This is a genomic window from Kitasatospora sp. NPDC097691, from assembly GCF_040302665.1.
Taxonomy (GTDB): Bacteria; Actinomycetota; Actinomycetes; order Streptomycetales; family Streptomycetaceae; genus Kitasatospora.
In genome coordinates this window covers 115,344-163,303 of sequence record NZ_JBEORY010000013.1, presented here as the reverse complement: position 1 = coordinate 163,303, position 47,960 = coordinate 115,344, and the positions used below count along the sequence as shown (strand labels likewise).

The 47,960-nt window shown below is 73.5% G+C and carries 45 protein-coding genes, 1 tRNA gene, 1 other RNA gene and 1 pseudogene; 25 read left to right on the top strand and 23 right to left on the bottom strand.

The window, feature by feature from the left end; genetic code table 11:
• Window positions 1–216 precede the first annotated feature (216 nt).
• Window positions 217–672: pseudogene (locus ABTY56_RS12610) on the bottom strand (TetR/AcrR family transcriptional regulator C-terminal domain-containing protein); the annotation flags it as partial.
• Window positions 673–825: 153 nt separating this feature from the next.
• Here ABTY56_RS12610 and ABTY56_RS12605 point away from each other — a divergent pair.
• Window positions 826–1,536 carry a helix-turn-helix domain-containing protein gene (locus ABTY56_RS12605; RefSeq protein ID WP_350628652.1) on the top strand — a complete coding sequence of 237 codons (711 nt, stop codon included), beginning with the start codon at window positions 826–828 and terminating at the stop codon, window positions 1,534–1,536.
• 53 nt (window positions 1,537–1,589) lie between these two features.
• Here ABTY56_RS12605 and ABTY56_RS12600 read toward each other — a convergent pair whose 3' ends face one another.
• Window positions 1,590–1,994, bottom strand: a complete 405-nt coding sequence (locus tag ABTY56_RS12600) for a VOC family protein (protein WP_350628651.1) — start codon at window positions 1,992–1,994, stop codon at window positions 1,590–1,592.
• Window positions 1,995–2,345: 351 nt separating this feature from the next.
• On the opposite strand from ABTY56_RS12600, the gene ABTY56_RS12595 reads away from it, so the two are divergent.
• Window positions 2,346–3,392: a LuxR C-terminal-related transcriptional regulator gene (locus ABTY56_RS12595; protein WP_350628649.1), complete on the top strand. Its 1,047-nt coding sequence runs from the start codon at window positions 2,346–2,348 to the stop codon at window positions 3,390–3,392.
• Window positions 3,393–3,490: 98 nt separating this feature from the next.
• Here the strand turns inward: ABTY56_RS12595 and ABTY56_RS12590 are convergent, their stop codons facing one another.
• Both ABTY56_RS12590 and ABTY56_RS12585 read right to left on the bottom strand, forming a co-directional pair.
• Window positions 3,491–3,805 carry a hypothetical protein gene (locus ABTY56_RS12590; protein WP_350628648.1) on the bottom strand — a complete coding sequence of 105 codons (315 nt, stop codon included), beginning with the start codon at window positions 3,803–3,805 and terminating at the stop codon, window positions 3,491–3,493.
• Window positions 3,806–3,844: 39 nt separating this feature from the next.
• Window positions 3,845–4,771, bottom strand: a complete 927-nt coding sequence (locus tag ABTY56_RS12585) for a phosphotransferase family protein (RefSeq protein ID WP_350628646.1) — start codon at window positions 4,769–4,771, stop codon at window positions 3,845–3,847.
• A 446-nt stretch (window positions 4,772–5,217) separates the two neighbouring features.
• Between ABTY56_RS12585 and ABTY56_RS12580 the strand changes: the two genes are divergently transcribed.
• Window positions 5,218–5,415: an LxmA leader domain family RiPP gene (locus ABTY56_RS12580; RefSeq protein ID WP_350628645.1), complete on the top strand. Its 198-nt coding sequence runs from the start codon at window positions 5,218–5,220 to the stop codon at window positions 5,413–5,415.
• 119 nt (window positions 5,416–5,534) lie between these two features.
• Window positions 5,535–5,729 (top strand): LxmA leader domain family RiPP, encoded by a 195-nt coding sequence (locus ABTY56_RS12575; RefSeq protein WP_350628643.1) that lies wholly within the window; start codon window positions 5,535–5,537, stop codon window positions 5,727–5,729.
• A gap of 90 nt (window positions 5,730–5,819) precedes the next feature.
• Here ABTY56_RS12575 and ABTY56_RS12570 read toward each other — a convergent pair whose 3' ends face one another.
• The 7 genes from ABTY56_RS12570 to ABTY56_RS12540 form a co-directional block, all read right to left on the bottom strand.
• Window positions 5,820–7,289: a M16 family metallopeptidase gene (locus ABTY56_RS12570; protein WP_350628642.1), complete on the bottom strand. Its 1,470-nt coding sequence runs from the start codon at window positions 7,287–7,289 to the stop codon at window positions 5,820–5,822.
• Window positions 7,286–8,593, bottom strand: coding sequence for a M16 family metallopeptidase (locus ABTY56_RS12565; RefSeq protein WP_350628641.1), 1,308 nt, complete (start codon window positions 8,591–8,593; stop codon window positions 7,286–7,288). Before ABTY56_RS12565 ends, ABTY56_RS12570 begins: the two co-directional genes overlap by 4 nt.
• Before the next feature lie 265 nt (window positions 8,594–8,858).
• On the bottom strand, window positions 8,859–9,242 hold the full coding sequence (locus tag ABTY56_RS12560; protein WP_350628639.1) for a transposase: 384 nt from the start codon (window positions 9,240–9,242) through the stop codon (window positions 8,859–8,861).
• Between the two features lie 65 nt (window positions 9,243–9,307).
• Window positions 9,308–10,297, bottom strand: a complete 990-nt coding sequence (locus ABTY56_RS12555; protein WP_350628657.1) for a T3SS effector HopA1 family protein — start codon at window positions 10,295–10,297, stop codon at window positions 9,308–9,310.
• 5 nt (window positions 10,298–10,302) lie between these two features.
• A complete protein-coding gene (gene lxmK / locus ABTY56_RS12550; protein WP_350628637.1) occupies window positions 10,303–11,430 on the bottom strand; it encodes a class V lanthionine synthetase subunit LxmK in 1,128 nt (375 codons plus the stop codon).
• A 114-nt stretch (window positions 11,431–11,544) separates the two neighbouring features.
• Window positions 11,545–11,781, bottom strand: coding sequence for a hypothetical protein (locus ABTY56_RS12545; protein WP_350628636.1), 237 nt, complete (start codon window positions 11,779–11,781; stop codon window positions 11,545–11,547).
• Window positions 11,781–11,981, bottom strand: a complete 201-nt coding sequence (locus ABTY56_RS12540; protein WP_350628635.1) for a hypothetical protein — start codon at window positions 11,979–11,981, stop codon at window positions 11,781–11,783. Before ABTY56_RS12540 ends, ABTY56_RS12545 begins: the two co-directional genes overlap by 1 nt.
• A 366-nt stretch (window positions 11,982–12,347) precedes the next feature.
• Between ABTY56_RS12540 and ABTY56_RS12535 the strand changes: the two genes are divergently transcribed.
• The 6 genes from ABTY56_RS12535 (at window position 12,348) to ABTY56_RS12510 (ending at window position 18,080) form a co-directional block, all read left to right on the top strand.
• Window positions 12,348–14,144, top strand: coding sequence for an ABC transporter ATP-binding protein (locus tag ABTY56_RS12535; RefSeq protein ID WP_350628634.1), 1,797 nt, complete (start codon window positions 12,348–12,350; stop codon window positions 14,142–14,144).
• 25 nt (window positions 14,145–14,169) lie between these two features.
• Window positions 14,170–15,033 carry an ABC transporter ATP-binding protein gene (locus ABTY56_RS12530; protein WP_350628633.1) on the top strand — a complete coding sequence of 288 codons (864 nt, stop codon included), beginning with the start codon at window positions 14,170–14,172 and terminating at the stop codon, window positions 15,031–15,033.
• Window positions 15,030–15,881 carry an ABC transporter permease gene (locus ABTY56_RS12525; protein ID WP_350628631.1) on the top strand — a complete coding sequence of 284 codons (852 nt, stop codon included), beginning with the start codon at window positions 15,030–15,032 and terminating at the stop codon, window positions 15,879–15,881. The genes ABTY56_RS12530 and ABTY56_RS12525 overlap by 4 nt, the downstream gene beginning before the upstream one ends.
• Before the next feature lie 135 nt (window positions 15,882–16,016).
• Complete coding sequence (locus tag ABTY56_RS12520) at window positions 16,017–17,021, top strand: LLM class flavin-dependent oxidoreductase (RefSeq protein WP_350628630.1); 1,005 nt, start codon at window positions 16,017–16,019, stop codon at window positions 17,019–17,021.
• On the top strand, window positions 17,014–17,643 hold the full coding sequence (locus ABTY56_RS12515; protein WP_350628628.1) for a flavoprotein: 630 nt from the start codon (window positions 17,014–17,016) through the stop codon (window positions 17,641–17,643). Before ABTY56_RS12520 ends, ABTY56_RS12515 begins: the two co-directional genes overlap by 8 nt.
• Window positions 17,640–18,080 carry a response regulator gene (locus tag ABTY56_RS12510; RefSeq protein ID WP_350628626.1) on the top strand — a complete coding sequence of 147 codons (441 nt, stop codon included), beginning with the start codon at window positions 17,640–17,642 and terminating at the stop codon, window positions 18,078–18,080. Before ABTY56_RS12515 ends, ABTY56_RS12510 begins: the two co-directional genes overlap by 4 nt.
• A gap of 141 nt (window positions 18,081–18,221) precedes the next feature.
• Here ABTY56_RS12510 and ABTY56_RS12505 read toward each other — a convergent pair whose 3' ends face one another.
• Together ABTY56_RS12505 and ABTY56_RS12500 are read right to left on the bottom strand one after the other, a co-directional pair.
• Window positions 18,222–19,427 carry a hypothetical protein gene (locus ABTY56_RS12505; RefSeq protein ID WP_350628624.1) on the bottom strand — a complete coding sequence of 402 codons (1,206 nt, stop codon included), beginning with the start codon at window positions 19,425–19,427 and terminating at the stop codon, window positions 18,222–18,224.
• 161 nt (window positions 19,428–19,588) lie between these two features.
• Window positions 19,589–20,215 carry a TetR/AcrR family transcriptional regulator gene (locus ABTY56_RS12500; RefSeq protein ID WP_350628622.1) on the bottom strand — a complete coding sequence of 209 codons (627 nt, stop codon included), beginning with the start codon at window positions 20,213–20,215 and terminating at the stop codon, window positions 19,589–19,591.
• A gap of 110 nt (window positions 20,216–20,325) precedes the next feature.
• Here ABTY56_RS12500 and ABTY56_RS12495 point away from each other — a divergent pair, with 110 nt between their 5' ends.
• Entirely contained in the window at window positions 20,326–20,991 is a 666-nt protein-coding gene (locus ABTY56_RS12495; RefSeq protein WP_350628620.1) for a hypothetical protein, read from the top strand.
• A 218-nt stretch (window positions 20,992–21,209) separates the two neighbouring features.
• On the opposite strand, the gene ABTY56_RS12490 is transcribed toward ABTY56_RS12495, so the two are convergent.
• Complete coding sequence (locus ABTY56_RS12490; RefSeq protein ID WP_350628618.1) at window positions 21,210–21,614, bottom strand: carboxymuconolactone decarboxylase family protein; 405 nt, start codon at window positions 21,612–21,614, stop codon at window positions 21,210–21,212.
• Window positions 21,611–22,276, bottom strand: coding sequence for a class II aldolase/adducin family protein (locus tag ABTY56_RS12485; RefSeq protein WP_350628616.1), 666 nt, complete (start codon window positions 22,274–22,276; stop codon window positions 21,611–21,613). The genes ABTY56_RS12490 and ABTY56_RS12485 overlap by 4 nt, the downstream gene beginning before the upstream one ends.
• A 141-nt stretch (window positions 22,277–22,417) precedes the next feature.
• Between ABTY56_RS12485 and ABTY56_RS12480 the strand changes: the two genes are divergently transcribed.
• Complete coding sequence (locus tag ABTY56_RS12480; protein ID WP_350628614.1) at window positions 22,418–22,801, top strand: MerR family transcriptional regulator; 384 nt, start codon at window positions 22,418–22,420, stop codon at window positions 22,799–22,801.
• 98 nt (window positions 22,802–22,899) lie between these two features.
• Here ABTY56_RS12480 and ABTY56_RS12475 read toward each other — a convergent pair whose 3' ends face one another.
• The 3 genes from ABTY56_RS12475 to ABTY56_RS12465 form a co-directional block, all read right to left on the bottom strand.
• Window positions 22,900–25,269, bottom strand: coding sequence for a helicase-associated domain-containing protein (locus ABTY56_RS12475; protein ID WP_350628612.1), 2,370 nt, complete (start codon window positions 25,267–25,269; stop codon window positions 22,900–22,902).
• Between the two features lie 414 nt (window positions 25,270–25,683).
• The gene (locus tag ABTY56_RS12470; RefSeq protein WP_350628610.1) at window positions 25,684–26,040 is read right to left on the bottom strand and encodes a hypothetical protein; all 357 of its coding nucleotides are present in this window, start codon (window positions 26,038–26,040) and stop codon (window positions 25,684–25,686) included.
• On the bottom strand, window positions 26,037–26,498 hold the full coding sequence (locus tag ABTY56_RS12465; RefSeq protein ID WP_350628609.1) for a prevent-host-death family protein: 462 nt from the start codon (window positions 26,496–26,498) through the stop codon (window positions 26,037–26,039). The genes ABTY56_RS12470 and ABTY56_RS12465 overlap by 4 nt, the downstream gene beginning before the upstream one ends.
• A gap of 356 nt (window positions 26,499–26,854) precedes the next feature.
• Here ABTY56_RS12465 and ABTY56_RS12460 point away from each other — a divergent pair, with 356 nt between their 5' ends.
• On the top strand, window positions 26,855–29,239 hold the full coding sequence (locus tag ABTY56_RS12460) for an N-6 DNA methylase (RefSeq protein WP_350628607.1): 2,385 nt from the start codon (window positions 26,855–26,857) through the stop codon (window positions 29,237–29,239).
• Window positions 29,232–29,432: a hypothetical protein gene (locus ABTY56_RS12455; protein WP_350628606.1), complete on the top strand. Its 201-nt coding sequence runs from the start codon at window positions 29,232–29,234 to the stop codon at window positions 29,430–29,432. The genes ABTY56_RS12460 and ABTY56_RS12455 overlap by 8 nt, the downstream gene beginning before the upstream one ends.
• Before the next feature lie 74 nt (window positions 29,433–29,506).
• Here ABTY56_RS12455 and ABTY56_RS12450 read toward each other — a convergent pair.
• Window positions 29,507–29,591: transfer RNA gene (locus ABTY56_RS12450), tRNA-Ser, on the bottom strand.
• A gap of 108 nt (window positions 29,592–29,699) precedes the next feature.
• On the opposite strand from ABTY56_RS12450, the gene ffs reads away from it, so the two are divergent.
• The 10 genes from ffs to ABTY56_RS12400 all read left to right on the top strand — a co-directional run bounded on the left by ffs (window position 29,700) and on the right by ABTY56_RS12400 (window position 39,910).
• Window positions 29,700–29,796: signal recognition particle sRNA small type (gene ffs / locus ABTY56_RS12445), an RNA gene on the top strand.
• 78 nt (window positions 29,797–29,874) lie between these two features.
• Window positions 29,875–32,064 carry a DNA polymerase III subunit gamma and tau gene (locus tag ABTY56_RS12440; protein WP_350628605.1) on the top strand — a complete coding sequence of 730 codons (2,190 nt, stop codon included), beginning with the start codon at window positions 29,875–29,877 and terminating at the stop codon, window positions 32,062–32,064.
• 125 nt (window positions 32,065–32,189) lie between these two features.
• A complete protein-coding gene (locus tag ABTY56_RS12435; RefSeq protein WP_350628604.1) occupies window positions 32,190–32,528 on the top strand; it encodes a YbaB/EbfC family nucleoid-associated protein in 339 nt (112 codons plus the stop codon).
• A 239-nt stretch (window positions 32,529–32,767) separates the two neighbouring features.
• Window positions 32,768–33,367, top strand: a complete 600-nt coding sequence (gene recR / locus ABTY56_RS12430; protein ID WP_350575393.1) for a recombination mediator RecR — start codon at window positions 32,768–32,770, stop codon at window positions 33,365–33,367.
• On the top strand, window positions 33,360–34,022 hold the full coding sequence (locus ABTY56_RS12425; RefSeq protein ID WP_350628603.1) for a DUF5063 domain-containing protein: 663 nt from the start codon (window positions 33,360–33,362) through the stop codon (window positions 34,020–34,022). The genes recR and ABTY56_RS12425 overlap by 8 nt, the downstream gene beginning before the upstream one ends.
• Before the next feature lie 386 nt (window positions 34,023–34,408).
• On the top strand, window positions 34,409–35,689 hold the full coding sequence (locus ABTY56_RS12420) for an aspartate kinase (RefSeq protein WP_350628602.1): 1,281 nt from the start codon (window positions 34,409–34,411) through the stop codon (window positions 35,687–35,689).
• Between the two features lie 28 nt (window positions 35,690–35,717).
• Entirely contained in the window at window positions 35,718–36,788 is a 1,071-nt protein-coding gene (locus ABTY56_RS12415; protein WP_350628601.1) for an aspartate-semialdehyde dehydrogenase, read from the top strand.
• A gap of 277 nt (window positions 36,789–37,065) precedes the next feature.
• Window positions 37,066–37,611 carry a SigE family RNA polymerase sigma factor gene (locus tag ABTY56_RS12410; RefSeq protein WP_350519763.1) on the top strand — a complete coding sequence of 182 codons (546 nt, stop codon included), beginning with the start codon at window positions 37,066–37,068 and terminating at the stop codon, window positions 37,609–37,611.
• Entirely contained in the window at window positions 37,604–38,980 is a 1,377-nt protein-coding gene (locus ABTY56_RS12405; protein ID WP_350628599.1) for a hypothetical protein, read from the top strand. The genes ABTY56_RS12410 and ABTY56_RS12405 overlap by 8 nt, the downstream gene beginning before the upstream one ends.
• A gap of 114 nt (window positions 38,981–39,094) precedes the next feature.
• Window positions 39,095–39,910, top strand: a complete 816-nt coding sequence (locus ABTY56_RS12400; protein ID WP_350628597.1) for an SURF1 family protein — start codon at window positions 39,095–39,097, stop codon at window positions 39,908–39,910.
• A 117-nt stretch (window positions 39,911–40,027) separates the two neighbouring features.
• On the opposite strand, the gene ABTY56_RS12395 is transcribed toward ABTY56_RS12400, so the two are convergent.
• The 4 genes from ABTY56_RS12395 to ABTY56_RS12380 all read right to left on the bottom strand — a co-directional run bounded on the left by ABTY56_RS12395 (window position 40,028) and on the right by ABTY56_RS12380 (window position 44,886).
• Window positions 40,028–40,729, bottom strand: a complete 702-nt coding sequence (locus tag ABTY56_RS12395) for a hypothetical protein (protein ID WP_350628596.1) — start codon at window positions 40,727–40,729, stop codon at window positions 40,028–40,030.
• The gene (locus ABTY56_RS12390) at window positions 40,726–42,675 is read right to left on the bottom strand and encodes a S9 family peptidase (protein ID WP_350628595.1); all 1,950 of its coding nucleotides are present in this window, start codon (window positions 42,673–42,675) and stop codon (window positions 40,726–40,728) included. Before ABTY56_RS12390 ends, ABTY56_RS12395 begins: the two co-directional genes overlap by 4 nt.
• An 82-nt stretch (window positions 42,676–42,757) precedes the next feature.
• Window positions 42,758–44,317, bottom strand: a complete 1,560-nt coding sequence (locus tag ABTY56_RS12385; protein ID WP_350628594.1) for an MFS transporter — start codon at window positions 44,315–44,317, stop codon at window positions 42,758–42,760.
• Window positions 44,318–44,508: 191 nt separating this feature from the next.
• Window positions 44,509–44,886, bottom strand: a complete 378-nt coding sequence (locus ABTY56_RS12380) for a nuclear transport factor 2 family protein (protein WP_350628593.1) — start codon at window positions 44,884–44,886, stop codon at window positions 44,509–44,511.
• A 226-nt stretch (window positions 44,887–45,112) separates the two neighbouring features.
• On the opposite strand from ABTY56_RS12380, the gene ABTY56_RS12375 reads away from it, so the two are divergent.
• Complete coding sequence (locus tag ABTY56_RS12375) at window positions 45,113–47,953, top strand: ATP-binding protein (protein ID WP_350628591.1); 2,841 nt, start codon at window positions 45,113–45,115, stop codon at window positions 47,951–47,953.
• Window positions 47,954–47,960 lie beyond the last annotated feature (7 nt).

The window sequence follows — 47,960 nt, the reverse complement described above, 5'->3', positions numbered from 1 at the left end:
GAGCTGGCCGCGCTCGGGGTGGCCCGGGTCAGTCTCGGCTCGCTGCTCTACCGCTCCGCGCTGGCGGCGGCGGTGGCCACGGCGGCTGCCGTGGCCGCGGGCGAACCGGTCGGGCCGGTGCCGGGCTACGCGGAGGTGCAGGCCCTCAACGAGCGCTGACCGGCGGGGAGTCGGCCCTGGTGGCCCGGTGTCCCGTGGTCGAACCTCGGCCGCTCCTCAGTTCCGGCCCCCGCCGTCGGCGGACCGGGCCGCCCACGCGGCCTCGACCCCGTCCAGGATCAGCCGGACCCCGCTGAGGAAGGCGGTGTCCCGGCCGGCCTCGATCGCCTGGTCCACCTGAGTGGTGTACAGCCGGTGCAGCCGCGGGTGGTCCTTGGTGGCCTCGATGACGGCGGGCAGGAGCTGCTCCATCCACTCCTGCTCCTCCCGGCCGCGCTTGGCGAGCGCGCTCAGCCAGGCGGCCTCCACCGTGGCCGCGCCGATGGTGTAACCGATGACGACGCCCATCGCCTCGTTGGCGTCGACGAGGTCGAGCCCGGACGTCTCCAGCAGCGTCAGGAAGACCTCGGACAGGCGCATCCAGCTGGGGCCGAAGTAGACCATCCCGACGTCGCCGATCACCGAGACCATCCACGGGTGGCGCAGGATGACCGCGCGTACGCCCTCGGCGCACTCCTCGACGGCCTGACCTGGGTGCCCCGACGGCCCCGGCTGCCTCGTGCGGCCGGGCCGTCGGCGTTCGTCCGTGCCGTCCGTCGGCCTCCCGGCCGGTCGGCCGGTCGGTTGTCCCGGGCGCTCCCCCGGCGGGGGCGTAGCCTTCGCTGCATGTTCCCCGAGTACGCGGAGCGCGCGTCCCGGCTGCCCGGCGCGGTGGTGTGGACGAAGCGGGCCGTCGTCGGGCGTACGGGCGGCGGCGCGGCCGGGCTCGTGCTGCCCGACGGCTGCATGGACCTGCTGTGGACGGAGGGGCGACTGCTCGTCGCCGGCCCGGACACCACGGCCTTCCGTCCCGGCCCCGGGCTGCGCGGCCCGTGGGCTGGCGTGCGCTTCCGCCCCGGCGCCGCCCCCGCGCTGCTCGGCGTCCCCGCGCACGAGCTGCGGAACCGCCGGGTCGACCTGGCCGACCTGCGGCCCGGTGCCGAGGTCCGGCGTCTCACCGAACGGATCGACGCGGCACCCGACCCGGCCGTCGCGCTGGAGGAACTGGCCGTGCGCCTGGCGGCCTCGGCGCCGCCCGAGGACCCGCAGGTCCGGGCCGTGGTCGCCGCGCTCGCCGCCGGCCGGACCGTCGCGGCGACGGCCGAGGCGGTCGGCCTCGGCGCGCGGCAACTGCACCGCCGCTCGCTGGCCGCCTTCGGCTACGGTCCCAAGACACTCGCCCGCATCCTGCGTCTGCAGCGCGCCCTCGCGCTGGCCCGCCGCGGCGTCCCGCTCGCCGAGACGGCGGCCCGGACGGGCTACGCGGACCAGGCCCACCTGTCCCGCGACGTACGGGAGTTGGCGGGCATGCCGGTGACGGCCCTACTGGGTTCCTAGGGCCTCGGCGGCTGCCCGCGGCCTCGGCGGCCGTCCTCGGTCTCAGCGGCCGCTCACGGCAGCGGCGCGAGCAGGTCCACCCCGTTGCCGTCCGGGTCGTGCACCACGGCGTACCGCTGGCCCCAGAAGGCGTCCCACGGCTTCAGCTCGCCGTGGTACCCGGCGGCGGTCAACTCCTCGTACAGCGCGTCCACGTGTGCGGGGCCCTCGCAGCGGAACGCCAGCGCCGTGCGCCCGCCGCCGGTCGGTGGCTGCCAGGCCGGGTGGAACGAGCGGATGGTGGACTCGGCGTCGAGCACCAGGAGCAGCCCGCCTGGCAACTCGGCCTCGACGTGCGGCTCCTGTTCGACGCCCTCGGGGAACTCGATGCCGAGCCGCCGGTAGAAGGCGATCGAGGCGGCCACGTCGGAGACGGCGAGCCCGATGAAGGCGAACTGTGGTGCCGGTGTGCTGGTCATGTCCGCCACGCTAGGCGGCGCCGGTCCACCGGGTCTTGAAGGAATCGGACTCCCGCGGGCGGGGCGGGTCGGAGGTCCGGATTGGGGGCAATCGTCCGTTACCCAGGGTGACTTGCGTGCGCCGGTATTCGGCCACCGACTGTCGTGGCGCCCGGCCGTCACGCGGTCGTTCGCGTGGTCGTCGCACGCGGGCCCCGGCTCGCCGGGGCGGTGGTCACAGAGAGTGATATGGCGGTGTCAGTTGGTACGATTGCCGGACATAACGCCAGCTCATGGTGTCGGAGAGCGACACCGGCGTCTGCGTGACCACCACAGCACGCAGGCCCGAGCCGGGTACGGGGGGACTCACGAATGCACGTTGACATGGACCACGCCCAGGTGGATCCGGAAGCCGACTTGGCCGAATTCGGCTCCCTCAACGAGGACGACATCAGGCTCTTCCAACTGGCAGTCGATCGCGGCCAACTCGACCTGCGGGACGCCGCGGAGACCTTGGAGACGGATCGGGAGTCGGTCGCCGAGGCCGTACGGCGGCTGGAGCGGATGCACCTCCTGCGTCCGCTGCCGGCGGGGGCGTGCGGGACGCCGCGCTTCGTGCCGGTCGATCCCGACGTGGCCGCGGCCGGACTGCTCGCGCCGCTCGAAAGCGACCTGCGCCGACGGCTGGCCGACACCCAGCGCGTCCGGGGCGAACTCGCCCTGCTCGGCCGGGTCTACGCCGAGAGCCCCACCCCGGGCCGGGCCGGGTTGGACGAGGTGAACGAACTCGGCACGGTCATCGACCTCATCGCGGACGCCACCGCCCGGTGCCGCGAGGAGGCGCTGACCTGTCAGCCCGGCGGCGGCCGGGCGCCCCACCTGCTGGAGCAGGCCTACACCCGTGACCTGACCATGCTCCGGCGCGGAGTGCGGATGCGCACGCTGTACCAGCACACGGCGCGCCACCACGCGCCGACCCAGGAGTACGTCCAGCGCATCTCCCAGGTCGGTGCCGAAGTGCGCACGACCAGCGAGCTGTTCGGGCGGATGATCGCCTTCGACCGTGAGGTGGTGTTCATCCCGCACCAGGACAACCCGGATGCCGCGGTGGTGATCCGCGACCGCTCGACGGTTGCGTACCTGTGCGCGGTGTTCGACCAGTGGTGGTCGCAGGCGGATCCGTACACCCCCGCGCGTTTCAGCAGGTCGGCGGCGGCCGGGGAGATCAAGGAGGCGATCGTCCGGCTGCTGGCCGAGGGTCTGAAGGACGAGGTGATCGCGCGGCGCCTCGGGATGTCGCTGCGGACCTGCCGGAAGCACATCGCGGAGATCATGGAGACCCTGGGTGCGGAGAGCCGCTTCCAGGCCGGCTACCGCGCCCGCGCCACCGTCGACCCGGAGGGCCGCGGCGCCGCCTGAGGTGACGGACGGCGCCGGCTGCCGGCCGTCCGGCCGGAGGGGTGCAAAGGCGCCGGGCCCGATCGGTGCTCGATCGGGCCCGGCGCTCAAGCGGTGTGTCAGGCGGCCGCGTTGACCTGCTTGAGCAGGTCGACGGCGGCGGCGAGGCCGAGGCCGGGAACCGCGCGGCGTAGTTCGCGGATCGCGACGACCTCCTCGGTGCGCGGGTCGATGCCCGCCTGCTCCAGCAGGCCGCCGACCCACTTGGCCTTCAGCTGCTGCTCGTTGCCGCCCAGGCCGTCGAGGACCGACAGGGCGCGCTCCAGTCCGGGCCGCTCCTCGGTCGTGGCGGCGGTCAGCGCCTCACGCAGGGCGGTACGGACGACGTCCAGCTCGCGCAGGACGACCAGATGGGTCTCACGGGAAGAAAACATGATCAACTCCTTGTATCGGGCAACCTATCAGACTGGCCGTCAGGCAACGGGAACGGCGCACTCCTCGTCCACGAGCGCGGCGATCTGCCGCCCGTAGAAGAGCAGTTGGTCGTCCCAGCCCATGTACGCGGCGAAGTCGTGGGCATGGGTGAACACTCTGAGGACCGCCGCCCGGCGCACCGTCCGCCGGTCGGGCAGCGGCCCGTAGCCGTCGAGCAGCGCGGTGCGGGCGGCGTCGAGCCGGGCAGGGTCCGAACCGACCCCGAAGTGCTCCCGGAGCAGCCGGAACTCGGTGAACTCGCCGAGGATCCAGCCGAGGTCGAAACCGGCCGGCCCCCGGGCCAGCTCCTCGCCGGTGAGCAGGGCGCCCGCTCCGGTGCGCCCGTCGGCGACGACCGATCCGAGGCCGGGCGCGCCGTGCAGCAGCCCGTCCCCGGGGTGGCCCGCGGAGAGCTCCGCGCACCACTGCCGCACGGTCTCCCGGCGTTCGGCGCCGAGGATGCCACGCAGCGACTCGTACAACCGCGGGGCCGCCCCGGGGCCCCGACCGGAGCCCAGCCAGGCGAGCAGCCTGGCCGGTCCGGGCGGGCCGCCGGGCGTCAGCTCCGCGGGTACGGGCAGGGCGTGCAGCCGGGCCAGGGTGCGGCCGGTCCCGGCGAGTGCGCGGACCAGCGCCTCGGTGCGGGTCGTCGCCACGGGGTGCAGCAGCAGGGCGGCCGCGGTCGTCCGGGCCGGGACGCGGTAGTCGCGCTCCTCGCCCCGCACGTCCGGCAGGGCGAGCGGAAGCCCGCCCGTCACCGTGCGCAGGGCCGCCCGGACGGAGGCGGCGGGCGCACCGAGGGCGCCCGCCCGCAGGACGCCGGGGCGGCGGTTCCAGCGGAATTCCGCGTCGGACCGGTACACGGCGGTGCGCAGGAATCCGGTGGCGAACTGCTCGACCGGTATTTCGTTCTCCGGGCCGTTCATCTCCACCCCCTCGGGACGTTCTCGGGCCGCCGATCTCCGGCGGCCATGACATTACTAGCACGATTCACGCGAACAAGAATGGGGAATCCAGCGGGGGCGAAGGGCGGCGGCCCCCTGAACGTCCGGTGCCGGCGTCCGGGCTGGTGGTGGGTGGCAAAATATCCCGGTGCCATCGATTGGGCCATTCCTTGTCTGGTGGCGTCATGGGCGCCTTCCCGGCGGCCCCGGCGAGCTTCCCCGCCGCGTTTCTGGGCCACTGGATGTGGTTATTGCGGAATAACCGCTGGTCATGGCTCCGAGCCCCAAAGCAGGGCCATTCTTCGGGCCTCCAGGGCTGTTAGAAATTTGCCCAGCAGCCGCTGACGCCCCACCCGGGGCGAAGCGAAAGCGGCCGCACCGGCTCCTCCGCGGAGCCGGCCGAAGCCCAACCGGACACGGGAGTACCCATGAACACCGCTGACCAGCTCATCGCCGGCTACACCGCCTACACCGACGCCGAGGAGGTCGGCGCGGGCGCCTCGGCCGAGGCCCCGGCCACCACCCCCGCGCTGAGCATCGTCGCCGTCTCCACCGCCGCCTGCGGCGCCGCTGTCGGCAGCGTCATCGGCGGCTCGATCGCCGGCACCGTCAACTGGGGCTGCTGAGCCCGTCGTTCCGGCGGGAGGGGCCCGCAGCAGGCAGGCCCCTCCGGTACGACCCACGGCGGCCCGTCCGGGCCGCTCGCACTGAACCCACGCACTGAACTCACCCACTGGAGAGACCGATGAACAACACCACCGACCAGCTCATCGCCGGCTACACCGCCTACACCGACGCCCAGGAGATCGGCGCGTCCGCCTCGGCCGAGGCCCCGGCCACCACGCCGACCATCATCACCGCCTCCTCGCCGGAGTGCGGCGCCTTCACGGTCAGCGTGGTCAGCGGCGCCGTCGGTGCCACCGCCAACTGGGGCTGCTGAGCCGCCCCCACCGATGTGGGGTGTGCCTGCTGCGCGCCCCAACGCCGAGGGCCGGTCATTCCCCCGCGACCGGCCCTCGCGGCTCCACCGCTACCCGGCCCGCCGGGCGAGCTCGTCGACCGCGGAGACCGAGCCGATCGCGCCGACCGCGCCGACCGCGCCGACCGCGCCGACCGCGTTGACGTCGCAGACCTCGCCGAGCTCGGCCAGCGCCGGAGCCAGCGCCTCCCGGTCGCCGACCACCACGCCGGTGAAGGCCGCCGGATCGAACCAGCGGCGTGCGGCTGCCTCGACCTCCTCCCGCCGGACGGTGCGGACCGCCTCCGGAAAGTCCGTCAGCCACTGCGGCGGAAGCCCGAAGCCGAGCGTGGAGGAGAGGTTGGTGGCCAGCGTCGCCTGGCTCGCGAGCGAGATCATGCTCATCCCGAGCAGGAACCGGCGCGCCGACTCGACCTCCGCGTCCGGCAGCGGACCGTCCGCCAGCCGGGCCAGTTCGGCCCGGATCTCGCGCAGGGCCGGCGCGGTGTACCCGGTCGCGCTGTCGGCCTCGACCGCCAGCCGCAGCGTGTCCTTGACGTCCTCGAAGCGCGAGTCCGTCCGGTAGGCGTAGCCCTTGGTCTCGCGGATGTTCGTGACCAGCCGCGAGGAGAAGTACCCGCCGAACACCAGGTTCGCGAGGCTCACCGCGCCGAAGGCGGGATCCGTCCTGGCCGGACCGGGCGCGACCAGCCGGATCTGTGACTGCACGGCTCCCGGGCGGTCCACCAGCACGATCGGCTCCGGCCGCAGCTCCGGCACCCGGATCGGCTCCCAGTCCGCCGCCCCGCCCCGCCACCACCCGGTCAGCGCGGCCACCTCGGCCGCCGTCCGCTCCGGATCGAGGTCGCCCACCAGGACCAGCGAGGAGCCCGTCGGGGTGAGCGTGCGCCGGTGGAAGTCGGCGACGCCGCCGGCCGTGACCGCCGCCAGGGCGGCGGGTTCGGGCGTGTCCCGGACCGCCGGATCGTCCCGGTAGCAGTGCGTGCGCAGGGCCTCCTGGGCGAACACCTGCGGCTGGGCCCGGACGACCCTGATGCGCTCGGTGAGCCGGTTCTTCGCCGACTCGACCTCGGCGGCCTCGCGCCGGGGGTCCGCCAGGGCGTCGGTCAGCACGTTCAGCAGCACCGACAGGCCGCCGCCGGGTGCCGACCCGATGAGGTTGAGCCACATCGGGCTGCGCACCGCGTCGAGCGTGGCGCCGCTGCGGGCCAGCAGGGTGTCGGTTTCCCAGTGGTCCCGCCCGGCGCCCCCGCGCAGCAGGGTCGCCGCCGTGACCTCGGCGGTGGCCAGGTCCTCGGGCCGGCGCGGGACGCAGGGGATCCGCAGCCGCACCTCGGTCATCGAGGTGGAGGGCTGACGGACGCAGACGACCCGCAGCCCGTTGGGCAGCACGGTGTCCACCATGGGCGGGAGCCGGTACGGCGGTTGCACGCCCAGGTCCGGGACCGGGCGCGGTCCGCGCGGGGTCCGGGCGATCTGCGCCGCGGTACGGGGAGCGGGCTGGGAGGTCGCAGGGGTCACGGCACGTGCTCCGGTTCCTGGTCGGCGGGGCGGTCGGCGGCGTATTCGGCAGGGCGGGAGGCGGGGCTGTCGGCAGGGCGGCCGGCGGGGTCCTCGGCCGCACGGTCGGTGGGCACGAGCCGGAGCACCGCCCGGGCGTCCGGTCGCAGCGCGGCAGCCGCCGCCGCGAGGCCGTCGGCGGTGACGGCGGCGAGCCGGTCCGGCAGCTGGTCCACCAGTTCGGCCCGGCCGTAGAGCACCTCCAGCGTGCCCAGCGACCGGGTGCGGGCCTCCAGACCGTCGTGCTTGCGGTGCATGCCGGCCGCCGCCCGCATCGCCGCGCGGGTGAGCTCGTCACCGCGCGGGCCATGGGCGGCGAGGTCGGCGAGCTCCTCGTCGAGGACGTCCAGGATCCGCTCCGGCGCGGTGGCCGCGTCGTGGGTGGCCACCACCAGGAAGGTGTCGGGCGCCCGCGCGGTCAGTGCGCCGAACAGGCCGCAGCCGGTGCTGATGTCCGTCACCAGCGGCGTGCCGTGCGTCAGCCGGCGCTTGAGCCGGGCGGTGGACGTGCCGGTGAGCACGGTCGAGAGCAGCATCTGCGCGAGGTAGGCGTCGAGTTCGGTGGCCGGGTCCGGCATCCGGTACCCGGCGGCCAGGGCGGGTGCCGGGGCGTGCCGGTCCGGGTGCTCGCCGGAGCGGGCACCGGTCGACGGCGGTTCGAGCAGCGGCACGGCCGCCGGCTCGGGACGGGCCGGGATGTCGCCGAAGTGTCGTCGCACCAGGTCGAGGGCCCGGTCGGGGTCGAAGTCGCCGGCGATGGTGAGCACGGCGTTGGCGGGCGGGTAGTAGGTGTCGAAGAACGCCGCGCACTCCTCGACGGTGGCCTGCTCCAGGTCGCGGAAGTCCCCGTAGCCGTTGTGGGCGTTCGGGTAGGTGTCGTAGAGGACGCCGGGCAGGACGGTCCACGGGAAGCCGCCGTACGGCCGGTTGAGGACGTTGAGCCGGATCTCCTCCTTCACCACCTCGACCTGGGTGCGCAGGCTGTCCTCGGTGAGCCGCGGTGCCCGCATCCGGTCCGCCTCCAGGAACAGCACCTGTTCCAGCGCGGCGGCCGGGACGACCTGGTAGTAGTCGGTGTGGTCCTGGTGGGTCGAGCCGTTCGCGGTGCCGCCGGCCGCCTGGACGCGCTGGAAGTGCTCCAGCCGGCCGATGCTCTCGCTGCCCTGGAACATCAGGTGTTCGAAGAGGTGCGCGAAGCCCGTCCGTCCTTCCGGCTCGGACCGGAAGCCGACGTCGTAGTGGACGCTGACCCCGACCGCGGGCATGTGCCCCATAGGGTAGAGGAGGACGCGCAGCCCGTTGGGGAGCGTCGCCCGGTGGAGCGCCGGTGTGTGCAATGCGATCAGCCTCGGGTGTGCGGGGGCCGCGGGGTCGGGCCCGGTCGCCGTGACGGCGACGGGGGCCGCGGGGTCGGGCCCGGCGGGTGGGAAATGGGACGGGCCCCGCCCTCATCGGAGCGGGGCCCGTACGGTCACGCCCTGTCCGTGGACGCGGGCGCCGGTGCGGTTTCGTGGGGTACGGACCGGTGGTTCATCGCCCAACGGGTGTACGTGCGACGGGGGATCCCCAGGAGTCGGCAAAACCTTGAGATGGTGAAACCGCTCTCGCGTCGAATCGCCTCAAGGTCCGGGTAGGGACCTGGCGGTACTCCGTCACCCGCCGGCGGGCCCTCAGTTCGATGTACGCCTCGCCGAGTGCGGCCTTCAACTCCGAGATCTCCTCCTGGAGTTCCCGCTCACGGTCGTTTCCGCGCCCGGCGCTGCCCTCCAGGCCGCGCCGACCGCCCTCGATGAACTGCCGCTTCCAGTTCCCCACCGACTGTTCGGAGACCTTGGCCTGCCGGGCGGCCTCCGCGATCGAGGTGCTGCCGCCGAGCACGGTGAGGATGATCTTCAGTTTGTCTTCGGCCGGCATGGCCGGTGGACGTGACATCTCCAGTCGTCTCCGTTCCTTCGGATCCGCTTCGCCCGGATCGCCGCTCAGAGGGAGGCCGAGAGGCCCAGGACCGGCGAGTCCAGGTTGCGGGCGGGGCAGGCGGGGTCGATCCCGGCGGCGGTGAGCGCCTCCAGCACGGCCGCCTCCGGACCGGCCGGGTTCGCGGACCGGGAGTGGTGGACGAGGGCGTCGGCCAGCGTCGAGGCGCGGTGCTCGCCGAAGCTGAGGGTGCGCCGACCGGGCCGCTGGTCCTCCGGCTCCCAGGCGACGGCCACCCCGGGAGCCAGCTCCTCGGCCAGCAGGGAGACCTCCTCGCCGACCCCGGCCAGGCCGCGGACCGCCTCGGCCACCGTCCGGGCGGCCTGCCAGGCGCCGGTGCCGAGGTACACCACCAGGGCGTCGCGGCGCGGCAGCAGCCGCTCGGAGGACGTGACCTTCGCGCGGAACGGCACGCCGGCCTCCTCCAGTGCGCCGAGCACGCGGTGCCAGGCCTCCACCGCCGCGTCGACGGTCCGCAGGTGGACGTACACCCGCAGCAGGCGGCGCCCGGCCACCGTGCCGCGCGAGCCGTCCGCCATGAAGTAGCCCGGCGAGAGGGCGGGCCGGGCCGCGGGCAGCCGCAGCACGACCGGTCCGGTGCCGGTCGGTCCGGCCTGCGGGGCGTCGTCCGGGTCGGCGGCCGGCAGCAGCACCCGGACCCCGTGGTGCTCGACGATGCGGGCGCCGCCCGGGCCGGTGCCCACCGGGCGGACCCGGGTGAGTGTCTGGGAGTGCGGCATGGCGGCCGCGAACCGGGCCTCCAGCCGCGGATCGCGGAGGGTGCGCTGCTGCCCGCCGGACATCGGCTCGCGTCCGGCGTGGAAGGTGTCGTAGAACGCCGCCGCCAGCTTGTGCTGGAGGTCCCACGGGGTCGACGCTGTCAGCTCCTGGTCGGCCACCCGGGCCGAGCAGCCCCCGGGGGCGACGTCGACCGCCGCCAGCAGTTCCCGGACGGACGGTGCCAGCGCGGAACTCATGGTGTCCGCGAGCGTCATGGTGTTCACGAGAGGCCCCCCAGGCCGAGCGTGGTGACGGAAGCAGCGGGTGCGAGCAGTGCGGTGCGGCCGATCCCGGCGGCCGCCCGGTCGACGGCGCCGAGCCGGACGCGCTGGGCCGAGCCGGCCAGCATCCGCTCGATCAGGTGCCAGCCCGCGTAGCCGACGGCCCGGACGGCGAACCCGGCGTCGAGGTCCGGTCGTACCGCGCGGTACCCGGCGCAGAACGCCTCCACCCGCGGCCGCAGCCGGTCCAGCTCCTCGACGCCGCGGCCGACCACCTCCTCGTGGGAGGGTGAGCGGCCGAAGCGCTCCTCGGCGCCGAGCGCCTTCGGGATGCCGAGCACGGCCCGGTAGAGCCACTCCCCGGCGAAACCGCCGACGTCGCGCGCCGGGTCGGCCAGCCGGAACTCCTCCCAGTCGGTGAGCAGCAACGTTTCGCCGGACAGCAGGAACTGGTCGAGCCGCAGGTCGCAGTGGGACGGGCGGCGCGTGGCCGCCAGCTCGCGCTCGCGCAACCCGTTCAGCGCGGTGAGCAGCTCCTGGTCCGACTGCATCAACCCCCAGGCCTCCAGCTGGGCCGCGCTGCAGTTGACGAACAGCTGCCACGGCAGTGCCTGCAGGCTGTCCATCGGCGGCATCGGGGGCAACGAGTCGTCCACGTCGTACTCGCCGAGCGGGAGTTCGTGCAGCTCGGCGACGAGTCGACCGGCCCGCTCGGCCAGCGCGTCGTCGAACTCCTCGTCCGAGGCCAGGTCGGCGCCCGAGCGGCAGTCCTCCAGCAGGTCGAAGGCGAGGGTGCGGGAGGGCTCGTCGGCGGCCAGCAGCCGGGGGCTGTGGAGCTCGGCCACCGCGGTCGAGCGCAGCATGCGGTCGAAGGAGGTGACCCGGGTGAAGCGGCTGAGCGAGTCCTGCGGGCTGCCGCCGATGTGCTTGACGAAGACCTCGGCGCCGGTGGACGTCGTCCCGGCCCAGTTGTCGTTGCGCCCCATGTAGGAGGTCAGCGACTCGGGGTCGAGGGTGCCGAGGCCGGAGCGGCTGAGCAGGCCCTGGACCTGCGGGGCGTCGTCCAGCGGCACCGGGGCGTAGCGGAGCTTCGGCGGGACGGGTTGGTTCTTCAAGGGAGTTGGCATGCGACTTCTCTGCGTGGAGAGGAACGGGAGGGGCGGGCCGTGCCGCCGGGCGGCGCACCGTCGCCGGTGGGGGCGACGGGCGCACTGTCACCAGCGGGTGTCACGGGCGCGTCGTCACCAGTGGGTGTGGCGGGCCGGCCAGGCCTCGGGGGCCGCGGCGGCGTCCCGGTGGCGGGCCACCGGCGTGGCCGCCAGCACGGCGCGGGCACGGCGGACCTGACGCCGCCTCATGGCCGACTGCGCGGCGAGCACGGTGAGCACGGCGGCGGTGGACGCGACGGTGGACGCGAGGACCAGCTGGACCGCGGACGCGCACCGGGCGCCGCGACCGGTTCCCGCGCCGGCCGGCATCAGCTGCCCCAGGCGGTGTCGTACGCGACCGCGATCGGCGCGGTGAAGTGCACGCCCGACGGGCCGGTCAGTGCCGCGGAGAAGTCCACGCCCGACGGGCCGATCAGCGCCGCGGAATTCACCTCGGCCTTCGGAGCGATGGCCCCCCAGGCCCCCACGGCGACGAACGCGACCGCGAGAGCGGAGACGATTCCCTTCATTTATTCCCCCGGATTGAATTCGGTTCGGAGAGCGCTTTTCGAAGCGCTCTCCTCGATGTCCCAAGTCTGCCGATCGGGAGCCCGGCGGGTACAGCTCGTACCGGGCGCAGCAAGCTGCATGCAGCAAGACACCCGTGGAGCAAAGCGGACATGAATGGACGAAAGCGGGCGCAACGACTCCCGTCCGGAGCGCCCGAAACTTTGCCGGGGCCCGTCCTGCGCCATTTTTGCGGCGCACTCCACCGTGGCCTGCACGTCGTCCCGGGCCCCCATTAACGCGATTCTTCGGCCCCGCCGCAGTTGCTAGAAAGGTCGCGCCGAAATCGACGTCGGCCTTCCGCCCCCGAATGACGAGGACGCGCAACCATGCCCGGACCATCCGAACACTCCGCCGCCCCGCCGGGAATTCGCCTGTGGGCCGACCTGCTGCGCGGCGACCGGTGGAAGCTGGCGGGGGCCGCGCTGCTCGCCCTGGTCTCGACCGGGACGGCCCTGGCCGTGCCGATCGTCGTCAAGGACGTCCTGACCGCCTTCGCCCGGCACAGCGGGTTGCTGGAGCCCGTTTCGATCATGGTCGGGCTCGCGCTCGCCGGAGCGGTCACCGCGACCGTCTCCGGTCGGCAACTCGCCCGGCTGGGCGAGTTCCTGATCCTCCGCCTGCGCGACCGCGTGATGGCGCACACCCTGCGCCTTCCGCTGACCACCGTCCGCGCCGAGGGCCCGGGCAACCTGGTCGCCCGGATCACCTCGGACGCCATGGTGCTGCGCTCGATCGTCGACGTCGGCGTGGTGCAACTGCCCATCGCCGCCCTCACCGTGCTCTCCACCCTGGTCGTGATGGCCCTGCTGGACTGGGTGCTGGTGCTGGTGACGATCGGCTCGTTCGCGCTGGCCGGCGCGATCATCGGCCTGGTGATGGTCCGGGTCCGCCGGAACTTCGCGACCCAGCAGACCGCGCTGGGTGAGCTCGCCCAGCGGTTCACCGCCGCCCTCGACGCACTGCCCACCGTCAAGGCGTACCGCGCCGAGACCCGGGTCGCGGGCCACCTGTCGGACGAGGCGCAGCGGCTCACGGCCCGCGCGCTCGACGGTGCCCGGCTGCAGTCCCTGATCAGCCCGGTCCTCAACCTCGGGCAGCAACTCGCCCTGGTGAGCGTGATCCTGGGCGGCGGCGCGCGGATCGCCGACGGGCACCTCGGCGTGCCCGAGTTCGCGGCCTTCCTGCTCTACCTGCTCCAGCTCGTCGCCCCGGTCACCGTGGTCGCCACCGGCGTCGGCCGCCTCCAGGCCGGACGGGCGGCGCAGCAGCGGTTCGACGAACTGCTCGCGCTGCCGGCCGAGGAGGGCCCCGCCGACACCGCCGGACGGATCGAGCCGGTCGCGGGCGCCGCCGTACGGATGGAGCCGGTCGCGGGCGCCGCCGCGGTGGAGTTCACCGACGTCTCCTTCGCCCACGGCGCCCACCCGGTGCTGCGGGGCCTCTCCTTCTCGGCGTCGGCCCGCGGGCTGACCGCCCTGGTGGGCGCGTCGGGCGCGGGCAAGTCCACCGTGCTGTCGCTCACCGACCGGTTCGACACCGCGCGGTCGGGCCTGATCCGGGTGCTGGGCCGCGACGTCCACGACTGGCCGCTGCGCGAGCTGCGCCGCCGGGTCGCCTACGTCGACCAGACGTTCACCCTGCTGGAGGGCACCGTCCGGGAGAACCTCGAACTCGGCTACGACGAGCCGCTCGGGGACACCGCCCTGCTCGACGCGCTCGACCGGGTCGGGCTGCGCGAGGACGTCCTGCGGCTGCCCGACGCCTTGGACACCGTGCTGGGCCGGGCCACCGACCTCTCCGGCGGCCAGCGCCAGCGGCTGGCCCTCGCCCGGGCCCTGCTCGGCGACGCCGACGTCCTCCTGCTCGACGAACCCACCTCCCAGCTGGACGCGATCAACGAGCAGCGGCTGCGCGACGTCGTCGACTCGCTGGCCGGGAGCCGCGCCGTCGTCGTCGTGGCGCACCGGCTCTCCACCGTCCTGCACGCCGACCGGATCGTCCTGCTCGACGCGGGCGCGGTGGTCGACACCGGCACCCACGAGGAACTGCTGGAGCGCTGTTCGCGGTACCGGGACCTGGTCGCCGGCCAGCTCGGCCCCCGCCGCGAACTCCAGACCGTCTGACCCACCACCAAGAGGTGCACGCCCCATGACTCCATCCCGCGACCTCGCGATCCGGGTCCGCGACCTGCGGATGCGCTACGGCAGCCGCGACACCCTGCACGGCGTCGACCTGGACATCCCGCGCGGCGAGGTACTCGCCCTGCTCGGACCCAACGGCGCCGGCAAGACCACCACGATCGAGATCCTCGAAGGCTTCCGCCGGCGCTCCGGCGGCGACGTCAGCGTGCTCGGCTGCGACCCCGACCGGCCGGACGGCGACTGGCGCGGGCGCATCGGCATCGTCATGCAGTCCTGGCGGGACCACCCCCGGTGGCGGGTCGGCGAGCTGATCGAGCACTTCGCGCGCTACCACGCCGACCCGCGCGACCCCGCCGAGGTGCTGCGGCTGGTCGGCCTGGAGGAGCACGCGCGGCAGGCGTCCGCCCAGCTGTCCGGCGGACAGCGGCGCCGGCTCGACGTGGCGCTCGGGATCCTCGGCCGGCCGGAGCTGCTGTTCCTCGACGAGCCGACCACGGGCTTCGACCCGGTCGCCCGACGCGAGTTCCACCTCCTGGTGGAGCGGCTCAGCCAGCAGGAGGGCATGACCGTCCTGCTCACCACGCACGACCTCGCCGAGGCCGAGCGGCTGGCGGACCGGATCGCCATCCTGATCCGCGGCCGGGTGGCCGCCTGCGGCACCGCCGGGGAGCTGGCCGACTCGATCCAGGCGCGGGCGGAGGTCCGGTGGCTGGAGGACGGCACCCGGCGCACCGAGCCGACCGCGGACCCGTCCGCATTCGTCTGGTCGCTCCACACCCGTCTGGGCGGACCGATCCCGGAGCTAGAGGTGCACCGCCCCACCCTTGAGGACACCTATCTGCGCATGATCCACCAGGAGGACACCCAGTGAACGCGCCCCGTACGCTCCGAGCCGGGCTGCACCGCGGCGGCTTGGAGATCCGGCACATCCTGCGCAGCAAGCGCGAGTGGTTCTCGCACCTCTCCCTGCCGTTCATCTTCCTGGTGTTCGCCGGGTTCACCGACCACCCCGTCCCCGGGACCACCGTCCCGGCGGCACAGCTGGTGATCGCCGGCGGGCTGGCCTCGCTGGTCTCGCTGACCGGGATCACCACGCTCGCGCAGATCCTCGCCTCGGAGCGGGAGGACGGCACGCTGCTGCGGATGCGCGGCACGCCCGGCGGGATGCCCGCCTACCTGCTGGGCAAGGTCTGCGTGGTCGGCTTCGTGGTCGTGGTCGGCACCGCCGTCCTGCTCGTCGGCGGTGCGTTGTTCATCGGCTCGCCGCTGCCCGGCTCCGTCGGGCAGTGGGCCACCCTGGTCTGGGTCCTGGGCCTCGGACTCGTCGCGGCCAGCGCGCTGGGGGCCGCGGTGGGTGCCGTCCTGCCGAACCCGCGCGAGGCCCTGGCCGTGGTGATGATCCCGCTGTACGGGCTGGTCGCCATCTCGGGCGTGTTCTTCCCGACCACCGTGATGCCGCGGCTGCTCCAGCGGACCGCCGACGTCTTCCCCATCAAGTGGATGGCCCAGGGCGTCCGTTCGGCCATCATGCCGGATGGTGCGGCGGTCGCCGAGGCCGCCGGCGGCTGGCAGCACCCGGCGACCTTCGGGGTGCTCGCCGCCTGGTGCGTGCTCGGCCTGGCCCTCGCGCCCCGCCTGCTGCTCAGGATGGCCCGGAAGGAGTCCGGCAGCCGACTCGCCGAGCGGCGCCTGAGCTCGACCGCGGCCCCCGCTCGCTGACCGCCGAGGACCTCCCGCGACGACGTCCGCCGCGGATGTCCCCGGCAGACGTCCGCCGGCGGATGTCCCCGGCCTCGGACGCCGACGTCCGCCGGGGACATCCCGGGAACCTCCCACGACCCTTCCGGAGAAACCGTGTTCGCGCACGACACCGACTCGTCCGCCACCCACCAGACCGCCGTGGTCTACCCGCTCCAGCCGTCGTCGATCCACCAGGTCGTCCCGCTCGCCCGCTTCGTGGAACGCAGGACGGCCCGCCGCCTGTGGATCGGCCAGTCGCTCACCCTGGAGAGCCACCAGGTGTTCGCGGCCCTGGCCGGCATGGGCATGCGTCTGCCCTGCGCCACCGGGGTCGCCCTGGCGCCGCTGCGACACCCGTACCACGCGGCGGTCGAGGCCCGCTCGGTCGCCGCCCTGACCGGTGAGCCGTACGTCGCCGGAATCGGCCTCGGCGCCCCGGAGTTCCAGCGGATGGTGATGCGCGAGCCGTTCGCGAGCCCACGCACCGCCGCGCTGGAGTTCGCCACCACCGTGCGGGCCCTGCTGGCCGGCGGGGAGGTCGACCACCGGGGCCGGTACCACGACGTCCACACCGGCATCCAGCCGTTCCACGCCCCGCCGGTCGAGATCGGCCTGGGCGTGCTGCGGCCCCGGATGGCCAGGACTGCGGGCGGCGCGGTCGACGTGGCGATCACCTGGATGACCCCGCCGGAGTACGTCCGCGACACCCTGGCCCCCGAACTCGCCGCCGGGGCCGCCGACGCGGGCACCACCGCACCGCGGATCGCGACCGTGGTGCACGTCGCCCTCACCCGGCCGGGCCGCGACATCGAACAGGTCGCCTTCCGGGGAGCCGGCACGCACCTCGGGGCCGCCCACTACACCGACATGCTGCGCAAGGCCGGGCTGGCGGTGGACGCGGCGGACCCCAAGGCCGGGGCCCGGGCGCTGCTGGAGTCCGGGGTGTTCGTGACCGGCACCGCGGCGGAGATCGCGGAGGCGCTCCAGGAGTACCGCCGCTGCGGAGTGGACGAGGTCATCCTCAACCCGGCGGGCGTGATGCTCACCGAGGGCGTGCACGCCGCGATCGCCGACCTGGAGGAGATCTTCGACGCCGAGGGGGCGCTCGCCCATGGCTGACCCGGTCACCGCGGAGGAGCCCTCGACGGCACCGACATCGGCGTCGGCGTCGGCGTCGGCATCGGCATCGGCCGCCCGCCGGCTGCTGCTGGTCGGCACCGGCTCGCTGGGCGTCGCCTCGCTCCCGTTCTGGCTCAACTGGCTCCGGCTCGAGCACCCGGACGTCGACACCAGGGTGGTTCTCACCCGGACCGCCGAACGCTTCGTCAGCCGGGTCGCGCTCTCGCCGCTCCTGGGCAAGCCGGTGCTCCAGGACACCTGGCCGCAGGAGCCGGAGGTCACGGCCCTGCACGTGGACCTCGCCCAGTGGACGGACGGCGTCGTGGTCTACCCGGCCAGCTTCCACTTCATCGCCCGACTGGCCCTGGGGCTCGCGGACACCCCCGTGATGCTCGCCCTCCAGTGCACCCGTTCGCCCATCGTGCTGGCCCCGGCGCTGCCGCCGGGCGGCGCCGAATCGCCCGCCTACCTCCGGCACCTCGACGTGCTGCAGCGGCGGCCCAACATCGCCGTGGTACCGCCGCAGTCGGGCTTCAGCGTCACCACGGGCCTGATGAACGCCTCCACCGCGGCGCCGCTGTCGCAGGCCCTTTCGGTGCTCGAAGGGCTGGCCGCGGGGTGACCGGCCGGCCGGCGCGGGTCCGCGTCCTGCTGGCCGACCACGACCGGAGGATCCGCGAGCTCCGGGCGCGGCTGATCGCGCTGCTGCCGGAGGATGACCTCGACGTGGTGGCCCAGACGGCGACCGGTCCGCAGACCCTGGTGACGGCCGTCGAGTACCGCCCCGACGTCGTCCTGGCCAACCTGGACCTGCCCGGCCTCGACGGCATCCGGCTCGCCGAGGCCCTCGGCACCCTGCTCCCGGACTGCCGGACGGTCCTGGTCGCCGACCACTCCGACGCCACCGCACTCCGCGACGCTCTGGCGGCCGGGGTGACCGGCTTCCTGCCGAAGGCCGTCTCCGCCGCCGACCTCGCCCCCGTACTCCGCGCCCCGCCGGCCGGCCGCTGCCACGTCGACCGCGCGCTGCTCGCCGACGCGATCACCGCGGCAGGGTGAGACGAGGCCCCGGCCGGGGAGCCGGAGCCTCGTCGTCATGGATGCCGTGCCGTGCCGCGCTGTACCGTGCCGCGCTGTACCGGGTCGGGCCGTGCCGGGTCGGGCCCGGGGCGGCCGTGCGCGCCGGTGGGGGTCGGGTGCTCAGCCGCCGCCGTAGGTGGCCTGGGTGACCGCGAAGACGTTGCGTCCGCCCGCGGGTTCCTGGAGCGACCAGAGCAGGTCGGGGTCGGTGGTGTCCTCCCAGTAGGAGAGGCTCTCGCCGCCGCTGACCCAGGCGAAGGTGGCGGGGCCTGCGGTCGGGGTCCAGTAGTAGAGCTTCTTCTGCCCCGACGAGTCGAACCACCACCGGCCGTTGTGGGATGCCACGCCGTTGAGGTTGTACCAGGGCAGTTGGAGGGCCTGACCGGCGGTCGTCGTCGCGGCGAACGTCGTCGCCCCGGCTGCGAACGGGAAGCGCACTGCCCTCGGCGGGCGGTTGGGGTAGTCGGTGCAGCCCGACTGGCAGGTGTACTCCGTCATCACGATCGACTTGCTCACCCGGTCGAGGGAGACCGAGGACCACACCAGGTCCTTGCCGGGGGGCGTCTGCGAGGTGATCGTGCCGACCTGGGGCAGCACGTAGGCGTAGTTGTGGGCGTAGTAGGCGCCGCTGGACTGGCGGCCGATCTGGTCGGCGGTGCCGCCGGAATCGGTGTTGAGGATCTTGCGCATGTCGAAGACGCGCATGCCGCGCCCGGTGTCGGCGACGTAGAGGTGGTCGCCGTACCAGGAGACGCCGCCGGCGTGGATCGGGATGTCCTTGAAGTCCGGCGCCGCAGCGGTGCCGGTCGGCTCCACCAGGAGGATCTTGCGGTAGGTGTTGGGGTAGGTGGCGTCCCAGTCGGCCAGGGTGATCCGGCTGCGCTGCTGGGCGCCGTTGCAGCCGTCCTTGGTGTACCAGCTCACCAGGACGAGCTGGTGGCCGTCGTAGTTGCCGCTGTCGGCGGTTCCCACGGCGTCCCGGCTCGTCGTGATGCCCTGCGGGTAGCTCTGGCAGTCGGAGTTGTCGTTGTCGTCGAACCGGAAGCCGGTGGACAGGCCGGCGACGGAGAAGGACGAGGGGAGCGGCTGCCGGTCGTGGTTCGCGTTCTCCATCACCGTGTGTACGGCGGAGGTCCCCAGTGTCGTGACGAGGGCGGAGTCGAGCGCGTCGTACCGGTGGTAGTCCGCGGTGAGGGTGTAGTCGGACGCGGGCAGGGCCGTCGGTGCCGCGGCGGCGGCCGCCGGCGACGCGCCGGCGAGCGTGCCGGTGACGAGCAGGCCGGCCGCGAGTAACGCCCGTGCCGCGCTTCTGAGGTGACGCAACATCAAGGTGAGCCTCCGGGTGAATGGATCGGCGGGGTCGTTCACGCTAGGGGCGCGTTGAGCATGTCCGCAACACCCGGAGGAGGGCGGGCGTACGGGCTCCGGAGCCGTCGCCGGTGCCGACGGAGGCTCGAAGCGATCTCGTCGTGAGCCCCTTCCCGCCGCTAGGAAGGTGCCGCGAAGCCGGTGCAGAGCAGCTGGATGCTCCGGGTGAACTTCTCGTCCTGGCTCGGGCGGGGGGTCGAGGGGTCCATGAGGAGGGGGAAGCGTTCGCACAGGTCGGCGTAGAGCTCGGGGGTGACGGGCGGCGGCGCGGCCGGCTGGTTCTGTTCCTGGAGGACGAAGCCGGTGATGTGACTGAGCAGGGTGTCGGCGGCGGTGCCGCAGTGCTCGGCGGGCAGGCCGGCGTCGCGGAGGGTGCGCAGCAGGCGTTCCATCAGGGAGAGGGCGCCGATGCTGAGGACGCCGGGGCTCTCGGCGAGGAGCTGGGCGCCGCCGGGGTGTTGCTTGATGCTCAGGCGCAGGGTGGTGGCCTGGGCGTGGATGCGGTCCTGCCAGGTGGCGGTGGGCGGGAGTGCGGCGAGGGCCTCGGTGCCGGCGTCGTGGGCCCGGACGCAGACCCGGTCGGCCATGAGGGCGAGCAGTTCGTCCTTGCCGCGCACGTGGTAGTACAGGCTGCCCGCGTGGGCGTCGAGGCGGTCGGCGACCTGGCGCATGGACAGGTTGTGGTAGCCGACCTCGGCGAAGACGGCCATGCCCGCGTCGACGATGCGGTCCCTGGTGAGCTTCATGCGGCCACCGTACAGCGTTTTCCAACACTGTTCGAAAAGCTGTGGTAGTTTTGCGCCATCAGGTTTCGAACGGCGTTGGAAAGCGCTGCAACCGGGGGGAGAGGCCAGACATGGAGGCGATCGTCTTCAACGTGACCACGGCCGCGCTGATGGTCATGATGGTCAACTGCGGGCTCGGCGTCGTCGGCCGCGACACCCTGCGCGGGCGGCCGCTCCCGTGGGCGGCGATCGCCCTGACCGCCCTCGCCGTGGGCGGCGTCGCGCTGCAGCTGGCCTGGTCCGGCGCCATGGACGCGCTGGACGCCGACCCGGCCAAGTCCGGCTGGTGGCGCGAGTTCACCTCGGTGTTCATGCAGAACGGCGGCCTCTTCGGCGGCCTGTGGAACCTCGTCACCCTCGCCGCCGTCGCCGCGCTCGCCCAGTGGTACTGGGGCGGCCCGCTCACGCTCGCCTTCTTCCTCGCCGGCATCGTGCTGCCCGGCCGGATCGACACCCTGCTCGGCTTCGGCGACGGCCCCAGCACCGACCCCCGCAACTTCGCCGGCAGCTCCGGCGCCACCTACTTCCTCGGCGCCACCCTCGCCCTCGCCTTCCTCACCCGCACCCGCCTGCCCAAGGAGATCGCCCTGGCGGCCGGCGTCCCCGCGCTCGGCCTGGCGGTGTGGCTCGCCCAGGACAACGGCCACGGCCTCGTGTCCGTCTACGGCTTCGCCCTCGCCGCCGCGGTCTGGGCCGTCCGCCGCCGACTGGTCCGCCCGGCCGGACAGGCGGCCTGACCCCGAGCGCCCTCGCCGCCCCGCTGTCCCCCGACGGGGGCGTGAGACGACGAAGGCCCCGACCGGCGAACCGGTCGGGGCCTTTCGTGTGCCCTGGCGGGCGGAGGCGGAGGATACGAGGTTCCGACTCGTGAGGGGTTGCCCCCGACCCGCTCTCCCGTTCTCCCGAACCCTGGGACGGCGACTTCGTGAGTCCTGCGTCACCCGTGTTCCGGTGGTCAGCCGACCTGGCCGTCGTCGTCCTGCAGGAGTTCGACGATGATCTCGATGCCGAGCGCGTAGGCCGGCGTGCCCGAGGTGATGAGCGCGGTCTCGGCGACCCCGATGAGGTCGGCGATGACGGCGCCCGCGTGGAGTGATCCGCGGGCGTGGATCCGCGCCGGTTCCGCCCGGCCGAGAGCCAGCAACTGCCCGAAGTGGACCAACTGTTGCACTCGACCGCCGAGTGGGCTGTCGGCCAGGACTATGTGGCGCAGGGCCGTGAACGCTTCCTCCGTGGGGAGCCGGCCGAATGCCTGGGCCACCCGCAGACGGTCCTCCACTGCGCGAGGGACGGCTCCGAGCGTCGTGCGGTAGCGGGCCCGCAGGACTTCGGAACGCTCGGCGAAGGTGTCGTCGGTCATGACGAGACCCGTGCGATCGAGGCCCGGACAGCCTCCAGGGCGCCTTCGGGGAAGTCCACGGCCCCGCCGATCGCCGCAGCGGCGATCTCGGCCTGGGCGCTCTCCTCGATCGCCACGACGAGGTGGGCGGCGGCCGCCGCGTCCGGGCCGAACACCAGCAACCCGTGGTTGGCCAGGAGGACCGCGGACGTCGTCGGGCGTCGTTCCAGGACGTCGGCGATGCCCCGGACCGACACGTCCGACCCGCGCGGGCCCCAGGGCACCACCGGTACGTCCTCGGGCTGTCCGAAGCGGAGCATCGGTTCGGTGCGGCACGGCAGCGGCCGGTGGGCCACCGCGAAGGCCGTCGCGGAGGGCGAGTGGGTGTGGATGATCGCGCCCACGTGCGGGCGGGCGCGGTAGACGGCGCTGTGCATGGTGATGATCTCGGCGCTGACGGAGCGCAGTTCTCCTTCCAGGACCTGCCCGTCGAGACCGACGGTCGCCAGCTGGTGGGGCTCCAGGTCGCGGACGAAGCCCGGGGTCAACAGGAAGCGGTCGGCGTCGAGCCTGACGCTCAGGTTGGCGTGCCCGGAGTGTGACATCACCCCGGCGACGAAGAGCTGCCGGGCAGCCTCGACGAGCTGATGGGCCCGGTTCTTCTCTTCGGGTGCGTCTGTCATCTCTTCATCTCCCAATTCCCTGTCGGCGGTGGCCGGTTCGCCGCCGCTGTACGTGCCGGCCACTCTGCGACTTGAACTAAGGTTCAAGTCAAGCGTCGGGCCGGCGGGACGAGGCGACGAGAAATGGAGAAGGGGCGGAGCATGCGCATGACGATCGGTCAGCTTGCCGAGATCACCGACGTTCCCGCGTCGGCCATCCGGTTCTGGGAGCGCCACGGCCTGCTGCCTGCGCCCGAACGCCAGAGTGGGCAGCGACGCTATCCGCCGCAGGCCGCAGAGCGGATCGTGCTGCTGCGCAAGTTCCAGCAAGCCGGGCTGAGCCTGGCCGAGGTCAGGGAGTTCCAGCAGGACCAGCCGCGCAGGCAGGCGATGATCCGCGCCAAGGTCGCCGAGATCGAGCAGCGCATGGTCGATCTCGACCACGCCCACCAGCTCCTGACCCATGCGCTCCAGTGCGGCAAGACGGACATCGTCAGCTGCCCGACGTTCCGGGATCAGATGGCGACGTGGAGCCAGTCCGGCTGACGTCCGTCGGCGGAACTCCGAACGCTGCTGGACGGAGGTGAATGCAACAGGAACTGCAACCAGGCGCCTCTTCGAGACGGTGCCGATCCCGCCCGGGGCTACGAGGGCATCACTCCGTGGATGCGGGAGAGGGTGAACACCCGCTCGTCGTTCCGCAGGTGGCACCAGGCGTGGAGGTAGGGGGCGTCCAGTTCGAGTCGGCTGAGCGTGCGGACAGTCGTGTTGCCCGAGGTGGCCACGTACTCGATCCTGACGGCTTGACCGTCGTTGACGGCATGGGCCAACTGGCGGACGTCGGTGAAGGAGAGGTTGCGCGCGTACCCGGCGATGATCTCCTCGGTGTCACTGGCGTAGGGGCGGCCGTCGTACGGGTCGGGCTCCGGAAGGTCCTGTGGGGCGTCCTGCAGACGGATGGCGAGGGCGCGCGGGTCGACGGCGGTCCGGACGCCCGTGGTGCGGTCGTTCGTCCGTCGCGGGCGGGACCGGATGTCGGGCGGGCGCGGGGGTGGGACCGGGCTCGCCGCGCGGGGGCGTTGGGCCCGCTCGATGCGGACGGACCCGTCGGGCTTCTCGGCAACGGGGGCGTAGCCGGCGGCCCGCAGTGCCACGAGCGTCTTGTCCGGTGGGGTCCGGCTGATCAGCACCGTCGGTGCCACCTGCCGCAGACCGAGCTGGGAGAGCTTGCGGTGGGCGGCCAGTTCGGCCAGCAGGGCGGGCTCCTCCCCGTGGATCACACAGGCCGCGGGGACGACGCGCACCCGGCCGTGGCTGCGCGCGGCGTCGTGGATCAGGTACGAGAGCGGCTGGGGAAGCGGTTCGACGGCGACGGCGCCCAGGTCGGCAGTCAGGGCGTCGGGGGTGAGGCCCGCGTCGAGGGCGCGGCGGACGCTGCCCGGGCTGAACCGCCACACCGACGCCGCACCGGCGGTCTCCCGGTCCGCGATGGAGTCCAGCAGCGCGAGGAGGTGCGCTGACGGCGTACCGGCGACCACGGCTGTGAGATCGCTGCCGAAGCGTGCGGTCCCGCTGGCGGCGGGCAGCAGCCGCCGACAGGCGTCGGTCAGGGCTTCGGCGTCGTCGGCGAGCAGGGCGGCCCCGATCGGGGACACGGCCCCGAGGGCGAGTGCGCCGAGCAGTTCCGCCTCCCGGATCAGGGTGGCGAACGGCGTGGTGTCCTGGGGGACTTCGTCGGCGAGCGGGCGGAGCCACACGAGCAGCGCCCCCAGGTCCGCCGGGTTCGTCGCGCCTTCGCCGGCCGGGAGCTGCGAGGCGGCTGTGAGTAGCCCGTGCCGGGCCTGTACGCAGCCTCCGCAGGGCGGAGCCCCGGCGAGCGCCGGCAGCGCCTTCCCGTCCTCGTCGCGGCTCCCGCCGGGGGTCAGCGGAAGCTCCCACCACGCCAGGAGCAGCGCGGCGAGCTGGTCGGCCGGTTCCTGCTCGGCCCAGGTGTCGTAGGACGCGGTCGCCGCGACCCGGTCGCCGTCCCGGGCCAGCAGCCCGGCCGCGCTCGCGGCCTCCAGCACGAGGCGTACCAGGAGGTCGTCGCACTGGGCCGCCTTGCCGATCCGGGACAGCTCGCGGGCGCCGATCCCGCCGGCCTTGAGCCGGGCCGGTGGAGCGGCGGCGCACACTGCGAGGACGGACACGGCGTGGGCGGCGAATGCCATCGAGGCGGCTGAGGCTTCCCGTTCGACGCCGACGACGGGGGCGGGCACCGACCGGACGCCGGGCGCGACGGGGGTGAACGGGGCGTGCCAGTCGGAGCCGCGCAGTGAGAGCGCCACCTCCGCGGGCATGCGGGCAGGCCCGTACCGGTGCCGCTCCCGGATCAGCAGCCCCCGTTCCACCGCCCACTGTTCGCCGGGCGAGGAGTCGGCCTGCGGAGTCCCGAACATGATGAAGCCCGGTCGCTCCGGAGCCTTGTGCGCCCACCGCTCAAGGAGTTTCCGGGCGGCTGTGGGCGCCTTGGCCACCAGCGCGGCGACCCGGGCCGGATCGCTGTGGTGGCCGACCAGCGCCGCCAGCCGCTCCGCCTTCCTGTTGGCGACGGGTTTGATGTCGATCTTCGCCAGCATGCGGCCCAGCTCGTCGGAGTTCGAGCCCGCGAGCAGTCGCACGAGCGGTGCGTCGAGCCCCAGCGGCGAGCCCCACGCATTCCGCAGCGGCGCGGCCATGTGCAGCAGGCCGTCGCCGTCCGACCACACCAGGGCGCGATCGGCCAGCACCTCCAGGGCGGCGGCCAACCCGTGGGCGCGATCACCGTGCGTCGCGCCCAGGAGGCCGGCCAGACCGTCCCGCGATGTGGTCGCCAGTGCCGCGACGGCCTCCGCCACCTGCAGGCAGGGCAGGGTGAGCCGGGGCAGGGCCAGCGCCACCGACGCCGGACGCTGGAGGCGGTCCGCCAGTTCACCGATCGACTGCGGCTCCGGAGCCGACGCGGCGTCCGGGCGCGCCGTCAGGGCCCGCTCCAACTCGGCCGCGTCCAGACCGCGCAGCCACGTGGCCAGTGCCGATCCGCTCTTCTTACTGATGGGGCACCTCGCCGTAGAGGAGGACGTCCATGCCCGTGCCGGAGCCGGCCGGGATCACAAGGATGACGTACCAACGAGGGCGGGAACGACGAAGGCCCGGACCGCTGAGCGGTCCGGGCCTTCGTTTGCCCTGGCGGGCGAAGGCGGAGGATACAAGATTCGAACTCGTGAGGGATTGCCCCCAACACGCTTTCCAATTCTCCTCGCCACCGTCCGCCGACGTCCGCCCCTGTCCTGACCAGCGCGGGAGCGTGCTGATGGTCGTTCCTTGAACCTGGCTGTAGGGAGTGAACGAGACCAGAAATGAGACCAGGGCACCCCCGACTTCGGTGGCCGACCAGTCTTGAGTTTCGGCTAGCTGTCGGTGTCCTTGGGATGTTTCGGCGAGGCGTCAACGAGGTGGACAGTTCGGCCGGGCTCGTCAACGAGGTAGCGAACGCGTCCGCCGGCGGTCACCTCGTACTCCCACTGCGGCAGTTCGGTCCCCCCGAGGGAGCGGGTTGCCAGGCGACCACGCAGCCGGTGCTGCCGATCCGGGTTGGTCAGCGAAAGGGGGTTGGTGCGGAGGGCTTCGAAGCAGCGCCGGGTGTTCCCGGGAGCCTCCGCGCAGAGATCGCCCCACCCTTTGGCCGCCTCGTTGGTGGCGAACCGCATTCGCCACTCGTCACCGATCGGGGGCGGCGGCACGTCGTCGCCGCGCTTGGGGCTCACGGGGCTGGCACCTCGCCGTGGTCCTCATCGGGAAGGGGCTCGGCGAGCTGTGCGGCCAGTTCGGGATCCGCCAGGATCCGGGCAGTGGCGCGCCACTCGACGATCACGCGGTGCAGGTTGGCGTGGACATCCAGCTCGACTGCGTCGCGGGTGGCGTTCACGAGGTCGACGACAAATTCTCGAACCTCCTCGGCCGACAGATGTCGAGTCCATGGAAAAACCTCAGGGAGCGCGAGAAGGACAGCGCGTGCTCCCTCGTCGCTGGTGATCAGTGCGGCGAACAGCCGCGCGGTGACAGCGGCAGTCTCCTCGCGCTGGCGGTCGTGACGCTCTGTGGTCAGATACAAATCCTCGCCGTCGCGACGCGTGACGTGAACGCGCTGGGCCTGCTCGACGGTGTCGGCGACCCGCTTGGAGTTCTTCGACAGATCGGAGAACGACACGGTGAGAGTGGACATGAGGCGACCCTACTTCGGAATACGTTCCGAAGTCAATCGCGATGGGTGCAAGCCGCCGCTGAAGGCGTGGCGATCAGATCCGGCGAGGCGGCGGGCCCGGGATCCGCAGGCCGAGCTGTCTTCGCGTGTAGGTGTTCACAGTGGATCGCGGGCCTGGACCGCTCTCGGCCATCTGATTTCGAAGCTCGCCTGATAAACACCCAGGTAGTGTGCAGTCAGTAGGGCGTGATGGCGCGTCAGCAGTGAGGCCGGCCGGTGATGAAACCAACTGCGCACTTCAGTGCGCAGTTGGTTTGCGAGTGGCAGGCACTCTACGTTCGCTTCATCGCATCCGATCGACGCGGAGAAAGCGGACCATGATGAGTGAACAGACTGCGGGCGGGCGGCTCGTCTCCCGGACCGAAATCGCAGCCATGGCCGGCGTTCGGCGGTCGGCGGTCACAAATTGGCAGCGCCGTCACCCGGACTTCCCTCGGGAGCTCCAGGCCGGCGGGAAGGAGCTGTTCCGACTCGCCGACATCGTCAGGTGGCTCGATGCCCGGCCCGTGCAGAACCCGGCACGTGGCGCGGCGGAGCCCGCAGGTGTCACCTACGGTGACCGGGTCCGTGCCTCCCTGGGGCAGTACGAGGGAGCGTCCGCGCCCGGCCAGGCCGCCCAACTCGCCGTTCCCGCCCCAAGGATCGAGCGCGGACGCTCGCAGTCCCGGCAGGCGCTGGCCGAGCTGCTGAAGCGTCCGATGGTACGGGAGTGGGGCGCACGATCTCCCGCGACATACATTCCGCTGCTCATGTGCCTGGTCTTCCTGAGATGGGGTGCCCGCGGGGAATGGTCGGACCTGGAGCGGCTGGTCGAGGCCCGTCCAAGGGTGAATCCCGGGGCATTCCTCAGGGAGGTCGGGGAGCGAACGGACCGGCAACTGTTGGAGTACGGCGTGACGCCGGCCATGAGGCCTGCACTGCGGGAGCTGGAACCCGGGCGCGACGCCGACGTGTCGCGGTTGCTGGCCCTGGTAGCCGGACTCGACCGGGAGGCCTTCCAGGATCTGCTCGATGTGTATGCCGACGTCGTGGCCATGGACAGTCGTGAAGCCTTCACGCCACGAGCGGTCGCGACGCTGCTGAGCCGGGTGGTCGTGACGGCGGATGCGGCGGGCTGGATCAACGACCCCTACCCGAGAGGGGGTGAACTGCTCGTGGCCGCGGTGGCGGCCGCCGACGTCACCCCAGCCCTGGCGGTATCGGCTGGGGCACCGAACGAGGCCATGCTGCGCAGCACCGCCATGAGCCTGCTGCTTCACGGCGTCGCGCCGCAGGTGGACGCCAACGCCGGCGCCCCCTGGCTCGCCGCCGGGGGGCAGTCGGAAACCAGGGCGGACTTCGTTCTGGCCAACCCGCCGTTCAACGCCGCATCCGGTCGGACTGGTTCCGGAGACTGGCGATACGGACCCCCACCTCCGTTCAACGACAACTTCGCCTGGCTCCAGCACGTGCAGTCCGCGCTAAGGACCGATGGCCGAGCCGGGGTCATCATGGCCGACAACGCGGCCGTGTCCGACCAGCCGCGGGAACGCGTGATCCGACAGGCCATGGTCGAGGACGGGGCCGTCGAGTGTGTCATCGCGCTGCCCCCGCAGCTTTTCACCGCTACGGCCGTCTCGGCCTGCGTCTGGATCCTGACGCCATCCTCAAAGCGCTCCGAGGTGCACTTCATCAACGCGCGTGGGCTGGGCACGATGGCCACCCGGACCCGTAGGGAGCTGGGTCCCGACGACGTGCGGCTCGTCGAGGAGATCTACCTGTCGTTGCGCAGGGGGACCCCGCTGCCCGACGACGTGCGGGCACTCGGCCGCTCCGTCTCCGTGGCGGAAATCGAGGCGCGAGGCTACTCCGTCAGCCCCGTCGACTACGTCAGCGTCGGAACATACGGAGTGGCGACGCTCTCGGAGGTGGAGGCCTCCCGCCACGGTCTCGACGAGGCCGAGGCGATGGCGGGATCGTTCGACCGGTCGGCCAGGTCGCTCTGGGGACAGGCCGCAGCAGCCGGCCAGCTTCGGAAGCACCCTCCGAGTGGATGGCGGAGCGTTCTTCTGGAGGAGCTGTGCCAGGTCAAAGCCGGTCCGTCACCTTCCATGCTGAACCCGAAAATGTACTCCGAGGACGGGGATGTTCCGGTGCTGCTCCCCAAGCACCTGCGCAACCGGCGGATCCACGGCGTCGAAGACAGCAGGGTCTCGTTCGACGACGCGCGACGGCTTGAGCGATTCCGGGTGAGCGAGGGAGACATCCTCTGCGCGCGCACCGGGACGGTGGGGCCCGTGGCCCTGGTCGGGGCGGAGGAGGCCGGCTACCTCTACAACGGCAATCTCCTCCGGCTGCACGACTTCGAGTGTGATGTGGACCCACGCTTCGTTCTCGCCTACCTCTCCCTCCCGGAGGTCCAGGCGTGGATCAAGGACCGGGCGGCGATGGCGACCGTCGACTCGATCAAGACCAGCGCGATGAAGCAGCTCCCGGTGTCCCTGCCCCCGTTCGAAGAGCAGCGCCGGATCGGCGAACTGCTGAACGCCCTCGACAGCCAGATCACGGCCCACCACCACGTGGCCGTCGCGGCCGAATCTGCGCGTGGCGAGCTGGCGACGCTTCTGATCGGTGGCGTGGCCCCATCGAGTACCCACTGGCCCGTCCAGGGCCGCTCCTCCCGGCTTGACCGACCCACAGCAAAGGAATCCGCTGGTGAGTAACCTGCCCGTCGTGATGCGAGTCTCGTGGCTGCTGGTGGCCGCGCTCGCTTCCGTGATCGTCGCGCTGTTGGCCTTCATGCTGAAGCGAAGCGCTGGCGCGAACCGATACGAGGCCGTCTTCGTGGCCGGCACGGCGTTCGCCGGCTGCATGGTGCTCTGCCTCGGAGTGCTGGCCGCCGCCGTGGGCGTCTGAACCAGGTGGTCGGAGACGACGAAGGCCCCGACCGCTGAGCGGTCGGGGCCTTCGTTTGCCCTGGCGGGCAGAGGCGGAGGATACGAGATTCGAACTCGTGAGGGATTGCTCCCAACACGCTTTCCAAGCGTGCGCCCTAGGCCTCTAGGCGAATCCTCCGAGGGAGAGCTTAGTACATGTTTCGGGGTGGTCGCGACCACCTATCCCGCAGGCCGGGGAGTGGGGGTGGCCTGTGGATCGTCGGGGCCGGGATCCGGTAGTGTGGGGGTCAGCCCCTCGTGTGGCGTTATCTCTCTGAACCCCCCCAGGGCCGGAAGGCAGCAAGGGTAGGAGGGCTCTGGCGGGTGCACGGGGGGTCTTTGCGTTCCCGGGGCCCGCTGGTGCGGGGGTCGGGGGGTGCGGGGCGACGCGTTTGTCGGTCCGTCCCGATATCGTCGGTGGTGTGTCCCTAGCCCTGTACCGCCGCTACCGCCCCGAGACCTTCGCGGAGGTCATCGGGCAGGAGCACGTGACCGCTCCGCTCCAGCAGGCCCTGCGTAACAACCGGGTCAATCACGCGTACCTGTTCAGCGGGCCGCGCGGCTGTGGCAAGACGACGAGTGCGCGCATCCTGGCCCGCTGTCTCAACTGTGAGCAGGGGCCGACGCCCACGCCCTGCGGGGAGTGCCAGTCCTGCCGGGACCTCGCGACCGGCGGACCCGGCTCGATCGACGTGATCGAGATCGACGCCGCCTCGCACGGTGGTGTGGACGACGCGCGCGAGCTGCGCGAGCGGGCCTTCTTCGCGCCGGTGCACAGCCGGTACAAGATCTTCATCCTGGACGAGGCGCACATGGTGACCTCGGCCGGCTTCAACGCGCTGCTCAAGGTGGTCGAGGAGCCGCCGGAGCACCTCAAGTTCATCTTCGCGACCACGGAGCCGGAGAAGGTGATCGGGACGATCCGGTCCCGGACGCACCACTACCCGTTCCGGCTCGTCCCGCCCGGCACGCTGCGCGACTACCTCGCGGAGGTCTGCGGCCGCGAGGGCATCCAGGTCGAGGACACGGTGTTCCCGCTGGTGGTCCGGGCCGGGGCGGGCTCGGTGCGTGACTCGATGTCGGTCATGGACCAGCTGCTGGCCGGGGCGGCCGAGGGCGGCGTCACGTACCAGATGGCGACCGCGCTGCTCGGGTACACCGACTCCGCGCTGCTGGACGAGGTGGTGGACGCCTTCGCCGCGCACGACGGGGCGACGGTGTTCCAGGTGATCGACCGGGTGGTCGAGGGCGGGCACGACCCGCGTCGCTTCGTCACCGACCTGCTGGAGCGACTGCGCGACCTGGTGATCCTCGCCACCGTGCCGGACGCCGGGGAGAAGGGGCTGATCGACGCCCCGGCCGACCGGGTCGCGGTGATGCAGGCGCAGGCGGACGCGTTCGGCGCGGCCGAGCTGAGCCGGGCCGCGGACATCGTCAACACCGGGCTGACCGAGATGCGCGGCAACGCGGCGCCGAGGCTGCAGCTGGAGCTGATCTGCGCCCGGGTGATGCTGCCCGGCGCGTACAGCGACGAGCTGTCGCTGCAGGCGCGTCTGGACAAGCTGGAGCGGCGGGCGACGGCCGGCGGGTTCGCCGCGCCGATGGCGGTGCCGGGAACGATGCCCGGCGCGGTGCCGGGTGCGGTGCCCGGGGCGGCTCCGCTGGGCGTACCGGGCACCGCGCCCGCTGCCGCGCCCGCGATGGAGGCGCCGGTGGCGGCTCCCGTGCAGGCCGCGCCCGTGGCCGCGCCGGTGCAGGCTCCGCCGCCTGCGGCCGTGCCCGCAGAGGCCGCCGCGCCCGCCGGGCCCGCGCCGGGTGCCTGGCCGATCCCGCGAAGCTTCCCGCCCGCCGGTGGCGGCGCCCCCGCCCAGGCGCCCGCTGCGCCGGTGGCGCCCGCGCCGCAGCCGCAGGCCGCGCCGGCCCCGGCCGCTGCTCCGGTGCCCGCGCCGGCCCCCGCGGCGGCCGTTCCCGGTGGGCAGCCGTCGGCCTCCGCGCAGCAGGGCGCGGCGCAGGTCCGGCAGCTGTGGCCGCAGATCCTGGAGGCGGTGAAGAACCGCCGCCGCTTCACCTGGATCCTGCTCAGCCAGAACGGCCAGGTGGCCGGGTTCGACGGCAGCGTGCTCCAGGTGTCGTTCATCAACGCCGGTGCCCGGGACAGCTTCGTCGGCAGCAACAGTGACGACGTGCTGCGCGCCGCGCTGGCCGACGCGCTCGGCGTGGACTGGCGGATCGAGTGCATCGTCGACCCGTCCGGCGGTGCCGGGGCCGCCCCGAGCGGTGGTGCTCCCGGGGGCGCCCAGGGCGGTGGGGGCTGGGGAGCCCCGACCCGTCCGGCCGCCACCCCGCCGGCCGTGGCGGCGCCCGCGCCCGCTCCGGCGCCCGTGGTGGCGCCCGCGCCGGTGCAGGCCCCGCCCGTGCAGTCGGCTCCCGTACAGGCCCCGCCGCCCGCCGCGGCGCCGCCGGCCCGTCCGGTGCAGTCGGTGGCCCCGGAGGACGACATCCCGGAGGAGGACGACCCGGACCTCAACGAGGAGGTGTTCTCCGGCCAGGAGCTGATCATCCGCGAGCTGGGTGCGACGGTGCTGGAGGAGATCCACCACCGGGGCACCTGAGCCGGCCGAGGCGGCCGGGCCACCGGGGCACCTGAGCCGCCGGGGCATCCGAGCAGGACACAGCACGTAGGCTCGGCGGTGACGAACGACTCACCGCAGACAGCCGTGACAGCAAGGAGAGAGCCGTGTTCCCCGGTGGTGGCCAGCCCAACATGCAGCAGCTGCTGAAGCAGGCACAGAAGATGCAGCAGGATCTCGCGAAGGCTCAGCAGGAGCTGGCCGAGACGAAGGTGAACGGTACGGCGGGCGGCGGCCTGGTCGAGGCGACGGTGACCGGTGCCGGTGAGCTGGTGGCGCTGACCATCGCCCCGGCCGCGGTCGACCCGGAGGACACCGAGACCCTGGCCGACCTGATCCTGGCGGCGGTCCGGGACGCGACCCAGACCGCGCAGAAGATGCAGGCCGAGCGCATGGGCCCGCTGACCCAGGGCCTCGGCGGCGGCATCCCCGGTCTGCCGTTCTGAGCCCGCTGCTCTGAGCCCGCTGTTCGGGCCCGCTGTTCGGGTCCGCTGCTCCGGCCCGCTGTTCCGAGCCCGCCGTTCCGGCTCCGCTGCTCTGAGTGACCGGGCCGAAAAGGGTCTGAAGTTCAGACGACGGACCCATGTGATTTATGTGGGAGTCGGGCGTCGGGCGCTGTGTCCGACGCCCGAATCGTTGGATGATGGCACCGGGCACCACCGACCATCCGAAGGAAGGCGCGACGTTGTACGAGGGCGTGGTTCAGGACCTGATCGACGAGCTGGGCAGGCTGCCCGGCGTCGGGCCCAAGAGCGCCCAGCGGATCGCCTTCCACGTGCTGCAGGCCGACCCGACCGACGTGCGCCGCCTCGCGCACGCGCTGCTGGAGGTCAAGGACAAGGTCCGCTTCTGCGTGGTCTGCGGCAACGTCGCGGAGGCCGAGCAGTGCCGGGTCTGTCTGGACCCCCGCCGCGACCTCGCCGTCATCTGCGTGGTCGAGGAGCCCAAGGACGTCGTCGCCATCGAGCGCACCCGCGAGTTCCGCGGCCGCTACCACGTGCTGGGCGGCGCGATCAGCCCCATCGAGGGCGTCGGCCCGGACGACCTGCGCATCCGCGAGCTGCTGTCGCGCCTCGCGGACGGCACGGTCACCGAGCTGATCCTGGCCACCGACCCCAACCTGGAGGGGGAGGCGACCGCCACCTATCTGGCCCGGCTCTGCAAGCCGATGGGCCTGAAGGTGACCCGTCTGGCGAGCGGCCTGCCCGTCGGCGGGGATCTGGAGTACGCGGACGAGGTCACCCTCGGCCGCGCCTTCGAAGGGAGACGACTGCTCGATGTCTGACCGGACGATCAACCAGCAGCACACCCACGCGCACGGCTCGGAGCCGGACGACTTCGCCGTGCAGATCGCCGACTCGGTGGAGAGCTTCGTGCTCGCCGTCACCGAGGTCGCCAAGGGCGACGAGCCGGGCAGCGCGGTCTCGCTGCTGCTCCTGGAGGTCTCGCAGCTGCTGCTGGCGGGCGGCCGGCTGGGCGCCATCGAGGATGTCGTCCCGGAGGACCGCTTCGAGCCCGACGCCGGTCCGGAGCCGGACAGCGAGCAGCTGCGCGAGCGGCTGGCCGAGCTGCTCGCGCCGATCGACGTCTACCACGAGGTCTTCGACCCGTACGGCCCGCCGGAGAAGCCCAACGCCTTCCGGATCTCGGACGACCTGGCCGGAGTGGTCAGCGAGCTCCAGCACGGGCTGACGCACTACCGCGAGGGCCGGGTCAGCGAGGCGCTGTGGTGGTGGCAGTTCTCGTACCTCTCCAACTGGGGCACGACCTGCACCGCGGTGCTGCGGGCGCTGCAGTCGTTGATCGCGCACGTCCGGCTGGACAGCCCGATCGGCGCCGCGCTCGACGGTGCGGACACCGACGACGACGGGCTCACCGACGAGCAGCTGGAGCAGCAGGCGGGCGACCTGATGGCGGCCGAGCTGGGGCTGCAGCGCTGACGCGGTGAGGCGTCCCGACGGCAGGGACCCGAGGGCGGGCGAAGCCCGGCCGGGGCGCGCGCGGCGTCGATTCCGACGCATGCTTGCGACGCATGGCTGGGACGCATGACTGTGACGCATGACTCAGCGATCCGCCCGGAAAGGAAATCCGGCCGGATCGCCGTCCGCGGATCCGCCGTTTCTCCGGACGCGTACCGAATCGCCCGCAGACCTGCCGGTCCGGCCACCCACCCCGCCGATCACCTGCTGAAACAGGTGTCTCATCATATGGAAAGCGCCGGTCGGGGCACCCCTGCTCGGTAGACTGGCGCCGACCGCACATCCCCCTCCCCGGGGGGTGCGGGGGCCCGGAGCCCCCGGAAGACGACACGAGTCGAGGAGCGCACGTGGGCCTTGTCGTGCAGAAGTACGGCGGCTCATCCGTTGCGGATGCCGAGGGCATCAAGCGCGTGGCCCGTCGAATCGTTGACGCCAAGAAGGCCGGCCATGAGGTCGTCGTCGTGGTGTCCGCGATGGGCGACACGACGGACGAGCTCATCGAACTCGCGGAGCAGGTGTCACCGATCCCTGCCGGCCGCGAGTTCGACATGCTGCTGACCGCTGGAGAGCGCATCTCCATGGCGCTGCTGGCCATGGCGATCAAATCCCTGGGTCACGAGGCCCAGTCCTTCACGGGCAGTCAGGCCGGCGTCATCACCGACTCCGTCCACAACAAGGCGCGCATCATCGACGTGACGCCGGGCCGCATCCGCACCGCCCTGGACGAGGGCAACATCGCGATCGTGGCCGGCTTTCAGGGCGTGTCCCAGAGCAGCAAGGACATCACCACGCTGGGCCGGGGCGGCTCGGACACCACCGCCGTCGCCCTCGCTGCCGCCCTCAAGGCCGAGGTCTGCGAGATCTACACCGACGTGGACGGCGTGTTCACCGCCGACCCGCGTGTGGTGAAGAAGGCCCGCAAGATCGACTGGATCGCCTACGAGGACATGCTGGAGCTGGCGTCCTCCGGCTCCAAGGTGCTGCTCGACCGCTGTGTGGAGTACGCCCGGCGCTACAACATCCCGATTCACGTACGCTCGTCCTTCTCGGGTCTTCCCGGGACGATCGTCAGCAACGACAACCCGAACAAGCCCGAAGGGGGCGAGATGGAGCAGGCCATCATCTCCGGAGTCGCCCACGACACCTCCGAGGCCAAGGTCACCGTCGTCGGCGTGCCCGACAAGCCGGGTGAGGCGGCCCGGATCTTCCGCGCCATCGCCGACGCCGAGGTCAACATCGACATGGTGGTGCAGAACGTCTCCGCCGCGTCGACCGGCCTGACCGACATCTCCTTCACCCTGCCCAAGACCGAGGGCCAGAAGGCCATCGACGCGCTCGGCCGGGTCAAGGAGGGCATCGGCTACGAGTCGCTGCGCTACGACGACGCGATCGGCAAGATCTCGCTCGTCGGCGCCGGCATGCGCTCCAACCCGGGCGTCACCGCGACCTTCTTCGAGGCGCTGTCCGCCGCGGGCGTCAACATCGAGCTGATCTCCACCTCGGAGATCCGCATCTCGGTCGTCACCCGCGCCGATGACGTGCCGGAGGCCGTTCGCGCCGTGCACAGCGCCTTCGGCCTGGACAGCGAGACGGACGAGGCCGTCGTCTACGGCGGCACCGGGCGATGACCCGGGAGCGGAGCGGGGGCACCGGGCGATGACCCGGCGGCCGAACCTCGCCGTCGTCGGCGCCACCGGCGCGGTCGGCGAGGTACTGCTCGGCCTGCTCTCGCTCCGGCAGGACGTCTGGGGCGAGGTCCGACTCGTCGCCTCCCCACGCTCGGCCGGCCGCAAGCCGGTCGTGCGCGGCGAGGCCGTCGAGGTCGTCCCGCTGACCGAGGAGGCCTTCAGCGGGATCGACGTCGCGGTGTTCGCCGTCCCCGACGCGGTCTCCGCCCAGTGGGCGCCGATCGCGGCGGCCAAGGGCATCGTGGTGGTCGACGACTCCGCCGCCTTCCGCACCGCCGAGGACGTGCCGCTGGTCGTCCCCGAGGTCAACGCGGCCGCGCTGCGGATCCGCCCGCGCGGCATCGTCGCCAGCCCGGCCAGCACCACCCTGGCGATGATCGCGGCGGTCGGCGCGCTGCACGCCGAGTACGGGCTGGCACAGCTCGTGGTCGCCTCCTACCAGGCCGCCGACGGCGAGGGCCGCGCCGGCGAGGCGGCCCTGCGCGAGCAGACCGCGCTGGTGGCGGGCACCGAGGTCGGCCGGCAGACCGGTGACCTGCGCGCGGTGATCGCCGACCACGGGCCGTTCGCCGCCCCGCTCGTGCTCAACGCCGTGCCGTGGACCGGCGGACTGCGCGACGGCGGCTGGGCCGCCGAGGAGCTGGGAATCCGCGACGAGTCCCGCAAGATCCTCGGCCTGCCCACCCTGAAGGTCTCCGCGACCTGCGTCCACATCCCGGTCGTCCGCACCCACGCACTGGCCGTGCACGCGCGGTTCGAACGGGAGGTCACCCAGGAGCACGCGCAGGACATCCTGCGGGACGCGCCCGGCGTCGTCCTCTACGACGACCCGGCGGCGGGCGAGTTCCCGACGCCGAACGACGTGGTCGGGACCGACCCGGTCTGGGTCGGCCGGGTGCGCCGGGCCCTGGACGAGCCGGACGCGCTGGACCTCTTCCTCTGCGGGGACAACCTGCGCAAGGGGGCGGCGCTCAACCTGGTGCAGATCGCCGAGTTGGTGGCGGGTGAGCTGACGGTGGAGCAGGGCGTCGAACCCTGACGCCGCTTCCGATGTGCCCCCTTGTGTCCACACCTGTGTCCGTACCTGTGTCCGCTCCTCGACACAATCTGTCCGGAATCCCGAGGGAATCCCCTGGAGGCCTCTTCCGCCCATGCGGAAGAATGGGCCCCGGGCTGGGCAACCATGACAGGGGATCGAGTGTCCAACGGGCGTGGCGAACGTGATGGTGGGGGCAAGGGCGGGCATCCCGGCGAGGGCCGCGGTGTCGTTCCCCTCGCGTGCCCCGTGGCCTGCGAGTAGGCCGGAAGACGACCAGATGACGGCGGCCGCACCCGGTGCGGCGGACTCCGGTGCCGGTACCGACGCGGGTACCAGCGAGGACCTGCTCACCGAGACCTACCAGGCGCACTACCGCTCGCTGCTGCGGCTCGCCGCGCTGCTCCTGGACGACCTCTCGACCTGCGAGGACGTCGTCCAGGAGGCGTTCATCCGGGTGCACGCCGCCCGGCGCCGGGTCCGCGAGCCCGAGAAGACCCTGGCCTACCTGCGGCAGACGGTCGTCAACCTGTCCCGCTCCACGCTGCGCCGCCGGATCCTCGGTCTGAGACTGCTGCAGAAGCCCATGCCTGACATGGCCAGTGCAGAAGAAGGTGCCTACGATGCCCTGGAGCGCGACCAGTTGAAGGCCGCGCTGCGTGGACTGCAACGCCGTCAGCGGGAGGTTCTGGTGCTGCGTTACTTCGTGGACATGACGGAGGCGCAGGTCGCCGACACCCTGGGCATCTCGCTCGGCTCGGTGAAGGCCTACGGATCGCGCGGACTCGCCGCCCTGCGCGCGCAGATGGAGGCCGGTCATGGCTGAGGCGGCGGCGGGCGGCGGGCGGCGGGGGACGGACGGCGTACCGTCGGACGGCCCGGGCTTCCCGGGGGCCTTCCAGGCCTCCCAGGCGGGCCGGGCCGCTGAGGCCTCCCCGGCCGGCCCGGTGCCCGCGGCCGCCCAGGCTTCCCCGGCCGGTACGGTGCCCGCGGCCGGCCCGGCCGCCTCGGTGACCGCGGCGCTCCCGAAGCGCTCGGGGCGCTCGGGGCGCTCGGGGCGGGCCACGGAGCTCACGGAACCGGTCGGGCTGTCGACCGACGAGCGGGCGGTGCGGGAACTGATGCACCACGCCGTCGCCGGGATCCAACCCTCGGCCGCCGGGCTGCCCCGGATCCGGCGGGCGGTCCCCCGTCGACGGACCGCCCGGCGCGGAGCCTGGACCGGCGCGGCCGCCCTCGCGTTCGCCGTCGCGATCGCCCTGCCCGTCCTGCACGAGGGAGAGCACCTCGGACTCTCCGGCGGCCCCGGCTCGGCCGACGCCAAGAGCCCGGCCGCCACCGCCCCCAGCGGCGCCGCCGTCGGCGTCACCGGCACCGGCAGCGCACCACCGGCCGGGCCGAGCGGCACCGGGGCCTCGCCGGCCGCCGGCACGGCCGCCTCCTCCCGCACCCCCGGCTCCGGGGCCTCGCACACCGACGGCACCGTCCCGCCCACCGGGACCTCCGGAGCCGGCGACGGCGGCATCATCCCGCTCTGCACCCGCACCGACCTCGGCGACGGCGCCGCGCAGGTCGGCTCGGCCGACGCGACGGGACGGATCTACGGCTCGTTCACCGTCTACAACGTCTCCGGGCACAGCTGCCGCCTCGGCGGGCCCGGTGCGGTCGCCGTCACCGGCGTCAGCGGCGGCGACCGCAACCGCATCCGCACCGCCGACCACGCCCCGGGCGACCCGGCCGGTGGCCTGACCGCGATGGACGCGGAACCGCCGGTGCTCGCCCCGCAGGGCGGGTACCGGCTGCCGTTCGCCTGGATCCCCGACCCGAGCTGCACCGTCACCGGCGGCGCCACCAGCGCCCCGACCGGCGCCAACCGGGTGTCCCTGACCACCCAGATCCCCGCAGCCTCCGGCGAGCCGGTCGCCGGCGCCACCGCCGCCCCCAGCTCCAACCCGCAGGCCACCTCGTCCCCCTCGGCGGGCCCCACCTCGGCCCCCAGCCCCACCGCCACGCCGACCACCGACCCCACCGGTCCGGCGCCCACCGCCACCATCGCCCACACCCCCGCCCCGGGCAGCCCCACCGCCGCCACGGCGACGCTGCCGCTGGCCTGCAGCGGGACGCTGTACCGGGGTGGCGTGCAGGCGGTGCCGGGTGCGGTGCCGCAGCCGTCGGGTTCGCCCTCGGCCGGGTGAGGGGCCTCCGCTTCCGCCGGGCGGGCGTGTCCGGGCGGGCGAAGGGGCGGTCCGACGGGGCCAGGACCGGGCCCGGCGGCCGGACGGGTGTGAGGAGTGGTTACCGTGGGGGGTGTGTACCGGTTCCTCCTGACTCCGCGGTGGCTGGGCGGCACTGCTTTGGCCGTGGCGGCCGTGGCGGTGTGCGTGTGGCTGGGCTCCTGGCAGCTCGGTCGGTTCGAGGACCGGGTGTCCACCCACAACGAGACCAAGCAGGCGGTCGCCGATTCGGGTGACGCCAGGCCGATCGACGCGTTGCTCAACCAGGTGACGCCGCAGGTGACCACGGAGACCGTCGGCAAGTCCGTCACCGTCACCGGCAGCTACGACACCGAGCACCAGCTCCTCGTCCCCAACCGGGTGGTGGACGGCAAGCAGGGCTACTACGTGCTCACCCCGCTGCGCACCGCCGACGGGCACGCCGTGGCCGTGGTGCGCGGCTGGGCGCCCGGGGCGCCGGGCGCGGGGGCGACCGCCGGGGCGACCGCGGGAGCGGCTGCCGGCGGGTCGGCGCCGGGCGGATCGGTGACGGTGTCCGGGCGGCTGCAGGCCAACGAGGCCGTGGGCAGCAACGGTGCCGTGGCCGGCGGTCTGCCGGCCGGGCAGCTCGGCATGATCAACCGGGCCTCGCTGCTGAACGTGCTGGAGTACGACGGCTGGTACGACGGCTGGGTGGCCGCCGACGAGGCGCCCACCGGGCTGACCCCCGTGCCGACCGTGCAGCCGCAGGGCGGGGACGGTCTGACCCTGCGCGCGTTCCAGAACCTGGGCTACACCCTGGAGTGGTTCGTCTTCGGGGGCTTCGTCGTCTTCATGTGGTACCGCCTGATGCGCCGCGAGGCGGAGGCGGAGCAGGACCGGGCCCTGGGACTGGACCCGGTCCTGGAGTGACGGCCGTCGGCTGACGGCCTTGACCTGCGGCCCGGACCGGCCGGGGGTGGGGTTGACCTCCCGGCCGGCTGCCGGCCTGACCTCCCGGCCGGCTGCCGGCCTCAGCGCTTGGTCGGCCTAGCGCTTGGTCGGCAGCGGCGGCGCCACCGTCGGCTTGACCGGCGGCAGGGTCGGCAGGGTCGGTTGCGCCGGGGCGGGCGTCGGCGTCGGTATCAGCGGTTGGGTCGGCGTGGTCGAGGCGGTCGGCACCGGCGTCGGGTCGCCGTAGCAGTGGCTGTGGCTGCCGCCGGTGTTGTCGTCCGAGTCGTAGTGGTCGATGTGGTGGTGCACGGTGCGCCCGGTCTTTGAGCCCTTGGACCCGGAGCCGGACGAGCCCGACGAGCCCTTGGAACCCGACGAGCCCTTGGAACCGCTCCCGCCCTTCGATCCCTTGGCGAGCTGGACCGTGCCGTCCCCGTCGGCCGGCTCGTGCGCGGTGTGGGCGGCTTGGGCGTCGTGCACCTCGTACGCCCCGTACGCCCCGTATGCCTCGTACGCCGCCGGTACGACGGAGGTCCCCGCCCCGACCGCGCTCGCCCGGGTTGCCGTGGCGAGTGGCGTGGCGAGCGGCGCGGCGGGTGGTGCTGCGGGTGGTGCAGCCGGTGGCGTGCCCGGGACGGCCGGTGCGGCCGGCACGGTCGGCTTGGCGGCCGAGGGGCTCGGCGCCGGCGGACCGGCCGGGGGCGGGCAGGAGGCGCTGTCGCCGTGCGAACCGGAGCAGCCGGTGAGCACCAGGGCCCCGGCCACCACCGCCCCCGCGAGCATCAGCACACGTCTCACGTCGACGCCCCGTCCCCGTCGTGCCCGGCCGGGGCCAGGTGCCGCCGGACGAAGTCGATCTCCAGCCGCAGCTGCTTGATCCGCTCCTCCACGACCAGCGACCCGTGTCCGGCGTCGTACCGGTACACCTCGTGCGGCTTGCCGAGCTGCTCAAGCCGCTCGACGTAGTTCTCGATCTGCCGGATCGGACAGCGCGGGTCGTTGACCCCGGCGCTGATGTACACCGGCACCCGCACCTGCTCGACGTAGGTCAGCGGCGAGGAAGCGGTGAAGCGGTCCGGGACCTCCTCCGGGGTGCCGCCGAAGAGCGTGCGGTCCAGCGACTTGAGCGCCTCCATCTCGTCGGCGTACGCGGTGCGGTAGTCCGCGACCGGCACGGCGGCGACGCCGAGCGCCCAGACGTCGGGCTGGACACCGAGGCCGAGCAGGGTCAGGTAGCCGCCCCAACTGCCGCCCGTGAGCACCAGCCGGCGCGGGTCGGCGAGGCCGCTGTCGACCGCCCACTCCCGGACCGCCGCGATGTCCTCCAGCTCGATCAGGCCGACCCGCTCGTGCAGGGCATCGGTCCAGGCCTGGCCGTAGCCGGTCGAGCCGCGGTAGTTGACCCGGACCACCGCGAAGCCGTGGTCCAGCCAGGCGGCCGGGCCGGCGGCGAAGGAGTCGCTGTCGTGGTGGGTCGGGCCGCCGTGGACCTCGAACACCGTCGGGAGGGGGCCGTCCTCGGGGCTGCTCCCGGCCGGCCGCTGCACGAGGGCGTGCACCCGGCCGCCGGGGCCGTCCACCCAGACGTCCTCGACCGGGACCGAGCCGGGCGGCACCGCGCCGGGCGCCCGCAGCACGACCGCCCCGGCGGTGGAGCGGACAGCCGAGGGCTCGGCGGCGGAGGACCACAGGTACTCGACGGTGCCGTCCGGACGGGCGGTGGCGCCGCCGACGGTGCCGCGCGGGGTGTCGAGGCGGGTGAGCCGGCCGTCGGCGAGCGCGTACGAGAACAGCTCGCTGCGCGCCTCGTACTCGTGCTCGACCAGCAGTTCCGCGGCGCCGGGGCGCCACTGCGCGGAGACGTCACCGGGCAGTTCGCGACCCTGCTCGTCGCGCAGCGGCAGCGCGGTCTCGGTGCCGGTGGCGACGTCCCAGATCATCGGCTCCCAGCGGCCGGTGCGCTGGTGGGCGACCAGCAGGCGGGTGTCGCCCTCGACCGGGGCGAAACCGAGGCAGGCCACGCCGCGGGGCTCGTCCCGGCCGGTGACCTCGTCCAGTTCGGCGACGGTCTCGACGGCGATGGTTCCGACGGTGCCGGTTCCGACGGTGCCGGTTTCGACGGCGACGGTTCCGACGGCGCCGGTCTCGACGGTGCCGGTCCCGGTGAAGCTTCCGGTGAGGCGGACGACCCGGATCGCGGAGTGCATCGCGTCGCCGTGCTCGGTGTGGTCGATGGCCAGCAGGGTGCCGTCGTGGCTGAGGTCGCCGACGCCGCCGTACTCCGCGTGCCGGTAGATCTCGACCGGCTCGGAGTCACCGGGGCGGCGCAGGTGCAGGGTGGTGCCGTCCTCGTCGGTGGAGCGTCCGACGACCACGGTGCCGTCGCGTCCGAGCGCCAGGCCGGCCGAGTACGAGGGGGCGAGGCCGGGCACGGCCTCCTCGTCCGGGCCGCCCGCGAACGGCTGGCGACGCCAGACGCCGAACTCGTCGCCGTCGTGGTCGTCGAACCACCAGACCCAGTCGCCGTCGGGGGACAGCTCGGCGTCGGTGGTGCCGTTCGGGCGGTCGGTGACCCGGCGGTGCTCGCCGGTGGCGCGGTCCCAGGCGTAGACCTCGTAGGTGCCGGTCGCGTTGGACACGTACAGCGCCCGGTCGGGGGCGTCCTCGGCCCAGTCGGGCAGTGACACCCGGGCCGCCCTGAACCGCAGCTCCCACGCCGGGACGGCGCTCTTCTCCTCGCTCATCCGACCATCCAACCCGATCGGGGGGAGGGAATGGAACGGGCGGGTGGGCCTGAGGCCCACCCGCCCGGTGGTTCGGGGGTGCTCACGAAGGGATGTGGCTGCTCGTGCGGGGCAGCAGCCGGACCAGGCCCACGAGCACCAGCTCCAGCACCGCCAGCGCCAGGACGCTGCGGCCGAAGGCGGCGGTCGGGTCGCCCGCGCCGTAGTAGACGAGGCCGATCAGCGCGATCCCGAGCGCCCCGCCGACCTGCTGCACGGTGGACACCACCCCCGCGGCGGAGCCGGCCAGCCGCGGCTCGACGCCCTCCAGGACGACGGCGGTGATCGGGGCGATCACCAGACCCATGCCGAGGCCGTCCACGAACAGGCCGGGGGCCAGCCACCAGACGCTGCCGTCCGCGACGCCGTACGCGGCGAAGGCGAGCAGGCCCAGCCCGGCGGCCATCAGCAGCCCCCCGACGGTGATCGTGCGGCGGCCGCCGAGGCGGGCGGTGACCAGGTGGGTGGTGTTGGAGGTGATCAGGTAGCCGAGGCCGATCGCGGTGAAGACCAGGCCGGCGCCGAGCGCGTCCAGGCCGCGGCCGAACTGCAGGTGCAGGGCGAGCACCAGGAAGAAGGAGCCCTGGCCGAGCCAGAAGGCGAGCTGGGCGAGCACACCGGCGCTGAAGGCGCGGCTGTGGAAGAGGCGGGTGTCGACCAGCGGGGTGGCGGTGGTCGTGCCGGTGGTGGGGGTGGGGGTGGCGGTGGTCGTGCCGGTGCCGGTGCCGGTGCCGGTGCCGGGGGTGGCGGTGGCCGTGGTGGTGGCCGTGGTGTCGCGCGGGGTGGTGCGGTGCTGGTGCACGGCGAAGGCGGCCAGCAGGACGATCGAGGCGCCGAGGCAGAGCACCGTCCACAGCGGCCAGTCCAGTTGGGGACCCTGGATGAGCGGGAGCACCAGGGTGGTCAGCGCGGTGGTGACCAGCAGCACGCCGACCGGGTCCAGCCCGGGCCGCCGCGGGGCGCGGGACTCCGGCAGGGAGCGGCGGACCATCGCCAGGGCGACCAGGCCGATCGGCAGGTTGATCAGGAAGCAGCTGCGCCAGCCCAGCCCGAGGAGGTCCGCCCGGATCAGCAGCCCGCCGATCAGCTGCCCGAACACCGCGCCGACGCCCATCGTCAGCCCGTACCGGGCGAAGGCCCGTGCCTGCGCCGCGCCGCTGAACGCGGTCCGCAGGATCGCCAGGACCTGCGGACCCATCAGTGCCGCCGACAGGCCCTGCACCACCCGGGCGCCGACCAGCGCGGCGGCGGTGGGGGCGAAGCCGCAGCCCGCGGAGGCCAGGGTGAAGAGGGCCAGGCCGAGGCCGAACACCCGGCGGCGACCGTAACGGTCGCCGAGGCGGCCGGCGGTGACCAGGCCGGCCGCGAGGGCCAGGCTGAAGCCGGCCATCACCCACTGGACGGCGGCCCGGCCGGCGCCCAGGTCGGCCTGGAGGGAGGGGAGGGCGACGTTGACGACGAAGATGTCGAGGGCGGTCATGAAGGTGGCGGTCAGGACGACCGGCAACAGGCCCTTGGGGGGCGTGACCACCGTGTTCGGGGTGGGCGGGGCCGGGGTGGGCGGGGCCGGGGCCGGCCGCCTGGCGTCCAGGGCGGTGCTCATCTCGGGCTCTCCTCAAGGGGTCGGTCGGGGGCGGCGGTCAGGGGGCCGTTTCGGGACGGGGCTGGAGACGGTGGGTTGGCGGCGGCGGGCCGGCGAGGGGGCTGGAGACGGTGGGTCGGGGGCGGCGGGCCGGCGAGGGGCGGGTCAAGGGGGAAGGGGCCCGCCCCTCGCGCAGGCGGGGAAGCGGTGGCTCAGGCACCCGGCACGCGGTCGAGGAAGCCGTACACCGCGCCGATCCGACCGTCCGGGGTGGCCGTCAGCACGTCGAAGCCGATCACCACCGGCTCCGCGCCGGCCGGGCCGAGGTTCCAGGTGAAGCGGGCGATGTCGTGGTGCGCGTCCACCGGGCCGAGGGTGAACTCCAGCCCCGGGAACTGCGCCTGGGCCGCGCCGATCAGCGCGTCGATCGCGTCCCGGCCGACGACCGCGGCCAGCGGGTCGGTGTAGCGGCCGTCCTCCGCCCACACCTCGTCGATCAGCTTGCGCCGGGCCGCCGGGTCGGTCTCGTTCCACACCGCGAGGTAGCGCTCGGCGAGCTGCTGGAGGGCGGCGGTGGTGATCTCGGTCATCGTCATCTCCTGTGGTCCGGTGGGTTGTTGGCCGGTCGTTCCCGGTGCTCACCAAGGTATGGAGCGGCGCGCGGCGGCGAATCAGTCACGTATAGGCATGGGGGTACGTAGGTCCGTGGCGCGTGGTCCGGTGCCTGGTCCGCGGTGCGGCGTGGGGGTGCCGCTGTCTCCGGTCGCCGCGGTTTTGCGCTGGGGCGGCGCGGGGCGGATGGGTAGGGTCGACTGCATGCTGTACGGGAGGGAACACGAACAAGCCGCCGTGGACGGACTGTTGGACGCGGCGCGAGCCGGCCGCAGTGGCGTCCTGCTGCTCCGCGGCGAGGCCGGCATTGGCAAGACCGCGCTGCTGGACGACGCCGTCGCGCGGGCGGGGGAGACGTTCCGGGTGATCCGGGCGGCGGGCGTCGAGTACGAGGCCGAGCTGCCGTACGCCGGGCTGAGCCTGCTGCTCGCGCCCGGCCTCGACCGGCTGGGCGCCCTGCCGGGGCCGCAACGACGGGCCCTGGAGGCGGCGTTCGGGCTGTCCGACGGCCGGGAGGCCGGGGGCGGCGGGGGAGCCGGGGCGGCCGGGGCGGCCGGGGCGGCCGGGCAGGCCACCGGCCGGCCCTCCGAGCGGCCGACCGACCGGCTGCTGGTCGGGCTCGCCACGCTCGCCCTGCTCGCCGAACTCGCCGCCGATCAGCCGCTGCTGTGCGTCCTGGACGACGTGCAGTGGCTGGACCGGGCCTCGCTGGACGCGCTGCTGCTGGCCGCCCGACGGTTCCAGGCCGAGGGGGTGGCCCTGCTGCTCGCCTCCCGCACCGGCGGAGGGGCCGGTGCTGCCGGCGCCGGGACGGGTGCTGCCGGAGCCGGGATCGGCGTCTCGGCGGAGCGCCGCCTCGGCCTCCCCGAGCTGGAGGTGACCGCCCTGGCCGAGGCCGACGCCACCCGGCTGCTGGCCCGGCGGACCGGCCCCGGCCTGCCCGCAGCCGCCCGCGACCGGCTGCTCGCCGAGGCCGCCGGCAATCCGCTCGCCCTCACCGAACTCCCCGTCGCCACCGGGCCGCAGGCGCACGGGCCGGGCGGCCTGCCACTCACCAGCAGGCTGCTGATCGCCTTCCACGGACAGGTCACCGGCCTACCCGCAGCCACCCAGACGCTGCTCCTGGTCGCCGGCGCCGAGGAACGCGGTGAACTCGACGTCGTCCTGCCCGCCGCGGCCGCGCTCGGCGTCACCGCCGAACACCTCACCCCCGCCGAGGAAGCCGGCCTGGTGACGGTCACCGGCGACCGCCGGATCGCCTTCCGACACCCGCTGCTACGCTCCGCGATCCTCCAACGTGCGCCGCATCACCAGAAGTTGACGGTTCACCGGGCACTGGCGGACGCGCTCCCGGACTGCGACCGCCGCACCTGGCACCTCGCCCTCGCCGCCACCGCCCCCGACACCGACCTCGCCGACGCCCTGGAACGCGCCGCCGTCCGCGCCGAACGCCGCGGCGGACACGGCGGCGCCGCCGCGTACGAGCGCGCCGCCCGGCTCACCCCGGACCGCGACGGCGCCACCCGCCGACTCGTCCTGGCCGCCGAAGCAGCCACCGAGGAAGGAGAGTTGGTGCGGGCCGAGGCGCTCGCCGACGAGGCCGCCGGCCGTACCGACAGCGTCCTGGCCCACGCCCTGCTCGACCAGGTCCGGGCCACCGCACACTTCTGGCGCGGCTCCTACCCGACCGCCTACCGGCTGCTGCTCGACGCCGCCGACACCGACATCGACCCGCAACACGCCGCCCGGATGCTGTTCCAGGCCTTCCACACCGCCTGGTACGCCGGGGAGGAACCGGTGATCGCCGTCCTCGACCGCCTCGCCGCCCTCCCCCTGGCCGACGGCGACCCCCTCGCCCCGCTCGCCCGCCACCTGCCCGCCGCCGTCCTCCCGGCCCTCGGCAGGCCCGTCGCACCGCCGCCACCCGTCCGGGAAGCCGCCGAGGCCGCCCGCCGGGCCGGCGCCGAAAGCCCCGTCGACCTCGTCCAGCTGTGCGGCGCCACCCTGATCCTCGGCCGCGACGAGGAGACCGCCGAACTCGCCGCCGAACTGATCTCCGAAGCCCGCGCCAAGGGCACCGTCGGCGTGATGCCCACCCTGCAGTTCTTCCTCGCCGAAGCCGAACTCTTCCACGGCCGCCACCGCGACGCCGAACTCACCGCCACCGAGGCCCTCGGCCTCGCCCGCGACACCGGCCAGCACCAGTGGGTCAGCCAACTCACCGCGCTGCTCGCCTACGTGGCCGCACTCGACGGCCGCACCGACCACTGCACCGCCCTCGCCGCCACCGCCCTCGCCACCACCGGCCCGCAGAGCGCCGCCCCCGCGGCCGGCCTCCCCTGGGTCCAGTGGGCACTCGCCCTCCTCGACCTCGGCCAAGGCCGCGCCGGCGACGCCGCCGACCGCCTGCACACCCTCACCACCGGCCCCCACCGGCACCACGTCAGCGCCACCCGTGCCGTCCCCGACCTGGTCGAAGCCGCCGTCCGCCTCGGCACCCCGGAACGCGCCGCCGAACCGTACGAGCGCTACGCCCGCTGGGCCGTCGCCGCCGACCGCCCCTGGGCCGAAGCCCTCCGACTGCGCTGCCAAGCCCTCCTCGGCCCCGACGAACTCGCCGAAACCGCCTACCGCGCCGCCCTCGACCTGCACGAACCCGGCCACCGCCCCTTCGAACAGGCCCGCACCGCCCTCCTCTACGGCGAATGGCTGCGCCGCACCCGCCGCCGCACCGACGCCCGCCCCCACCTGCGCGCCGCCCTCGAAACCTTCGACCGCCTCGCCGCCCACCCCTGGGCCGCCCGCGCCCGCACCGAACTCTCCGCCACCGGCACCCCGGCCCCCACCCCCACCCCCGCGGGCACCCCCCAGTCCCCCCTCACCCCCCAGGAACTCCAGATCGCCCGCCTCGCCGCCCAAGGCCTCACCAACCGCGACATCGCCGCCCAGCTCTTCCTCAGCCCCCGCACCGTCGCCCACCACCTCTACAAGGCCTACCCGAAGCTCAACATCACCTCCCGCACCGAACTCACCGCAGTCCTCTGAGCCCCCG

Coding starts and splice junctions, on each gene's coding strand:
- ABTY56_RS12605 (WP_350628652.1), top strand. CDS start 826: ATGTTCCCCGAGTACGCGGAGCGCGCGTCCCGGCTGCCCGGCGCGGTG.
- ABTY56_RS12600 (WP_350628651.1), bottom strand. CDS start 1,994: ATGACCAGCACACCGGCACCACAGTTCGCCTTCATCGGGCTCGCCGTC.
- ABTY56_RS12595 (WP_350628649.1), top strand. CDS start 2,346: ATGCACGTTGACATGGACCACGCCCAGGTGGATCCGGAAGCCGACTTG.
- ABTY56_RS12590 (WP_350628648.1), bottom strand. CDS start 3,805: ATGTTTTCTTCCCGTGAGACCCATCTGGTCGTCCTGCGCGAGCTGGAC.
- ABTY56_RS12585 (WP_350628646.1), bottom strand. CDS start 4,771: ATGAACGGCCCGGAGAACGAAATACCGGTCGAGCAGTTCGCCACCGGA.
- ABTY56_RS12580 (WP_350628645.1), top strand. CDS start 5,218: ATGAACACCGCTGACCAGCTCATCGCCGGCTACACCGCCTACACCGAC.
- ABTY56_RS12575 (WP_350628643.1), top strand. CDS start 5,535: ATGAACAACACCACCGACCAGCTCATCGCCGGCTACACCGCCTACACC.
- ABTY56_RS12565 (WP_350628641.1), bottom strand. CDS start 8,593: ATGCCCGCGGTCGGGGTCAGCGTCCACTACGACGTCGGCTTCCGGTCC.
- ABTY56_RS12560 (WP_350628639.1), bottom strand. CDS start 9,242: ATGCCGGCCGAAGACAAACTGAAGATCATCCTCACCGTGCTCGGCGGC.
- ABTY56_RS12555 (WP_350628657.1), bottom strand. CDS start 10,297: ATGACGCTCGCGGACACCATGAGTTCCGCGCTGGCACCGTCCGTCCGG.
- lxmK (WP_350628637.1), bottom strand. CDS start 11,430: ATGCCAACTCCCTTGAAGAACCAACCCGTCCCGCCGAAGCTCCGCTAC.
- ABTY56_RS12545 (WP_350628636.1), bottom strand. CDS start 11,781: ATGCCGGCCGGCGCGGGAACCGGTCGCGGCGCCCGGTGCGCGTCCGCG.
- ABTY56_RS12540 (WP_350628635.1), bottom strand. CDS start 11,981: ATGAAGGGAATCGTCTCCGCTCTCGCGGTCGCGTTCGTCGCCGTGGGG.
- ABTY56_RS12535 (WP_350628634.1), top strand. CDS start 12,348: ATGCCCGGACCATCCGAACACTCCGCCGCCCCGCCGGGAATTCGCCTG.
- ABTY56_RS12530 (WP_350628633.1), top strand. CDS start 14,170: ATGACTCCATCCCGCGACCTCGCGATCCGGGTCCGCGACCTGCGGATG.
- ABTY56_RS12515 (WP_350628628.1), top strand. CDS start 17,014: ATGGCTGACCCGGTCACCGCGGAGGAGCCCTCGACGGCACCGACATCG.
- ABTY56_RS12505 (WP_350628624.1), bottom strand. CDS start 19,427: ATGTTGCGTCACCTCAGAAGCGCGGCACGGGCGTTACTCGCGGCCGGC.
- ABTY56_RS12500 (WP_350628622.1), bottom strand. CDS start 20,215: ATGAAGCTCACCAGGGACCGCATCGTCGACGCGGGCATGGCCGTCTTC.
- ABTY56_RS12495 (WP_350628620.1), top strand. CDS start 20,326: ATGGAGGCGATCGTCTTCAACGTGACCACGGCCGCGCTGATGGTCATG.
- ABTY56_RS12490 (WP_350628618.1), bottom strand. CDS start 21,614: ATGACCGACGACACCTTCGCCGAGCGTTCCGAAGTCCTGCGGGCCCGC.
- ABTY56_RS12485 (WP_350628616.1), bottom strand. CDS start 22,276: ATGACAGACGCACCCGAAGAGAAGAACCGGGCCCATCAGCTCGTCGAG.
- ABTY56_RS12480 (WP_350628614.1), top strand. CDS start 22,418: ATGCGCATGACGATCGGTCAGCTTGCCGAGATCACCGACGTTCCCGCG.
- ABTY56_RS12465 (WP_350628609.1), bottom strand. CDS start 26,498: ATGTCCACTCTCACCGTGTCGTTCTCCGATCTGTCGAAGAACTCCAAG.
- ABTY56_RS12460 (WP_350628607.1), top strand. CDS start 26,855: ATGATGAGTGAACAGACTGCGGGCGGGCGGCTCGTCTCCCGGACCGAA.
- ABTY56_RS12425 (WP_350628603.1), top strand. CDS start 33,360: ATGTCTGACCGGACGATCAACCAGCAGCACACCCACGCGCACGGCTCG.
- ABTY56_RS12415 (WP_350628601.1), top strand. CDS start 35,718: ATGACCCGGCGGCCGAACCTCGCCGTCGTCGGCGCCACCGGCGCGGTC.
- ABTY56_RS12410 (WP_350519763.1), top strand. CDS start 37,066: ATGACGGCGGCCGCACCCGGTGCGGCGGACTCCGGTGCCGGTACCGAC.
- ABTY56_RS12405 (WP_350628599.1), top strand. CDS start 37,604: ATGGCTGAGGCGGCGGCGGGCGGCGGGCGGCGGGGGACGGACGGCGTA.
- ABTY56_RS12390 (WP_350628595.1), bottom strand. CDS start 42,675: ATGAGCGAGGAGAAGAGCGCCGTCCCGGCGTGGGAGCTGCGGTTCAGG.
- ABTY56_RS12385 (WP_350628594.1), bottom strand. CDS start 44,317: ATGAGCACCGCCCTGGACGCCAGGCGGCCGGCCCCGGCCCCGCCCACC.
- ABTY56_RS12380 (WP_350628593.1), bottom strand. CDS start 44,886: ATGACCGAGATCACCACCGCCGCCCTCCAGCAGCTCGCCGAGCGCTAC.
- ABTY56_RS12375 (WP_350628591.1), top strand. CDS start 45,113: ATGCTGTACGGGAGGGAACACGAACAAGCCGCCGTGGACGGACTGTTG.